This window comes from Thalassobacillus devorans MSP14, assembly GCF_000496835.1.
Classification (GTDB): Bacteria; Bacillota; Bacilli; order Bacillales; family Halobacillaceae; genus Thalassobacillus; species Thalassobacillus devorans_B.
Map to the genome: position 1 here is coordinate 501,378 of NZ_KI543237.1, position 57,671 is coordinate 559,048.

Annotated in this window: 47 protein-coding genes (2 of these 47 cut by a window edge); 21 read left to right on the plus strand and 26 right to left on the minus strand. The window is 43.4% G+C overall.

Annotation, left to right across the window (positions count from 1 at the left end):
• Positions 1-494, minus strand: partial view of an ABC transporter substrate-binding protein gene (locus tag P855_RS0112800; protein ID WP_028783941.1) — the start only. It extends 799 nt beyond the left edge of the window; only the first 494 of its 1,293 coding nucleotides appear in the window; it begins with the start codon at positions 492-494; the stop codon falls past the left edge of the window.
• 612 nt (positions 495-1,106) lie between these two features.
• On the opposite strand from P855_RS0112800, the gene P855_RS0112805 reads away from it, so the two are divergent.
• The 7 genes from P855_RS0112805 to P855_RS0112835 all read left to right on the plus strand — a co-directional run bounded on the left by P855_RS0112805 (position 1,107) and on the right by P855_RS0112835 (position 9,527).
• A complete protein-coding gene (locus P855_RS0112805; RefSeq protein ID WP_028783942.1) occupies positions 1,107-2,714 on the plus strand; it encodes an ATP-binding protein in 1,608 nt (535 codons plus the stop codon).
• Positions 2,715-3,404 (plus strand): response regulator, encoded by a 690-nt coding sequence (locus tag P855_RS0112810; protein WP_028783943.1) that lies wholly within the window; start codon positions 2,715-2,717, stop codon positions 3,402-3,404.
• 150 nt (positions 3,405-3,554) lie between these two features.
• The gene (locus P855_RS0112815) at positions 3,555-4,532 is read left to right on the plus strand and encodes a tripartite tricarboxylate transporter substrate binding protein (RefSeq protein WP_028783944.1); all 978 of its coding nucleotides are present in this window, start codon (positions 3,555-3,557) and stop codon (positions 4,530-4,532) included.
• A gap of 61 nt (positions 4,533-4,593) precedes the next feature.
• On the plus strand, positions 4,594-5,043 hold the full coding sequence (locus tag P855_RS0112820; protein ID WP_028783945.1) for a tripartite tricarboxylate transporter TctB family protein: 450 nt from the start codon (positions 4,594-4,596) through the stop codon (positions 5,041-5,043).
• A gap of 11 nt (positions 5,044-5,054) precedes the next feature.
• Positions 5,055-6,575 carry a tripartite tricarboxylate transporter permease gene (locus P855_RS0112825; RefSeq protein ID WP_200865957.1) on the plus strand — a complete coding sequence of 507 codons (1,521 nt, stop codon included), beginning with the start codon at positions 5,055-5,057 and terminating at the stop codon, positions 6,573-6,575.
• A 15-nt stretch (positions 6,576-6,590) separates the two neighbouring features.
• Positions 6,591-8,081, plus strand: a complete 1,491-nt coding sequence (gene tcuA, locus P855_RS0112830; RefSeq protein WP_028783947.1) for an FAD-dependent tricarballylate dehydrogenase TcuA — start codon at positions 6,591-6,593, stop codon at positions 8,079-8,081.
• 66 nt (positions 8,082-8,147) lie between these two features.
• Positions 8,148-9,527, plus strand: coding sequence for an SLC13 family permease (locus P855_RS0112835; protein ID WP_037986046.1), 1,380 nt, complete (start codon positions 8,148-8,150; stop codon positions 9,525-9,527).
• Between the two features lie 79 nt (positions 9,528-9,606).
• Here the strand turns inward: P855_RS0112835 and P855_RS0112840 are convergent, their stop codons facing one another.
• From P855_RS0112840 to P855_RS0112850, 3 genes are all read right to left on the minus strand, one after another.
• On the minus strand, positions 9,607-10,962 hold the full coding sequence (locus P855_RS0112840) for a GntP family permease (protein WP_028783949.1): 1,356 nt from the start codon (positions 10,960-10,962) through the stop codon (positions 9,607-9,609).
• A 15-nt stretch (positions 10,963-10,977) separates the two neighbouring features.
• On the minus strand, positions 10,978-12,114 hold the full coding sequence (locus P855_RS0112845) for a glycerate kinase (RefSeq protein WP_028783950.1): 1,137 nt from the start codon (positions 12,112-12,114) through the stop codon (positions 10,978-10,980).
• A gap of 122 nt (positions 12,115-12,236) precedes the next feature.
• On the minus strand, positions 12,237-13,322 hold the full coding sequence (locus P855_RS0112850) for a CdaR family transcriptional regulator (RefSeq protein ID WP_028783951.1): 1,086 nt from the start codon (positions 13,320-13,322) through the stop codon (positions 12,237-12,239).
• Between the two features lie 224 nt (positions 13,323-13,546).
• Between P855_RS0112850 and P855_RS0112860 the strand changes: the two genes are divergently transcribed.
• From P855_RS0112860 to P855_RS0112885, 6 genes are all read left to right on the plus strand, one after another.
• Positions 13,547-14,962, plus strand: a complete 1,416-nt coding sequence (locus tag P855_RS0112860) for a sigma-54 interaction domain-containing protein (RefSeq protein ID WP_051353212.1) — start codon at positions 13,547-13,549, stop codon at positions 14,960-14,962.
• A 164-nt stretch (positions 14,963-15,126) separates the two neighbouring features.
• Entirely contained in the window at positions 15,127-16,710 is a 1,584-nt protein-coding gene (locus P855_RS0112865; protein WP_028783953.1) for a class I adenylate-forming enzyme family protein, read from the plus strand.
• Positions 16,711-16,725: 15 nt separating this feature from the next.
• Positions 16,726-17,481: an SDR family NAD(P)-dependent oxidoreductase gene (locus tag P855_RS0112870; protein ID WP_028783954.1), complete on the plus strand. Its 756-nt coding sequence runs from the start codon at positions 16,726-16,728 to the stop codon at positions 17,479-17,481.
• A 16-nt stretch (positions 17,482-17,497) separates the two neighbouring features.
• A complete protein-coding gene (locus P855_RS0112875; RefSeq protein ID WP_051353213.1) occupies positions 17,498-18,886 on the plus strand; it encodes a short-chain fatty acid transporter in 1,389 nt (462 codons plus the stop codon).
• A 39-nt stretch (positions 18,887-18,925) separates the two neighbouring features.
• Entirely contained in the window at positions 18,926-19,969 is a 1,044-nt protein-coding gene (locus P855_RS0112880; protein ID WP_028783956.1) for a phosphotransferase family protein, read from the plus strand.
• 24 nt (positions 19,970-19,993) lie between these two features.
• Positions 19,994-21,199 (plus strand): acyl-CoA dehydrogenase family protein, encoded by a 1,206-nt coding sequence (locus P855_RS0112885; protein WP_028783957.1) that lies wholly within the window; start codon positions 19,994-19,996, stop codon positions 21,197-21,199.
• A gap of 246 nt (positions 21,200-21,445) precedes the next feature.
• On the opposite strand, the gene P855_RS0112890 is transcribed toward P855_RS0112885, so the two are convergent.
• Complete coding sequence (locus P855_RS0112890; RefSeq protein WP_028783958.1) at positions 21,446-21,730, minus strand: hypothetical protein; 285 nt, start codon at positions 21,728-21,730, stop codon at positions 21,446-21,448.
• A gap of 382 nt (positions 21,731-22,112) precedes the next feature.
• Complete coding sequence (locus P855_RS0112900) at positions 22,113-23,048, minus strand: LysR family transcriptional regulator (RefSeq protein ID WP_028783959.1); 936 nt, start codon at positions 23,046-23,048, stop codon at positions 22,113-22,115.
• Between the two features lie 231 nt (positions 23,049-23,279).
• On the opposite strand from P855_RS0112900, the gene P855_RS0112905 reads away from it, so the two are divergent.
• Together P855_RS0112905 and P855_RS0112910 are read left to right on the plus strand one after the other, a co-directional pair.
• Positions 23,280-24,461 (plus strand): M20 metallopeptidase family protein, encoded by a 1,182-nt coding sequence (locus P855_RS0112905; RefSeq protein WP_028783960.1) that lies wholly within the window; start codon positions 23,280-23,282, stop codon positions 24,459-24,461.
• Between the two features lie 29 nt (positions 24,462-24,490).
• On the plus strand, positions 24,491-25,693 hold the full coding sequence (locus tag P855_RS0112910; RefSeq protein ID WP_028783961.1) for a hypothetical protein: 1,203 nt from the start codon (positions 24,491-24,493) through the stop codon (positions 25,691-25,693).
• A gap of 353 nt (positions 25,694-26,046) precedes the next feature.
• On the opposite strand, the gene P855_RS0112920 is transcribed toward P855_RS0112910, so the two are convergent.
• The 4 genes from P855_RS0112920 to P855_RS0112935 all read right to left on the minus strand — a co-directional run bounded on the left by P855_RS0112920 (position 26,047) and on the right by P855_RS0112935 (position 29,945).
• Complete coding sequence (locus P855_RS0112920) at positions 26,047-26,973, minus strand: LCP family protein (RefSeq protein WP_028783962.1); 927 nt, start codon at positions 26,971-26,973, stop codon at positions 26,047-26,049.
• An 8-nt stretch (positions 26,974-26,981) separates the two neighbouring features.
• Positions 26,982-28,361 (minus strand): glycosyltransferase family 2 protein, encoded by a 1,380-nt coding sequence (locus P855_RS0112925; protein ID WP_028783963.1) that lies wholly within the window; start codon positions 28,359-28,361, stop codon positions 26,982-26,984.
• 231 nt (positions 28,362-28,592) lie between these two features.
• A complete protein-coding gene (locus P855_RS0112930; protein WP_028783964.1) occupies positions 28,593-29,312 on the minus strand; it encodes a metallophosphoesterase family protein in 720 nt (239 codons plus the stop codon).
• Between the two features lie 87 nt (positions 29,313-29,399).
• Positions 29,400-29,945, minus strand: coding sequence for a 3-dehydroquinate synthase II (locus P855_RS0112935; protein WP_028783965.1), 546 nt, complete (start codon positions 29,943-29,945; stop codon positions 29,400-29,402).
• Positions 29,946-30,264: 319 nt separating this feature from the next.
• Between P855_RS0112935 and P855_RS20960 the strand changes: the two genes are divergently transcribed.
• On the plus strand, positions 30,265-33,399 hold the full coding sequence (locus P855_RS20960; protein WP_051353214.1) for a glycoside hydrolase family 97 catalytic domain-containing protein: 3,135 nt from the start codon (positions 30,265-30,267) through the stop codon (positions 33,397-33,399).
• A gap of 159 nt (positions 33,400-33,558) precedes the next feature.
• On the opposite strand, the gene P855_RS20965 is transcribed toward P855_RS20960, so the two are convergent.
• From P855_RS20965 to P855_RS0112970, 6 genes are all read right to left on the minus strand, one after another.
• Positions 33,559-35,184: an FMN-binding glutamate synthase family protein gene (locus P855_RS20965; protein ID WP_037986047.1), complete on the minus strand. Its 1,626-nt coding sequence runs from the start codon at positions 35,182-35,184 to the stop codon at positions 33,559-33,561.
• Between the two features lie 309 nt (positions 35,185-35,493).
• Positions 35,494-35,658 carry a hypothetical protein gene (locus P855_RS22525; RefSeq protein WP_235062647.1) on the minus strand — a complete coding sequence of 55 codons (165 nt, stop codon included), beginning with the start codon at positions 35,656-35,658 and terminating at the stop codon, positions 35,494-35,496.
• Positions 35,658-35,924 carry a hypothetical protein gene (locus P855_RS0112955; RefSeq protein ID WP_028783966.1) on the minus strand — a complete coding sequence of 89 codons (267 nt, stop codon included), beginning with the start codon at positions 35,922-35,924 and terminating at the stop codon, positions 35,658-35,660. Before P855_RS0112955 ends, P855_RS22525 begins: the two co-directional genes overlap by 1 nt.
• Positions 35,925-36,184: 260 nt before the next feature.
• The gene (locus P855_RS0112960; RefSeq protein WP_084315698.1) at positions 36,185-37,858 is read right to left on the minus strand and encodes a Na+/H+ antiporter NhaC family protein; all 1,674 of its coding nucleotides are present in this window, start codon (positions 37,856-37,858) and stop codon (positions 36,185-36,187) included.
• 3 nt (positions 37,859-37,861) lie between these two features.
• Positions 37,862-38,482 carry a response regulator gene (locus tag P855_RS0112965; RefSeq protein WP_028783968.1) on the minus strand — a complete coding sequence of 207 codons (621 nt, stop codon included), beginning with the start codon at positions 38,480-38,482 and terminating at the stop codon, positions 37,862-37,864.
• The gene (locus tag P855_RS0112970; protein ID WP_235062648.1) at positions 38,460-39,815 is read right to left on the minus strand and encodes a sensor histidine kinase; all 1,356 of its coding nucleotides are present in this window, start codon (positions 39,813-39,815) and stop codon (positions 38,460-38,462) included. The genes P855_RS0112965 and P855_RS0112970 overlap by 23 nt, the downstream gene beginning before the upstream one ends.
• Positions 39,816-39,974: 159 nt before the next feature.
• Here P855_RS0112970 and P855_RS0112975 point away from each other — a divergent pair, with 159 nt between their 5' ends.
• Positions 39,975-41,150, plus strand: a complete 1,176-nt coding sequence (locus P855_RS0112975) for a M20 metallopeptidase family protein (RefSeq protein WP_028783970.1) — start codon at positions 39,975-39,977, stop codon at positions 41,148-41,150.
• Positions 41,151-41,330: 180 nt separating this feature from the next.
• Here P855_RS0112975 and P855_RS0112980 read toward each other — a convergent pair whose 3' ends face one another.
• Together P855_RS0112980 and P855_RS20975 are read right to left on the minus strand one after the other, a co-directional pair.
• A complete protein-coding gene (locus P855_RS0112980) occupies positions 41,331-42,866 on the minus strand; it encodes a YifB family Mg chelatase-like AAA ATPase (RefSeq protein WP_028783971.1) in 1,536 nt (511 codons plus the stop codon).
• Positions 42,826-43,410 (minus strand): transposase, encoded by a 585-nt coding sequence (locus tag P855_RS20975; protein WP_051353215.1) that lies wholly within the window; start codon positions 43,408-43,410, stop codon positions 42,826-42,828. Before P855_RS20975 ends, P855_RS0112980 begins: the two co-directional genes overlap by 41 nt.
• A 945-nt stretch (positions 43,411-44,355) precedes the next feature.
• Between P855_RS20975 and P855_RS0112995 the strand changes: the two genes are divergently transcribed.
• The 4 genes from P855_RS0112995 (at position 44,356) to P855_RS0113010 (ending at position 49,218) form a co-directional block, all read left to right on the plus strand.
• Positions 44,356-44,619 carry an AbrB/MazE/SpoVT family DNA-binding domain-containing protein gene (locus tag P855_RS0112995; RefSeq protein WP_028783973.1) on the plus strand — a complete coding sequence of 88 codons (264 nt, stop codon included), beginning with the start codon at positions 44,356-44,358 and terminating at the stop codon, positions 44,617-44,619.
• A gap of 48 nt (positions 44,620-44,667) precedes the next feature.
• On the plus strand, positions 44,668-45,027 hold the full coding sequence (locus P855_RS0113000; RefSeq protein WP_419177279.1) for a type II toxin-antitoxin system death-on-curing family toxin: 360 nt from the start codon (positions 44,668-44,670) through the stop codon (positions 45,025-45,027).
• 952 nt (positions 45,028-45,979) lie between these two features.
• A complete protein-coding gene (locus P855_RS21540) occupies positions 45,980-48,862 on the plus strand; it encodes a vWA domain-containing protein (protein ID WP_161628822.1) in 2,883 nt (960 codons plus the stop codon).
• A gap of 65 nt (positions 48,863-48,927) precedes the next feature.
• A complete protein-coding gene (locus tag P855_RS0113010; RefSeq protein WP_028783976.1) occupies positions 48,928-49,218 on the plus strand; it encodes a hypothetical protein in 291 nt (96 codons plus the stop codon).
• Between the two features lie 569 nt (positions 49,219-49,787).
• Here the strand turns inward: P855_RS0113010 and P855_RS0113015 are convergent.
• The 8 genes in view from P855_RS0113015 to P855_RS0113050 are tightly spaced (at most 58 nt apart) and all read right to left on the minus strand, a layout consistent with a single transcriptional unit that may run on beyond the window.
• A complete protein-coding gene (locus P855_RS0113015; protein ID WP_051353271.1) occupies positions 49,788-50,891 on the minus strand; it encodes a DegT/DnrJ/EryC1/StrS family aminotransferase in 1,104 nt (367 codons plus the stop codon).
• A gap of 32 nt (positions 50,892-50,923) precedes the next feature.
• On the minus strand, positions 50,924-51,700 hold the full coding sequence (gene cysQ, locus P855_RS0113020; RefSeq protein ID WP_028783978.1) for a 3'(2'),5'-bisphosphate nucleotidase CysQ: 777 nt from the start codon (positions 51,698-51,700) through the stop codon (positions 50,924-50,926).
• Between the two features lie 58 nt (positions 51,701-51,758).
• Positions 51,759-52,355: an adenylyl-sulfate kinase gene (gene cysC, locus P855_RS0113025; protein WP_028783979.1), complete on the minus strand. Its 597-nt coding sequence runs from the start codon at positions 52,353-52,355 to the stop codon at positions 51,759-51,761.
• 15 nt (positions 52,356-52,370) lie between these two features.
• Complete coding sequence (locus P855_RS0113030; RefSeq protein ID WP_028783980.1) at positions 52,371-54,146, minus strand: SLC13 family permease; 1,776 nt, start codon at positions 54,144-54,146, stop codon at positions 52,371-52,373.
• A 12-nt stretch (positions 54,147-54,158) separates the two neighbouring features.
• Positions 54,159-55,316: a sulfate adenylyltransferase gene (gene sat, locus P855_RS0113035; protein WP_028783981.1), complete on the minus strand. Its 1,158-nt coding sequence runs from the start codon at positions 55,314-55,316 to the stop codon at positions 54,159-54,161.
• A gap of 19 nt (positions 55,317-55,335) precedes the next feature.
• Positions 55,336-55,941, minus strand: a complete 606-nt coding sequence (locus tag P855_RS0113040) for a sugar transferase (RefSeq protein ID WP_028783982.1) — start codon at positions 55,939-55,941, stop codon at positions 55,336-55,338.
• A complete protein-coding gene (locus P855_RS0113045; protein ID WP_028783983.1) occupies positions 55,913-56,794 on the minus strand; it encodes a sulfotransferase family protein in 882 nt (293 codons plus the stop codon). Before P855_RS0113045 ends, P855_RS0113040 begins: the two co-directional genes overlap by 29 nt.
• Positions 56,791-57,671: the 3' portion of a glycosyltransferase family 4 protein gene (locus P855_RS0113050; protein WP_028783984.1), read on the minus strand. The gene runs 382 nt beyond the window's last position; the window shows 881 of its 1,263 coding nt (coding positions 383-1,263); the start codon falls outside the window, past its right edge; its stop codon occupies positions 56,791-56,793. The genes P855_RS0113045 and P855_RS0113050 overlap by 4 nt, the downstream gene beginning before the upstream one ends.

The window sequence follows — 57,671 nt, forward strand, 5'->3', positions numbered from 1 at the left end:
GCTTCTTCTAGATAATCTGTTCTTACATACAAACCAGTGACACCCGTATCAAAGGGAACGCCATATTGTTTGCCCCCTAAACTTGTAGGCGGTATTTTGTAATCTGCAAAATCCTCTTCATTGATATAGTCTGACATATCATAAAACGCATTTGGATAGGACTTCAAAAAACTTTGCGCTCTATAATCTTCAATTAAGACGATGTTCGGCATTCCATTCATAGTTCCAGAGCTCAATCCTGTATTCAACTTTTGAACGATATCAGATTGTGCATTTTCTATTATCTTCAAATTAAAGTCCTTATTTTCTTGTGTATATTGCTTTTCTGCTAATTCCAAAGCTGCGACATTAAATAAGGGATCCCAAGCCCAAGCTGTAATAGAATCTGTATTGGAATTCCCTTCTGCTCCAGAATTGCTTCCACTTTCTGACGAACAAGCTGATAAAGCCATAATTAATAAAACAGTACTAAATAACAAGAACCACTTCTTCATTTAGGTGCCCCCTTAATTTCTTATAAAATAAAGTCTGTCATAGCGGTTGTTTACTTAATTATTATTTTTCTAGTTATCGCCCCTCTTTCTTAAATAAGTGAGTAACTAGCTCCTAACTTAGCAAGCGTTTTCAAAGGAAATAAAACAAACAGGTGCTAAAAAAGATCGAAAATTAATTTAATTAACTTTATGTTACTGACAATTATATTCAATGTCAATACAATTTATATAGAAACAGACTAAATCTTAAAAATTATCTGACAAGGTGAGATGCTATTGCAAGTAATTGATTCTTCTTCCTACTAATGCACAAACTCTTAACACATGGTGCCTCTGGTCTTGAGAGGAAGGTAAGTGGCTATCGGCACACGCATTACACCAGAAAAAAATTCCGGATCGTAATCAGGAATAAAGAGGGGTTAATATCTAACATGTTCTATTCAGAAAACTTACAATTTTTAAAGCCACCATTATTTCAAATTCCTTACCTTCACTATAATATTTTTCTTCTCTAAGAGATCTATGAGACTATTATTCTTACATTGAATATTTCAAAAACATTGCTAAAATTGCTATAAAAGCGCTAACACAGAAATACTGCGGGGGATATCTATGAAAAAGCTGCTTCAGGTTTCACTCCAGGTCAAAATACTAGGTTTGGTCGTTGGACTATTACTGCTCGTTTTGACCCTGGTAACCTTCATGGTCACCTATATGGAGTCCGGCGAGGACGTCCAAAATGCCGAAGACCTGGCACTCCAGACTGCTACTACCCTATCTTACATGCCGGTGGTCCAGGATGCTTTTAAGGAAAAGGTGAAAGATGAGAATGTGAAACATATTGCTGATCGGATTCGGGACCAGATTGACGCAAGCGCGATTAAAATCATCGACCGGGAGGGACAGCTGGTCGGATACTCAGGACAAGAAAAGCCTGAATCCATCGACCAGCAGGATTATTACAGTACCTTGACCTTTGGGGGCAGTTTCGTACTTCAGCCGGAGGAAGACGAAGATGTACTGAAAGCTGTTGTTCCGATTCGGGTCGATTATGATACATATATGAAAGTGGAAGGAGCAGTGGCGGTCGAGTTTAAAATGAAAGATATTTATGCGGAAATTCGTGCAGATCTTAAAGATTTCATTTTTGCCTCCTCTTCTGTGCTTATACTTGGGGTGATTGGCAGCATCCTGCTGGCAAGAAGCATACGTAAAGACACGCTGGGACTGGAGCCCTTCCAAATCGCTGCACTGTTCCGGGAAAGGAATGCAGTGCTTGACTCTGTAAAAGAAGGGCTGATTGCTTTTGACCAGTCTGAGAAGATTACGATGATCAATGCCTCTGCCAGGGAGCTGCTTGATTTAAAAGACAATGCGGAAGCAAGGACGCTCAATGATGTGATCACGTCCCCGAAACTGAGAGAAATGATCGAGTCGAATAAAGGTGTTAAAAATAAAGAATTACAATACAAAGAAAAAACACTGATCATCAATAGCAATCCCATTCTGGAAGGTGGCGTCCGGACGGGAATTGTCGTCAGTGTCCGGGATAAAACGGAAATCAAGCAGATGGTGGATGCATTATCCGAAGTGAAACAGTACTCGGAGGACCTCCGGGCCCAGGCACATGAATTCACGAGCAAATTGTATGTCATCATGGGGCTGATCCAGCTGGAAAAATATCAGGATGCCATCGAACTGATCAAGGAAGAAGCTGATTCCCAGAAGCAAGTGACAGAACGGTTCTTCAAGGAGATTGTTGATGAAAAAGTCCAGGCTATCCTGCTAGGAAAGTTCGCTAAAGCTTCCGAGAAAAAAATCGACTTTTATATTGAAGATGGCAGCTCACTCCAGCGTCTCCCTGCCCATATCCCCTTATCACCATTGATCATTATTTTAGGGAATATCATCAACAACGCCTTCGAAGGAGTGGCTGGACAAAAAGAAAAAACAGTCTCTTTCTTCGTCACCGATTTGGGCCATGATATTATCTTTGAAGTCACGGATAATGGCACCGGTATCAGGCAAAGCGACATGGAGAAGGTTTTCGCTAAAGGGTACTCTTCGAAAGGAACCGGCCGCGGCTATGGGCTTGCCAATGTAAAGGAAGAGGTCGATCACTTGCATGGTTCGATTGAAATCAACAGCATTGTTAAGGAAGGCACAACCATTACGATCATTTTGCCAAAAGAAATAACAGACACGAAAGGGGTATCATAAATGTACCGAGTATTGATAGCGGAAGATGATTTCCGTGTAGCACAGATTCACGAAAGTTTCCTGGAAAAAGTCGAAGGTATGCAATTGGCCGCTAAGGCGGGCAATGCTGACGAAACATTGAAAGCATTAGATAAACATGAGGTTGACCTGCTGCTACTGGATGTCTATATGCCTGATGAGCTGGGAACAGGAATCCTCCATAAAATCAGAGACACACATCCCGGGGTAGATATCATCATGATCACTGCTGCAACCGATAAAGCTTTCCTCGAGAAAGCGATTCGTTATGGCGTGATGGACTACCTTATCAAACCGGTGACGCTGGAAACATTTCAGGAGGCGATCAGCCGTTACAAAGACAAGAAACAAGTGCTGGAAGATACTCAGGAAGTCAATGAAGACATCCTGAGACAGATGTTCCGTCCAAGCCTGGATGAACAAAAAGAGTCACCTTCCCCCCTCCCGACCGGAATCGATGCCAATACATTGAAGAAAGTAAAGACGATATTACTGGACTCCAGGGATGGCATCACTTCCGAAGAGGCCGGCAAACGGATGGGTGCCTCCCGCACAACTGCCCGAAGATATCTTGAATATCTTGTCGGTATAGAAGAAGCGTATGCGGAACAGGTTTACGGCATCGTTGGACGCCCGGAAAGAAGATATTATGTCCACCAAAACATTTTGTGAACAAAATGCACAAAATGTTTTTTAAATATTTAAAAAACATTATTTTGAAAACGTTTACATAGCTGGTTTTCACTATTAGCATAGAGTTAACTTAAAGCTTAGTCGACTGAGCAAAAAGGTTTTTTCCAAAAAATCAAAAGGAGTGTACGTATGAGGAAACTCGCATTTGTATCATTGCTAATACTTACGTTCGTCATAGCCGGCTGTTCAGGCAATGCTTCCGGCACGCAGGAATATCCGAAGAAAAACATCGAAATTGTTGCCCCTGCTTCACCAGGCGGCGGATGGGACTTGACGGCACGTTCGCTTGAAAAAGTCCTAACTGATGAAAAATTGGTCAAAGAGAACATCAACGTCGTCAACAAGCCCGGCGGAGGTGGAGAAGTTGGCTGGAAATACCTGAAGTCAAAGGACGCCCACACATTGGCTGTCAACTCAAGCTTAGTACTGACCAACAACCTGCTTGGCCAGAGTGAACTTACTTACAAGCAATTCACCCCGATCGCCACCCTTGCTACCGAATGGCAGGCACTGGCCGTTCCAGCGGACTCCAAGTATAAGAGCGCAACGGAATTCATGGAAGCCGTCAAAAAAGACCCTAGCAAAGTCAAAATCGGAGTCGGACCAGGACTTGGCAATGATGACCACTTGTCCATCGTCCAGGCGGCCAGTGAATATGATATCAATCCTTCAAAACTGAACTTCCTTGTTTACCAGGGAGGCGGTGATGTCGTAACAGCACTGCTTGGCGGTCACGTTGATGCAGTTACCACTTCCCTTTCTGAAGTAAAGGACCAGCATCTGGCAGGAAAATTGAGAATCCTGGCCGTTTCTTCCGATAAACCGGTAGAAGGACTTGAAGACGTGCCTACCTGGAAAGAGGAAGGCATCGACCTTGTATTTCCGCACTGGAGAGGAATCATGGGACCGCCGGATATGACTGAAGAAGAAATCGCCTACTGGGATAAGAAGCTCAGCAAGATGGTCGAAACCGAACAATGGAAAAAAGTACTGGAGAACAATGACTGGGAAGGTTTCTATAAAAACAGCGAAGAAACGAAGAAATTCATGAAAGAACAACACGATCTTTATCAAAGACTTGTGAAAGAGTCAGGTCTGGTCAAGTAATTACATTGCCTGCTGTCTTCCTTACAGCAGGCATTTTCTTCAAAGAGAGGTGATATCGATAATGAAAACCTTAAAGCTGCTCATGCCTGCAGGACTGACGATTTTTAGTATTGTCTTCCTGTTTGCATCCTTGAACCTGCCAAAAGCCAACTTAGGAAATCCGTACGGACCTATCTACTTCCCATTAGGGTTAAGTATATTCATGCTGATTTTCAGTGTCATTTTCTTCATTCAGGAATTGAAAAAACTACATGAAACAAACACCGATATCAAGCTGATGTTATCAGGAAGAACGCCTAAACTGATCCTGTTTACCATTGCAGCCGGGCTCGTCTATGCCTTCCTGTTCGAACCACTCGGCTTCTTATACTCCACGATGATTTTTTTAGGAGCGCTGCTTTTTTTTATCAACGGGCCAAAGAAATGGCTGGTGAACATCATCGTGACGGTCAGTTTTTCTTTCATCAGCTGGTATGCGTTTAGTCAACTGCTCGGTGTCAGTCTACCTTAGGAGGTGAAACCATGGATATCAGCAGCTTTTTAGATGGATTATCCATAGCCGTCCAGCCGATCAATATCCTCTGGATCATTTTGGGCGGATTTTTGGGAACAATTGTAGGAATGCTCCCGGGACTCGGACCGGCAACAGCGGTTGCCGTACTGATTCCGGTCACTTTTGGAATGAACCCGGTCAGCGCCATCATTTTGATGGCAGCCATTTATTACGGAGCCATGTATGGCGGGTCGAGGAGTTCGATTCTCTTGAATACTCCAGGGGATGGTTCGGCCATTGCCGCTACATTCGATGGTTACCCGATGGCTAAAAAAGGACAGGCAGGAGAAGCGCTGGCTATCTCTGCTGTGGCGTCCTTCATCGGCGGCCTGATGGCTGTCGTCGGTTTTATATTCCTTGCCGAACCATTGGCCAACTTCGCGCTGAAGTTCGGCCCTGCCGAATACTTCCTGCTGATGCTGCTTACCTTGTCGGCCATCGTAGCACTTTCCATCGGCAGAATGATCAAAGGCTTCCTGGCCATGATGGTCGGGCTTGCTTTAAGTACTGTCGGTATTGATACGCAGACAGGTGTATATCGTTTCACCATGGGCATCCCCCATTTAAGTGAAGGGATCGACTTCCTCATCGTCATTATCGGTGTGTATGCCATCGGTGAAGTGCTTTATAACTTTTTGAATATCGACAAGCAGAAAAAAGAAAAGAAGAAAGTCGGAAAAGTATGGTTTTCCAAGGAGCAATGGAAACGTTCCAAGTGGCCGATATTGAGAAGCGGACCACTCGGTTTTATCATCGGCGTCCTGCCTGGCGCAGGCGGTTCGATCGCATCCATGATCAGTTACACTTCTGAAAAACAAATCTCCAAACGGACAGAAGAGTTCGGTGAAGGTGCGGTAGAAGGACTTGCTGCGCCGGAATCATCCAACAACGCGGCATCTGTCGGGGCGATGATCCCGCTTTTGACCATGGGTATCCCAGGTTCAGGGACGACAGCCGTCATGCTCGGGGCCCTTATCATGCTTGGTCTCAGACCCGGTCCGCTACTGTTCGAACAACAGCCGGAAACAGCATGGGCACTGATCAACAGCATGTTCATCGGCAACCTTGCACTGGTGATCATCAATATCGCGATGGTAGGACTGCTCGTCAAAATTTTGGATACACCTGCGAAAGTGCTTTATCCAATTATCGTGCTGCTGGCATTCATCGGGACCTATACGTTGAGCTACTCGGTCATTGATTTCTTCCTGCTTCTCATCTTCGGGCTGTTCGGTCTGATGATGAAAGTGATGGATATCCCGATTGCACCACTGGTACTGGCATTGATTGTCGGGACCGATATGGAACAAAATTTCCGAATGGCCGTTCTATCATCCAATGGAAGCCTCGGGGTCTTCTTTTCCTCTGGTGTAAGCATCGGCTTAGTGATTCTCACCATGCTTTCCTTGTGTTATCCGTTGATTTTAAAGCTGGCCAAAAGAAAAAAGAATATGTCAGAAGACGAAGATCAAGTCTATAAATCTTCGTAAGGAGGAGAAAGTAACATGGAAAAATATGATTTAGTCGTAGTCGGCGCTGGAAATGCCGCCTTGTGTGCAGCCATTTCCGCACAAGAAAACGGAGCGAATGTCCTCGTACTGGAAAAAGCTCCTGAACAAAAACGCGGCGGTAATTCCTATTTCACCGATGGAGCGATCCGATTCGCCTATAACGATTTAAGCGACATCAGAAAACTGATACCGGAACTCTCTGATGGAGAAGCAGATAACATCGTCATGCCGGAATACAGCACGGATGATTACTACAATGACCTGCAGCGGGTGACAGGTGGCAAAAGTACTCCTGAGCTGGCCAGCCATCTTGTCAACAATTCCTATGACACGATTGCCTGGATGAAAGAACAAGGCGTCGAATTCGAGCTGAACTACAGCAATCAGTCATTTGAAAAAGACGGAAAGTTCCAGTTCTGGGGAGGCCTGCCCGTCAAGACGAAAAACATCGGCATGGGGCTGATGAGCACCTTGTTCAACCGAGCGAAAGAACTTGGAGTCGATATCTGGTACGGATCCGAGGCCATGGCATTGAAAACCGATAAGAATCGCATTTCTTCTATTATAGTAAAAAAAGGCAGTGAAGAAATTGAAGTTGCCACCACTTCTGTTGTGCTTGCCTGCGGAAGTTTCGAGGCCAACAGGAAAATGCGTGCGGCACAAATTGGAGAAGAATGGGAAGCAGCCATTGTCCGCGGCACCGAATACAATACCGGCGACGGACTTTCCATGGCTCTTTCAGTCGGGGCACAGAAACACGGCGAATGGGCAGGCTGTCACGCGATCGGAACAGATGCGAACGCACCCAAAACCGGAGACTTCAACAAGCCCGGTGACATTTTCAAAAAACACTCCTACCCGCTCAGTATCATGCTCAACAAAGATGGTAAACGATTTGTGGACGAAGGTGCGGACTTCCGGAACTATACGTATGCGAAGTATGGAAAGGAAATCCTGAAACAGCCAGGCCATATCGCTTACCAAATCTATGACGAGCAGGTAAGACCGATGCTCCGGAAGGAATATAATCTCGAAGAAGCTACTTATTATAAAGCCGACACACTGGAAGACCTGGCAGACAGGCTGGACGTAAACACTTCCGCTTTTTTGGAAACCATCCAGGAATATAACGAAGCAGTCCAGGATGGATATTATAACCCTACCGTAAAAGACGGCAAAGGAACGGAAGGCATTACACCACCGAAATCGAACTGGGCGCTCCGCATCGAACAGGGACCATTTTACGCTTTTCCTGTCACTTGCGGCATCACCTTCTCCTTCGGGGGCGTGCGTGTCAATACCAATGCAGAGGTACTGAATGAAAACGACGAGCCGATCCACGGCTTGTTCGCCGCCGGGGAAATGGTCGGAGGTATTTTCTACGAAAACTACCCTGGCGGTTCAGGGCTCATGTCCGGCGCCGTCTTCGGAAAAACAGCTGGTACGTCTGCCGCAAACTATGTAACCAAAAGTGTCACATCTTAATTTGTTCAAGCCACCTACATCGTGCAGGTGGCTTGTCTCATTCTTTTGCCATTAGGAGACATCGCTATGGAGAAACGAAAAATACTGCTATTACTATCGCTGGCCATTTATATCATCTTCTTTTTTCCATTATTCGACTGGGATATCAAAGTGAAAGCGATAGCTGCCTTATTCTTCATACAAATATTATGGATCGGAAGAGTATTCACCCTTGCTTTCAGCTCGTTATTGTTCATCCTGGTGCTCTCATTCCATTTTTTCAGCTATGAAGAAACACTCGGCTATCTCGGAGAGGAAGTCGTCTGGCTGTTATTCGCCACCTATATTATTTCCAACGCCTTTATCAAAACAGGACTCGCCAGCCGCTTGTCCCTAAATCTGTTAAAACTCTCGAAGGGTTCAGGGAAAGCTCTCATCCTGATATCTTTTATCCTGATGCTGGTGTTATCTGTGCTGGTGCCATCCAATATCGGAAAGGGGAATCTTGTATCGTCCGTCCTGGACAGGCTCTTAAAAAGTCTGCGGGAAATCAATGATGTCACCAATCTGGGAAAATCCCTGTTCATCGGCATCAGCTACTTAAGTGCCATTTCCGGAGCTTTTGTTGCCACAGGGGCAAGCAACACCATTTATACATTCGGGATATTCACAAACATCTACCCGGACTTAAACTATTTGACCTGGCTCATCTACTTCGCCCCGCCGATTCTGCTGTTCATATTTATTCTATGGCTGATCATGATGAGCTATTTTCCACCGGAAAATGTCGATCAGGGTCACCTGGTAGGGTTACTGGAAGAACGCTTGAACGAGTTAGGAAACATCAACCTGGCTGAAAAGAAAGTCATTGCCATCATGGGGGTTACCCTCCTATTATGGGCGACACAAAGCATACACGGGTTCTCCATCCCGCTCGTCGGTCTGTTAGGAGCCGTGCTCACCATGCTCCCCGGTATTGGCGTATGGGAATGGAAAGAAGCGAGAGAATCGATCAACTGGGATATGATGCTGTTTTTCGCCAGCACCCTGATGGTATCCGGCATGCTTATTAAAACCGGCACGGTCGAGTGGCTTGCAAAAGTCATCGTCGAAACCACTGCCTCCCAGTCTGCTATTTTAGTAGTGATCATCTTGATATTGTGTACCCTGATCGTGCGCATTGTCTTTGTGAACGTGCTTGGATTTCTAACCATCATGATCCCGCTGTCTATCAATATCGGAGAAAACCTGGCCGGCTTCTCTCCGCTGATGGTAGCCATGGCTGTCTTTTTAACAGGAGTACCCGGCTTCTATTTGATCACCCAATCTCCTGTTCACCTGATCAGTTATTCGTTCGGTTATTTTAGTGACAAGGACCTTTTGAAGGTGGGCCTTCCCACTTCCCTGGTATGGGTCGGGGTCATCAGCGTTTCACTGCTATTCTTCTGGAGAATCGTGTTAGGTTAATGGTTAACACCCCAGGTCCTCCAGGAAATGGAAAACACACCCCAGAGCCCTCCAAAATCTGGAGGACCCGGGGTGTGTATTAAACAAAAATCAACCACAGAACGAAGGTTACCAGGATCGCTACGATCCCCTGGATCAACGTACCTGCTGTCTGCGCTTTATAAGCTTGTGTAACCGACATGCCGCTGAACTCTTTCACTACCCAGAAGTAGCTGTCATTCACGTGGGATACGACCATCGCACCTGCTCCGACAGACATGACTACCAGCGCAAGCGGCAAGGCGCCTTCGATTCCCATTTGCCCCAGTAACGGTGCTACCAAGGTAGATGTGATGACGAGTGCTGCCGTGGATGAACCTTGTGCTGTTTTCAATGCAGCAGCAATCAGGAATGGAATGAATACGAACATGGCACCAGCGAACACATCATTGGAGGCGAACCCTTTGATGAATTCGGCAACTGGTGTCGCTTTAATGACAGACCCGAATGCGCCACCTGCACCGGTGATCAGCAGGATAGGAGCCGCTTCCTTGATTCCGATGCCTACCCACTGCGTCAATGTTTCTTCGTCATACTTCGGCAGAAGCCCGAATGCGAATAAAACACCGATCAGCAAAGCAACGACTGGTGCACCAAGGAATAGGAAGATATCAAACAATGTTCCTTCCCATCCGGCAAAAGTGATTACCGAACTGAAACCGATCAACAGAATCGGCACAAGGATTGGTGCAAATGATTTGAATGTCGATGGCATCTCACCGAATTCTTTTACAATCGTATCGTAATCGAAGGAATGGTCATCTTCTCCTTCGATATGTATTTTTGTACCTGCTTTAAGCGCCCACAGATAACCGGCGATGATTACCGGGATAGCAACGATGAAACCGACCAGGATGACGGTTCCCAGATAGTTTTCCGCTCCGATGTTACCTGCCGCTGCAATCGGACCCGGTGTCGGTGGTACCAGTGTATGTGTCGCGAACAAACCGGTCGACAATGCGATTGCCATGGAAGCGACGGTAACCTTCGCTCTGCGCGCAAGCGCTTTCTTCAACGACGATAAAATGACGTAACCGGAGTCACAAAATACCGGAATACTGACAATACTTCCGATGACACTCATAGCAAGCTGGGGACGTTTTTCCCCGACGATACGCAAAACGACTTCCGCCATGCGCAAGGCCGCTCCTGATTTTTCTAAAATGACTCCGATGATCGTACCGAACACGATGACCAGCCCGATGCCGCCCATCAGTCCTCCAAATCCTCCATTGACAGCTTCGACAACTTCCGATAATGGAAGTCCCGCCACAATTCCGATTCCGAATGCAGCGATCAATAATGATAGAAATGGATGAAGCTTGAATTTAGCTGTTGCAAAAATAACGAATAATACCCCTAATGTTATGACTAAAATAAGACCGATACCTTCCACTCGATCACTCCTCTCTTAAATTTCCAATCTGGATGACGTTTCAATCAAATGGATGATCTGTTTCGTAGCATCGTATAAAAGCGTTTCCGCATGTGTGATACAGTCCTCAAGACTCATCGGTCCTGGAATGATAGAAAAACATCCGGCAAAAAGTCGATTGAGTTCTTCTACGTTTCCACCAATACTGCCAGAAATCAGTACGGCTGGCACGCCATGGTTCCGGGCAAGCTCGGCGACATATCCAGGAGCTTTCCCGTATAATGTCTGTTCATCGCTCTGTCCTTCTCCTGTAAAAACAAGATCAGCATCTGTGAGGCTTTCTTCCAACCCGATCGCTTCGGCAATCAGTTTTGCGCCTGACACCAGTTCCGCGCCAATAGTCAGTAAGGCGAATCCCAGGCCGCCAGCAGCTCCGGCACCTTCCACTTCCATATGGTTTTCACCGGTTTCCGCTTCAATCAGCTTTCCATAACGTTCCATAGCGGCATCATAGTGTTCTACCTGCTGCTCGGTTGCACCTTTTTGCGGACCGTATACCGCTGAGGCTCCGCGTGGACCAGTCAGTGGATTATCAACATCACAGGCTACTTTGATCTCGATATTTTTCAAGCGCTCATCAAGGTTTTTGAAGTCGAGTGCAGCTACTTCCAGCAGGGATGCGCCTTTGGCAGGAAGTTCGCTGCCTTCTTCATCAAAAGCTTTTAACCCCAGCGCCTGAAGCATGCCAATACCTCCATCATTGGTCGAACTCCCGCCTAAACCGACCAGAATCTCCGTGAATCCTTCATCGATGGCATCTTTGATCGCCTCTCCAATCCCGTAGGAAGTGGTAAGATCGGGGTTCCTTTTTTCTTCCGGTACCAGCGTCAAACCGGCAATGGTTGCCGCTTCGATGACAGCGATTTCATTTTTGAGCGCGGCATACCAGCCGGACTGTCTTTCCCCTAATGGACCTGTGCAATCGAGAACCTTCTTCTCCCCGTCAGTGGCAGCCAGAAGCGCATCAAGTGTTCCCTCTCCACCGTCAGCCATAGGCTTTGTAACTGTGTCAAAGGCTGGGTTGGCTGACAGAATCGCGCGTTGCATGGTTTCTGCTGCCTGCCGGGAGGTCAAACTCCCTTTGAATGAATCTGGTGCAATAACGATTTTCATAAGCTACTCCTTCCAAGCGTCACTACCTTTATTCAACCGAAAAAACAGGACACATACAATCAGCCTATTCGACAAAATTTTCAGACTTTTCAACTGTGTAATTTGTGCAAGTGCACAATTGTTCACGTTTCGATTCGTTGAAGGATCATATATAATAAGCTGGCATCTTTGAATAGTTGCGGGTTCAGTCCTACTTTTTCTGTGATCTGCCCAAGCCTATAGTTCAGTGTATTCCGATGGATATGCAAAGATTCAGCCGTTTCTTTCACTTTAAAATTGTTTTCTAAAAACTGTTTCAGCGTCTGTATATACGGTGTGCCTAACGCCTGCAATTTTTGTTGATACAGGGAAGCTATAGAATCGTACTTCTCATCAGGAATAGCATCCACCATTCGCTCTAACTCCCAGTCGGAACTTAACGTTACGGTCGTCGCCAGGTCGGAAAATTGCAGTGCCTGCTTCGCTTGAAAATAAGATTTACGCAGCCCGTTGATGCCGCTTCCGATCTCACCTATTCCAACCCTCGTCTTACCGCCAATCCGCTGAACCAGTTTCTCAGCAAACGTAACAGGGGCCTGTTCTGCAGCTGAGAGAGCAACGACATATTCCTTTTCACGATATTGAATGGTAAAAAGCGGCTGTAAAGCCAGCTGATCAACAACCACTTTTATTTGATCGTTCTTTTCAGCTAGTCTATCGGAATAAACCAAAAACACCCTCCACTCCCCCGTTACATTCGTGTCGAGTGTATAGCGTGCTTCCTGTGTCAAAAATTCTTCGTTGATACCTGCCGGGTGCAACAATTGCTGCAGCCAATTCTCCCACTGGCGTTCTTTATAAAAAGTCTGGCGCTGGATATAAATCTGTTCCAAAGCTATTTCAACCGAAGCCTTCGTCATTCCGGCAGCCTGCATGATGGCTTCCGGATCACCGGTAAGTCCGACGACACCAGCAAGCTCATCACGATGCCGGATCGGGAGGTTCACCCCTTTTTTCGCACCGGGAAATTCATTGATATTCTCATCACCGATAATCAAATCCTGTTGATGTTGCATCACATAAATAGCGCCTTGATGAACCTGCCTGACACGGGAAGAATCAGAACTTGCGACAATCCTGCCTTCCGGGTCCATCAGATTCATCGGAACATGTATATAAGGTGCCAGACGCTGAATGATTTCATTGCCGAGATCCTCTGTAATCTTCATATGAATGCCTCCTCCTGTGCTCTGCCTATTTTACCATAACAACACCCCGGGTCCTCCAGATTTTGGAGGGCTCCGGGGTGTGGGAATCTTCACCCCAGGTCCTCCAGAATTTGGATTTCCAGGAGGGTTTTGACTTAATGGCTTTTCTACTGAATAATAGAAACAACATGAATAATTCAGCAGACCTGCCTCGTTAATCCTCATGGTCTGTCAGGAGGGGAACTATGCGTCAATCTGGTAATTCTACGAACAAATCAGCAATCCAACCTGTTCCTCAGGAACTTCAGCTCTTGGACTCTATCATTCAATCAAGCTATGATGGTATTTTCGTTGCCGATGCCAACGGAATTGGCTGGACTATGAATGAAGCCTACACTCGAATTACCGGTGTTTCTAAAGATAAACTTTTATATCGGGATTTAAAAGATGCGATCCAGGATGGAATCATTTCCGATTCGGTTACCTATAAAGTTTTAGAAGAAAAGAAAGCGATTACAATCATTCAAACGGTAAACGGGACTGAAGTCCTCGCTACCGGCAGTCCTGTCCTTGATGACCAGGGTAACATCACCCATGTCGTTACCAACATCAGAGATTTGCGCGACTTGAATTATCTAAAATCAGAAATATATTCTTCCCGCATTTTTTCTGACAGCTTGATGAGAGAGTTGGAGCAGCGTAACGAAAGTGAGATTGCTAAACCAGTTTTCAGGGGAGTCATTGCCCATAGCCAGGAGCTCAGGAAGCAGCTCAAAATAGCGAAGAAAGTGGCAAAAGTTGATTCCCTTGTATTACTGACCGGGGAATCCGGAGCCGGGAAAGAAGCGTTTGCGGATTTCATTTATGAACATAGCCAGCGTAAAGGACAGCCCTACCTGAAAGTGAACTGTGCTGCTATCCCATCATCCCTACTGGAAGCAGAATTGTTCGGTTATGAGAAAGGGGCGTTTACCGGTGCCATCACGACAGGAAAAGTCGGTTTGTTTGAAAAAGCAAATGGAGGAACCATCCTGCTGGATGAAATCGGGGAGATACCGAAAGAGTTTCAAGTGAAGCTTCTCCGTGTCCTGCAGGAATTAGAAATCAAGCGTGTCGGAGGAACTCATCAGATTCCGCTTAACATAAGAGTCATCGCAGCCACTAACCGCAACTTAGAAGAACTGGTTAACAACGGGGAGTTTCGGGAAGACCTTTATTATCGATTAAATGTGATTCCCATCCACATCCCCCCGCTCAGAAAACGGACAGCAGACATCATTCCTCTAGCTAACTATTTTCTTGAAAAATTAAATGAAAAACTTGACTCAAACCTTTCGCTTCACCCGGAAACGCTGCCAGTACTTGAAAACTATAGCTGGCCTGGAAACATTCGCGAATTAGAAAATGTGCTGGAACGGGCTGCTATTCTCAGTGAGGAAGAACACATTATGCCATCAGATTTGTCGCTCCGCCCTACACGCTCTCAGAAAAACAACTTAAAAGAGCTGGTGAATCGATATGAAGCAGAACTTATCCAGGAGGCGATCGAAAAACATAAAACTACTAGAAAAGCTGCTGCATCGCTCGGCATCAGTCAATCCGCTTTAGTGAAAAAGATGCAGAAGTTCCAACTCACCTCCAAGGAATATATCCATGAGTAAGGGGCCATCTAAGGGCCTCTTTTTTGATTCGTTTCAGAATCAAAAGATTACATATAGAATCAAAATATACCGTGCTTTTTCTAAAAATACTGAATATTCCTCATTTTTAAGGTTGGCACGATACTTGCATTAGTTATAGTGAAAACCTTTAAGGAGGGGAATGCATGAATAGAGAAACCATTCATGGCCGGGAAGTATACGTCTTCGATGATAGACCATCCACCATCATGGAAGCTTTCGAGAAGACCGTACGAAACTACCCCGAGCGCGAAGCCATTGTTTGGAACGACCAAAGGATCACTTATTTAGAATTGCAAAAACAAGTCCATCAACTTGCATCCTGGATGACAGACCATGGATCTTTGAAGAAAAACGACCGTGTTGCCCTGTTACTCGGCAACCGTCCCGAATTCATACAGATGTTCCTTGCCTGTGCTTATTTGGGAGTCATCGTTGTTCCTTTGAACGTTCGCTCCTCTAAGAAAGAGCTTCTGAATATGATCGAAAAAGCTGGCGCCAGCATGCTATGCGCAGAAGCTGATTATGCGGAAGTAGTAGAGGATTGGCAAGCCTTGCATCCAACATACCACGTGATCATGACAGACGCTGTAACATTGAATGAACCCTACACGCAGTTTGACCATGTATTCAAAACGACGTCGTCGAAAACAGATTATCCATACATCACGGAGGAAGATCCGCTCTACATCATGTTCACCTCCGGTACCACAGGCGAACCAAAAGGAGCGGTCGGAAGCCATGTCAATGTAATTCATAGTGTACTCAACTACAGTCAGGTGTTCCAGGCGACAGAACCAATACGTACATTAATCGCTGTCCCGTTATTCCATGTGACCGGACTGGTCGGCCAGATGTTCTATATGATTATCCGTGGCGGAACCAATGTTTTAATGAAACGATATCAGACAGGACCCTACCTTGACCTGATTGAAAGGGAAAAAATCACGTTTCTGTTCAATGTACCAACGATTTATATCATGATGATGAGCCATGAGCAGTTTACCAGCTACGATTTAAGTTCAATTGAAATCATGGCTTTCGGCGGTGCGCCCATGTCACCGGAAACAATATCCGCTTTAATGAAAGCGCTTCCTAAAAGCAGGCTTCATAATGCTTATGGTGCAACAGAAACGACCTCTCCTGCTGCCATCATGCCTAAAGACTATCCACTTGATAAAACGGCTTCGGTAGGAAAAGTGGTCCCGACAGGAGAGTTTAAAATGGTCGATGAAACGGGAGAAGAACTTCCAGCCGGGGAAATCGGCGAGCTGTACATCAAAGGCCCGATGATTGTTCAGGAATACTGGCAAAATCAAGAAGCGGTTCAGCGTTCCTTTGACAAGGGTTACTGGAAATCCGGCGACATGGCTATGATTGATGAGGATGGATTCCTTTACATCATGGATCGTAAAAAAGACATCATCAATCGCGGCGGTGAAAAAGTATTCTCTGCAGAAGTGGAAAATATCCTTTATGGCCACCCGGATGTACTGGAAGCAGCCATCATTGGTGTTCCGGATGACATTTTTGGTGAAGAAGTGAAAGCGTACATTGTACCGAAAGAAGGCAAACATCCTTCCCCATCAGCAATCCAGACCTATATGAAGGATCACGTAGCAGATTATAAAGTACCAAAAAAGATAGAAATCATCGATTTTCTTCCACGGAATCCAGGAGGAAAAATTTTAAAAACCAAACTGATGCAGCTTGAAAAACAATCGCAATAGAGAGGAGTTTACCACATGTTTCGATTAGATGGAAAAGTAGCCATGATTACCGGAGGCAGCAAAGGAATTGGACTGGGGATTGCCCATACGCTGGGAAAAATGGGTGCCAAAGTAGCGATAGCAAGCCGTGGCCTGGAGGATTTAGAAAAGGCGAAAAAGTCACTCGCAGAAGCTGACATTGAAGTATTGGCGACACAAGTAGACGTAACGTCCAAGAAAAGCGTAGACGACTGGCTGAATGAAGTGATTGAAACATTTGGCGAGGTGCACATTTTAATCAATAACGCCGGCACAAACATACGAAAGCCCTTGGTCGAAGTTGAGGAGTCCGACTGGGAACGCGTACTCGATACGAACCTGAAAGGGGTATTTCTTGCCGGGCAGGCGGCAGCAAAACAAATGATTGCACAGCAAACAGGCGGGAAAATCGTTAATATTTCCTCTATCTTCGGAGGTGTTGGCAGCAGCTTTCAAACAAGTTATGCGGCCAGTAAAGGCGGAATCAACCAATTGACCAAAGTGTGGGCAAGCGAACTTGCCGAGCACGGGATCAACGTCAATGGCCTGGCCCCAGGGTATATCAAAACCCCTATGACCGAAGGATGGCTGAATGATGAAGAACGTTACCAGGGAATCGTCGATCAGACCATGTTAAAACGCGTCGGAGACCTGGAAGATTTAGCAGGACCGCTTGCGCTGTTAGCTTCCGATGGATCCAATTATATGACCGGGCAGACGATTTACGTTGATGGAGGATGGACCGCAAAATAATAAAGGAGGAAATCCTATGGAAGAATCCGCGAAGAAAGTTGAGTTACAGAATCCTCAGGAAAGAGTATCGAATAACCCTATTTCCATGCTGGCCATGTTTTTTGCGAAAGTCGCCGAAAAATGGCTTCCTGATGCGTTCGTGTTTGCAGTAATCCTGACTTTGATTGCATTTGGAAGTGGCATCGTCTTAACGGAAAGCTCCCCGCTCGACATGGTTGTATATTGGGGAGATGGATTCTGGAGTCTGCTTACATTCACAGCCCAAATCATTACTACGTTTGTCATGAGTTATGCGCTCGCTTTGACGAAACCGGTATCTAAATTATTAGAAAAGACAGCCAGCAGGTGTACCACACCAAAATCCGCCATACTCGTCGTCACGTTCAGTTCGTTGATCGCTTCGCTGATCAGCTGGGCGCTTGGCCTGGTTGTGGCTGGAATTATGGCACGTCTCGTTGGAAAAAAAGTTCCGGAAGTCGATTACCGCGTACTGGTAGCTGCCGGTTACTCCGGGTTTGTTATCTGGGAAGGCGGATTATCTTCCTCTCCATCCTTATTTGTCGCAACGGAAGGACACAACTTTCAGGACTTGGTAGGCATCATCCCTACTTCTGACACGCTTTTTTCAGTAATGAATATCGTACTCGTTCTGCTTATCTTTTTTACCCTTCCATTCGTCATGTACCTGATTCACCCAAAACGACCGGAAGACCGGATGCAGGTCGATCCATCTATCATAAAAGAAACCAACATCTCGCATGACCAGATCAAAGCAGAAAAATTGAACCCTAACGAAAAAATGGATAACAGCCGCCTAATCGTCCTGGCTGGTGGTGTACTCGGTCTGCTCTACTTAGGCTATCAATTTTACCTGAACGGATTTTCACTTGATTTGAACATCGTCAACATGATGTTCCTGACGGCCGCTCTCCTTTTATACGGCAACGTCAAAGAATTGGGAAATGGCATCAAATCAGCATCAGGAAGCGTCGGGCAATTCGCCCTGCAGTACCCTTTTTATGCTGGAATCATGGGGATGCTCAGTGCTTCGGGCTTAGCTGTCTGGTTATCGACGAATATTGCCAGTGTTGCTAATGCAGACACACTGCCTTTCTTCTCCTTTTTATCCGCAGGTCTATTGAACATGTTCATCCCATCCGGCGGCGGTCAATGGGCCGTCCAGGCGCCAATCATGCTGCCTACTGCTGTAGAAATGGGCGTCAATCCAGCCAAAATCGTAACCGCAGTAGCCTGGGGAGATGCTTGGACCAACATGATTCAGCCGTTCTGGGCGATTCCGATGCTTGCGATCGCTGGTCTTCGCATTCGAGACATGATGGGCTTTGCGACCATCACCTTACTCTACACTGGGACCATCATGACCATTGTCTTATTAGTTTTTTAACAAAAAGAAAGCGCTATCATTTTGGAAGGAGTGAATCATTTGGCTGAATTAACGAAACAGGATCGAGAGGAAATCAACTGGCAAGGCATCGAAGGTTTATTAAAGAACCGCTTTCCGAGCCTCGAAGGCAGGATGCGGGTAGAGCGGTTTTCTGCCGGATACTCCAATTTGACGTACAAAATCAGGTTTGACAATTGGAAAGCGGTCCTGCGCCGTCCGCCATTCGGAGAAATTCCACCGAAAGCTCATGATATGGAAAGGGAATATAAACTGTTGGAGAAAATCCACCCCGTCTTCCCGCTTGCGCCGGAACCTTATCTTTATAGCAAAGATACCAGTCTCATGGATAAGCATTTTTACCTGATGGAAATAAAAGAAGGTCATGTGATCGATGAAGAGATCCCCCCTTCCTATGAGAACATTTTGAACATTAGACAGACAATCTCAGAATCGGTGATCGACTCGCTTGTCGAACTTCACTCTATCAATCTAGCAAACAAAAATTTGCTATCCCTTGGCAAACCTGAAGGATTTTTAGAGCGGCAGGTCAATGGGTGGATTAAACGTTATAACCGTTCCAAAACAGACGACATCGAAGGAGTGCCAGAGTTGGAAGAATGGCTGTTAAACAATATCCCTTCCTCCCCGCCTCCGACGATTGTCCATAACGATTTCAAGCTGAACAATATGATGTTTTCTTTACAAAACCCGGGGGAGGTTACAGGGGTGTTCGACTGGGAGCTATGCACGATCGGTGATCCACTCACCGATTTAGGGGCGACCCTCGCTTACTGGACAGAACCGGGTGACCCTGAAACAGGGTTAACTTCCATCACTCGGGAAAGAGGGTTTTATTCACGCAGAGAAATGCTGGACTTATATGAGAAAAAAAGCGGAAGAGATTTGTCCGCGATCGACTTTTACCTTGCCTATTCATTTTATAAGAATGCAGCTATCCTCCAGCAAATCTATTATCGCTGGAAAAATGGCAGCATCCAGGATGACCGCTTCTCCGACCTTAATGTCGGGATAGCAAATTTAATGAAAAAGTCAGAAGAAGCGCGCAACAAAATGCTTGTCTAAACTGATAAATGGAGTTGAAATAATATGATAATAACCACTTCTAACCGTACAGAAGAATTACAAAAGAAACTTGTCGCCTTTATGGATGATTATATTTATCCAAATGAAAAATTGTATGAACAGCAGTTGAATGAAGCAGACTCCCGTTGGGTGATTCCGCCTATTGTAGAGGAATTGAAAGAAAAAGCGAAAGAACAGGGGTTGTGGAATCTATTCAACCGTGAAGAAGGTTATGGTACCCAGCTATCAAACTATGAGTATGCCCACCTTTGCGAAATCATGGGCCGTTCATTGATTGCACCGGAAGTATTCAATTGTAATGCCCCGGATACCGGCAATATGGAAGTGCTGATGAAATACGGGACCAAGGAGCAGCAGGAACAATGGCTCCATCCACTTCTCGATGGAAAAATACGATCCTGCTTTACGATGACAGAGCCAGATGTCGCGTCATCGGATGCTACTAATATCCAGAGTCACATCGTCCGTGAAGGTGATGAATATATCATCAACGCAAAGAAATGGTGGTCCTCAGGAGCAATGGATCCCCGCTGTGAAATTGCTATCTTCATGGGAAAAACCGACCCGGAAGGCCCAAGGCATGAGCAGCAATCGATGATACTCGTACCTATGGACACCCCTGGGGTCGAAGTGAAGCGGCATCTTCCTGTATTCGGTTATGACCACGCCCCGCACGGCCATGCGGAAGTACACTTCAATAATGTCCGTGTCCCTGTCTCGAACCTGCTTTATGAAGAAGGAAAAGGGTTCGAAATCGCACAATCACGGCTCGGCCCTGGCAGGATTCACCATTGTATGCGCGCAATCGGAGCAGCCGAACGAGCACTGGAACTGATGTGCGAACGCGTCAACAGCCGAGAAACATTCGGGTCCCCACTGGCAGAAAAAGGGGTAGTTCGTGAATTTATTGCTGAATCCCGCTTAGAAATCGACCAGGCACGGCTGCTTACACTGCATGCTGCCAGGAAAATGGACGAAGAAGGGGCAAAAGCAGCAAGAAAAGAAATTGCCATGATTAAAATCGCTGCGCCAAGAGTTTCTCTGAATGTGATCGATCGGGCGATTCAAATGTTTGGCGGTGCAGGAGTCTCCGACGACTTCCCGCTCGCCGCCCACTGGGCAAACGCAAGGACGCTACGAATTGTAGACGGTCCCGACCAGGTCCACCTAAGAGACATCGGAAGACTGGAATTAAAAAATTACAAATAACAACAAACCACACCCCGGGTCCTCCAGATATTGGAGGGCTCCGGGGTACGTTACTTTACTAGTTCATCCTGTAAAGAACTTAAAGTTGAAATGTTAAGTAGAGAACGTTAGAGACCATATCAGTGATACTTAAAGGCACTACCGTTTTATGGTAGTGCCTTTAAGTCATTCATATAGTGGAAATACGGCTTAAAAACTTACAAACGTTCTGTCGCAACGCTTGTAAACTAAATACCAGCAAAGGTTTTATTTTCCGATAGTTTCTTTGTTTGTTCTTAACTCCATATGTTTTTCCCGGTTCCTTGGCAATGCTATCAGTTTCGTATACTTAGGGGATTTGTGCTGGTAATGTTGCAGAGCTGGCAGTATTTTGGACAGGTCCTTTCCCTCGATCCATGATTCAACAAACAATTCAAATGGAAGGCGTGGCTCTGGCAGGGTGCGGGGCTCTTCATCAGTAAGACCGTATGTATGATAAACGAAAACTTTCCCCAAATTCTCTAACTGTTCATCCGTCAGCAGTTTGTTCATATTCTCATTCCGCCTTTCCTTTTAGTTATTTGTTAGAAATTATACCCCGAACTCTCAATTTCAAACCTCTCAGTTTAAGCGTAAATTATTTGCCGGCGTCAGGTACACCCCGGGTCCTCCAGATTTTGGAGGGCTCCGGGGTGTCTTACAAACAAAAAGAAATTATCGCCACCCATAAAGTACACGGCAGTGGAACGGAAAAAGGGGGACAACACCATAGACACACCCCCCTTTGATGTTAAGCGAGCGTTTTCTTTTGACGATCTCAACTAATAGAATAGAGTTATCCAAAACAAATCAAGCTGTCGGGATATTCCCGACAGCTTGAAAACATTTCTATTAATATTATGAAGTTATTTAATATTTAAATACAAATCCACCTTTACCCAGCTGCTACAACTCCCTTATCACAATGAGCTAATAGCTCATGATATAATTCTTTAGCAATATTTTTAAAAATAGTATGGTTACCATAAGAAAGCTTTATCTCCATCGGGGATAATAAATCTCCTAATTCAACCACTTGTATTTTAGATGAATACAATTCAGTGATTACCGATTTCGGTAAAATGGTGAAACCATTATTCGAGGCAACATAGCTGCTCATTACACTCAGATCATCAACCAGCTGGAATTTTTCTACCCTTAACCTTTCAAATATTTCCTTATAGAAAGTTCTGTTATTTGCAAGAGCGGGGTTGTCAAAAAGTAAAAAAGGCTTATCTAAAGCCGCGACCTCATTAATATCACTAATAACCAATCCTTCCTCTTCTTTGGAACATAACAAAGTTAGTTCATCATACATAAGATTTTCTTCGACCAGGTTGGCTTCTCTTTCATTGCCATAATATATTCCGATATCAATACTTCCATAATGAAGCATTTCTTTTAAATTGTTTGTAGGACGAGTGATAAATTGAAATTTTTGCTGTGGAAAAATGCCAGATATCGCTCTCATAATTTCGTTAGTAAAAGCCGGGGCTAACCATGCGTTGATCCCGATGGTCAGATGTTCTTTTCTATCAGGTGAAACATTATTGAAATTTTCCAACCCATACCTTTCATATGAAGTAATGACAGTGGAAGCATTGTTTAGCTCATTCAATAATTTAATTGCATACGGCAAAAAGTAGTGCCCTTCGGGAGTCAGTGTGATTCCCTTCCAATTTCTATCTAAAAGGAGAAAACCAAGCTTTTCTTCTAATTTACGAATTCTCGTACTAAGTGTAGGCTGTGTAAGGTGTAAAGCATTTGCTGCTTGTGAAATACTTTGTTCACGGACAACGGCCAAAAAAGATTTTAATTCCTCTATCTCCATACAACTGCTCCCTTTTTCTCCCCAGTTTACAGTAAATTCTGACTTCAGGCAATTTTCTATTTCCTTCCTCTTATGTATAGAAACTTTTTATACCTTTTTTACCTGCTGTCACTGCTGGGAATGGCAAGGGTATAAAAATTTTCTATTATCTGTGATAACACTCTCGCTGGTATAGTGTTTCCAGCGTCGTTTTTCGAAAAATCAAACACTTTATAAGGAGGCATCTTAAGAATGAATAAAAATACCAATAAAAAAGAATTAATCAATGATGTAATAAATGATGTAGTGGAGTGGAGAAGGCATCTTCACCAATATCCTGAACTCTCTTTCGAGGAAGTAAATACTTCTCAGTTTGTCTTTGACAAATTGCAATCCTTTGGAGGAATGGAAATAGAACGTCCAACCAGAACGAGCGTGGTCGCCCGATTAAAAGGGAAGCACCCTGGAAAGGTGTTGGCTTTGCGTGCTGATATGGATGCACTCCCAATTCAGGAAGAAACAGAGACATCGTTCCCCTCGACAAAACCGGGGGTCATGCATGCCTGTGGCCATGATGGCCATACAGCTATGCTTCTGGGGGCCGCAAAAATACTTAGCAGTAAAAAAGATGAACTTTCCGGTGAAATCATATTTATTTTTCAACATGCAGAAGAGTTGCGCCCGGGGGGTGCAAAAGAATTAACCGAAAAAGGGGTCGTCGATGACGCAGACCACATCGTCGGGCTTCACCTCATGTCCACTTTGCAACAAGGTAAATTTGGGATCACATCAGGCCCTGTCACTTCCAATACTGATGAATTTGACTTGAAATTGATTGGCAAAGGAGGGCACTCTTCCCAGCCTGAACACTCTATTGACCCGATAGCCATCAGTGCACAAATTATCACCAACCTGCAACATATCGTCTCAAGAAACGTAGCACCTGCAGATAAATTAGTGATTTCTACCACGATGATTCATGGAGGTACTGCATCAAATGTGATTCCTGATTCTGTAAAACTCACCGGGTCTGTCCGTTCTTTTTCACCAGAAGTAAGAAATAAAGCAGTTCATTTAATTGAGCAGATCATCGACGGGGTTGCACGTGCTCATGGTGCGAGATATGAATATGATTATCATTACGGTTACAGTTCTGTGGTCAATGATGAACAAATTATTGGCTGGGTGGAAGAAACGATATCCCGTGAATTTGGCGATGATTATATTGAGTACTCCGAACCTTTTATGGGGGGCGAAGATTTTTCGGCTTATTTAGATAAAGCACCGGGAGCATTTGTAATAGTTGGTGCCAGAAATGAAGCTCAGGGCTTTGATTATCCCCACCATCACCCTAAATTCGGCATAGACGAAAGATCACTGGAAGATGGTTTACGTCTCCTTGTCCATTTATCAGATACAATTTTGAAAAAATAAATTCAACACAGAAGAAGGTGGTTATTACCATGGAACCCGTCCTGGCCACAATGCTACTATTGGCTGTTATCGCTTTTGGTGATGTGCTTTCAATCATTTCAAAAGCTAAAATACCTATGTTATTGGTCGCAATTGTATGTGCTTACATCCTGGTTCAGACAGAAATTATGCCTCTCGGAATAGTTGAGGCTTCGACTTTTACCATCGTTGGGGCTGTGTTACAGCCTCCCGTACTGGTCCATATGGGAACTATCATCCCTATGGATGTCCTGAAAAGTCAATATAAAGCTGTTTTGATTACGCTGATCGGTCTGACCTGCTCTGTTCTATTCGTCTTAATTGGAGGCAGTCTGATCTTTGATTATGGAACTGCTGTTTCAGGCGCCGGTCCATTAACCGGGGGCATTATTGCTACATTAATTACTTCAGAAGCGCTGAAAGAATCTGGCTTTACGGCACTAGCCAGTATTCCGGTCATTGTACTTGTTTTACAAGGAGTATTAGGGATGCCCCTAACTTCCATGTTCTTACGAAAACATAGTCAAAGGTTATTGAAAACGATGGATAGTTCCTATTATAATGCCGCAACATCTGCAGAGCAGTTGGCTGAATCAGCCGAACCTGAAAAAATGCTTTACGGCAAAGAACCAAGTAAGAAAAGATTATTAATACCAGAAAAATACCTGGAAAGTAATTTTATCATCCTTTTACTGATTTTTATCGGAGGAGCTATATCCGTATGGTTAGAAAATATAACAGGCATCAACTACAGCCTGTTCGGTTTGGCTATTGGGATAGCAGGAGCACTGATAGGTTTTTATCCTCAAAACGCTTTAGAAAAAGCTAACGGATTTGGGATAGCGATGCTGGGGATCATTGTGATTGTAATCGGAGCTTTCATTAAAACTCCCTGGGCTGACATCGTAAGTGTGCTCCCCGCTGCTGCATTCATCATCATTATCGGAACAACCGGTTTATTAATTGGAGGGTACGTTGGTTCCAAAATATTCAAATGGGATCCTTATAAAGGAATGGCTGTTGTTTTAACAGCATTATTCGGCTTTCCAGCAGATTACCTCATCACCAAGGAAGTCAGCCGCAGTATCGGAAGAAACAAGCAGGAAGAAGAAGCCATTTCAAACGAGACTCTTGCTCCTATGCTTATTGGCGGATTCACCTCAGTAACGGTAGGATCTGTGGTTATTGCAAGTATTCTGGTTTCGACACTATAAAAAAACCCATGATATAAAAGACCGAATGAGTAACAGAATTCATATGGAAATGCTTTTTAAAAAAGTGTATAAAAAAGGTGTTTTGCATGTATCGTGCAAGGCACCTTTTTCTATGGCAGAGAATCATTAATGACTCTTCAACTTTTAAATATGACAGGACTCTATTCCCCCCCCCCTCCTGGTGATAAGGACAGGCCTTAAACAGATGCGTTTATTAACAGTTTCTTCAATTCATATTTCTGAGGGTAATCAGGAGCTTCTCTACCTTCTACTAATCCAGCTACTAAATAATAATGATCCCTTACCATAAAGGCTTCCACCCCAGGGCATTAATACTTTGCATCCCTCAAACATCAATCATCATCACTTTCCAAATGACTGTTCAACTTAGCTGAAAGTACCTCTACATATTCCATATCAGGCATGTAATAATAGGTTTCATCCATCTCTCCATCCTCACCCTTGATCTCATGCTGTTTAACAGAATGTAAGGCGTCCTTATAATTCGATTGGATATTCCAGATTTCTTTTAAACTAAGATTGGTTCGAACATTATCTTCGATGGCATTCAGAATTTCTTCCACTCGTGTAATCGATGAAAAACTGGCCCCTTTATTGATGAGTCCTGAAATGACTTTCCGCTGTCGCTCTTGACGTCCAAAGTCTCCACGGGGGTCATCCTTCCTCATTTGTGAATAGGCGACGGCCTCTTCACCGTTTAATTGCAGTGATCCTTTTTCAAAGTGAACCCCTTTATACTTGAAATCTAATTCATTGGTTACCTTGATGTCCCCTATGGCATTCACCATATCCGCCAGGCCTTCCATATCTACCCGGATAAAATAATCGATCGGAACATTCAGGAAATGTTCAACAGTCCGTATGGTCATCTTTGTTCCTCCAAAAGCATACGCATGGTTGATCTTGTCCTTTTTTCCGTGTCCTACGATTTCTGTATAGGTATCACGGGGGATGCTCACCATTTGCGTTGACTTTTGAGAAGGGTTAACCGTTACCAGTATAATGGCATCAGAACGCTGATAAGGATCGTGCTCTCCCTCCGGTTCATCAATTCCCATTAACAAAACCGAAAAAGGGTCATGCTCCTCAAAGCTGATTTCTTCTAAGCGTTTCTCTGATTCTTTCCGTTCAATATCTTCCTGGATATTGGTAAAGGTGGTTGCAGCAAGATTCCACCAGTAGCTTCCCGCTGCGATAATGGTCACACCGATTCCAGTTAATAGAACAAGCATGATTCGCTTCCACTTAATTTTATTCATACGTTACCTCACTTAAGCGCTTTGTCTGCTGGCATCCCAGCCGCTGTATCTAGATCATATTTCCGTCCGGTACGGGCAACTTTCTTCCACTCTCTATTAAAAAAGTACGCAATACTTCCATACATAACAAAATACATCGTAATAAAACGATGGATGAACACGTCGTACACCACCGTATTGAATAAACGAATCCGGTCCTCTTTTTCAAATGTGAACCCATACCGTTTCACTTGTCTCAATGCTAATAAGTTATAAATAAAGTTAAATAGAAAAATATAGGATAAATAAATGACAATAAACCCGATAACGACGAAAGCCATATTCATTAAAGCGTTGGCGACAAAGAATCCTGCTGTTATATAAGCAGCGAGAATTCCGACAAAGAAAGATTCAATAATGTAAAAAAACGAAACGGCTTTCGTCATGACGGTTCTCAGGAAAAAGAAGCGGAAATGTACTAAGCAGTCCATATAGGATTTTTGCCAGCGGATTCGCTGTTTGAATAAGTCCCTCCATGTTTCCGGAAGCTCGGTATAACTAATCGCCTCTGTCAGCAGCAACACCTTTTTATGCTTTTCACGGGCAATCAATCGATGTATCTTAAGGGTAATATCAATGTCTTCTCCTACCGATGATCGGTAGCCTCCTACATCAATCAAGGCTTGCTTGGAAAAAATACCAAACGCCCCGGAGATGATCGCTAATGCCTGAAAGCGTGCCAGCGATAGTTTCGTCACGTAAAAAGCCTTCAGGAAATCAAGCATCTGGACCCGTACTAACATCTTGGTTCCGGCTAACGACAATTTCTTCAATGGGTTCGCTGTTTTTGTTTGCAAGACATGAACCATGCCACCTGCTGCGATGACATTTGGATCAACGAATTTTTCATTGATTACATGCAACGCAGGCCTGGTCAATACCGTATCCGCATCAAACGTAACCACTAATTCCTTGGAAGCATATTCGATTCCAGCGTTTAAAGCATCCGCTTTGCCACCGTTGTGCTTATTCACCACGTAAATATTGGGATAGAGGGTAGATTGGTATACTCCCTCCACCTCTTTATGCGGTAATTTTCCTAAGTGCGATTTCAGGCATTTTTTTAAATTTAAATCGTTATGTAACAGATCAAAGGTCTCGTCCGTGGACCCATCATTGATATAGATTACTTCATAATTGGTATAATCCAAAACTTTCATACTGGAAACCGATGTTTCAATAATCCCCGCTTCATTATAAGAAGGAATGATGATACTGATTCCTTTTTCGGATTTTGTCTCCTTCTTTACCAGCTCCTCTTCGTTCTGAAACCAGGGCAGGCAATGGAACAAGTGAAGAATCGGGAAAAATAAGCAAAAACAAAAGAATATGATTAGAAACAGTTCCACGCATATGGTTCCTCTCTTAGAAGTTCCAAGTTCATAATCATGTGAAACTACCATTTTTACAAGGGGTTTTGGTCGAAACCTGTCCGATTTCCTATGAAAAATAGGAAATTTTAAGGGTATCAGGGGATAAAACCGACCACACCCCGGGTCCTCCAGAATTTGGAGGGCTCCGGGGTGTGGTCGGTTTCACCCCAGGTCCTCCAGATTCTGGAGGACCTGGGGTGAAAAGCATTAAACTGATGCGTTCATTAATAAGTTCTTCAGTACATCTTTCTGCGGGTAATCAGAAGCTTCGATATCGTCTACTAATCCAGCTAAGTTATAATTAGTCCTTACAATAGAGGCTTCTACCCCATTCTCTCCAATATCGATCAACACATAAGACGGCTGAGCCAACCCATCAAAAGGAAGACCGATGCTCCCTGTATTGATTACCATTTTTCCATTGATATAGCGGATATACGGCTTATGGATGTGGCCATAAATATAGACGTCAGCCAGTTGATTTGACATCAGACGACCTTTCATTTCTTCCTCTGTGGCATCTGGTAAAACCACTTCAAACAGATCAGTAGATGTCGCATGGAATCCGTGGATGTTGATGCCTTTGTGCTCTTCCGTTATCTCTGTTGGCAGTTCCTTTAAATAGTTTACCGACTCGCTCGTCATATTGGCATGTGCCCAGTCTCTCTCCTGATTCATACCTGCGATCACTTTATCAGGGACTTCGCCTCCCTGGACTCCTCTGACAATCCATTCATCTGCGTTTCCTTTGATAACTTGTGCATCAAGCCCCCGTACCAATTCAACCGAACGTTCTGGCTCAAGTCCTCGATAAGCGATATCACCAAGCACAAACAATCGGTCGACATTTTTAGTTTTGATATCTTCCAAAACAGCTTCCAAGGCACGTGCGTTTCCATGAATATCGGATAGGAATGCTAATCTCATATCTATCTCCTTTCTCTCAAAACCTTCTTATATTAAATAGCTTATCAGGAATACATGAAGGCTGTCAGGCTATACTTTTTAAAATCATCACTTTTCAACGATCACCTCATCGATTTGTTCTCCCAAGTGACGGCCCGGCTTATCTTTCAAGCCAAGGATACGGTGGCTAATTTCCAAATCCTCGATAGCCACTTCTCCAAGGCTCTCTTCTAATACATGCACACTCGTGGATTTCTGTAAGGTAGCAGATACGGCCCCATGCTCACTTTGACATTCCACTCTTACAAATGGCCGCTTTTCTATTTTCACACGGCCAAGCGGCAGTTCTCGTTCTTCCTGCTCTCCTTCTACGATTAATTTCTCACCTGGATTCAGTTCATGCAGGTAATGAGTCTTATTTTCCTGATATAAATATTGATGAAACGCACCACAATTAATACGAAAAGGTCTTGCTGGGTAATTTTCTGACTCCCGATTTTCGGAAAGCACCTTTACGTAGCCATGACCTGTGTTGCCGACATACACGCCATCACGGGGCTGTAATATATCCACAAAATCAAGGCATACCCGCATCCCTTCGCCAACTTCCTCAATTTGCACAACTTCCATAAACTCTTTTTCTAACCTAGCCATCTAACCGACTCCCATCAAGGATTTTTTCTCTTACTTGATTATAGGAGTTATGCTAGCATTTCCTCAAGCTGCTCACGTGATTAGTTATCACATGTGGGACAATTACATCCGAAGGAAAAATCTGGAGGACCCGGGGTGTGTTTGGAGAATCCACCATAACCTAAAAAGGACTTTCAGGGTAAAACTATTGTTCTACTCTATTACAACTTTTCTCTCTCGTTTTCTGTTGAAAATTATAGAATAATGAACGGACAAAGGAGGGAATATTTTTCTTTAATTTTTTCACACACAAGCAATGCATAAACTTAAGGAGGAGTATATGAGTATTAAAAAGCGTTTACTATCGTGTTTTACCGTTGTCTTCATGTTTTTGTTCTCTGCCAGCCTAGTTGGGGTGGATGCTATAGGAAAAGCAGACGGCCAGAAAAAACTAAAAACATCTGCCCACTCGCCTGATGGAAATGTTCAGGTTGAGTTTCAGCTTACTGAGGAAGGAGAACCACAATATCAGATTTCCTATGGAAAGACACGTTTGATCGAACCTTCCTCATTAGGTTTTAAATTTAAAGAGCAAGCCCCACTTCAGAGTAACTTCAAGATTATAGATACCTCTATCGAAAATTACAACGAACATTGGGAGCCCGTATGGGGAGAAAAAAGTAAAATCAAAAATCATTACAAGCAGTTAACCGTTTACCTTCAGGAAAAAGATGAACCGAACCGCAAGATGAACATCGTATTCCGCATTTATGATGACGGCGTAGGTTTCCGTTATGTGCTTCCGCAACAGGAAAACCTCAATGAAAATCTGCAGATTACCAGCGAAGAGACGGAATTCCGTTTTTCCAGCAATAATACATCCTGGTGGATTCCGAATGATTGGGACAGCTATGAATACAACTACAATAAAACCCCATTAAGTGAAGTAGATGAAGTAAGCACCCCTTTTACGATGAAGACACCGGAAGGTATACATCTGGCTGTGCATGAGGCTGCCTTGATCGATTATTCGGGCATGGCGCTGAAAGCAGTGGATGGGGAAGAAAAGGTGTTGAAAAGTATTTTGGCACCGTGGCCGGACAGCAACGTGAAGGTAAAGAAAGATAGCCTTCCTGTCGAGACTCCATGGAGAACGATTGAAATCGGCGAAGATGCAGGAGACCTTGTTGAATCGGATATGATTTTAAATCTTAATGAACCGTCCGCCATTGAAGATACATCCTGGATTGAGCCAATGAAATATGTCGGTGTATGGTGGGAAATGATCAGCGGCAAATCAACATGGGCATCTGGAGAAAAGCATGGGGCCACCACTGAAAACGCGAAAAGATACATCGATTTTGCCAGTAAGTATTTAGATACGAAAAACCAAAACATCGGTCTTTTAGTTGAAGGATGGAATATTGGCTGGGACGGTAATTGGATAGAAAACGGCGATAAATTCAATTTTACCAAGCCCTACCCTGATTACAATTTAGAAGAAGTTGTTCAATATGCAAAAGATCGTAACGTATCATACATTATGCACAATGAAACATCCGGCGATATTATAAATTATGAAGAACAAATGGACGAAGCCTACCGCATGTACCAGCAGTTAGGCATTCATGCGATTAAGAGCGGTTATGTCGCAGACTATGGCATCCATAACCCAGAAGGCCAAAAGCACCACGGCCAATATATGGTCAATCATTATAATAATGCTGTGAAAAAAGCTGCTGAATACGAAATCATGATCAATACTCACGAACCTATTAAACCAACCGGCCTTGCACGCACATATCCGAACTGGATGAGCCGTGAAGGTGTGATGGGAATGGAGTATGCTGCATTTGGAGACCAGAATAACCCACCAGAACATGATACAATCCTGCCCTTCACGAGAATGATGGGTGGACCGATTGATTTTACCCCGGGGATATTCGATGTGAACATTTCGCATGCCGATACACGCGTACACTCTACACGCGCCAAACAGCTGGCACTCTATGTAACTATTACTACTGGAACACAGATGGTCGCGGATCTGCCTGAAAACTATAAAGATGAAAATGGCCAGATTCTACCGGAATTTAAGTTTATCAGGGATGTACCGGTCACCTGGGATGACATTATCGTTCCTAATGCAGAAATTGGCGACTATGCTACCATTGTCCGACGCAGCGGCAATGAATGGTATATGGGAAGTATCACGGATGAAAATGCAAGAGACCTGGATGTAGAACTTGACTTTCTTGATAACGGTCAAAAATATGTAGCGGAAATTTACTCGGATGGACCGGAAGCGGACCTTGAAGAGAATCCTACTCAGGTTTCCATCGACAGGGTGATCGTTGACTCGAAAGACACACTGACAGCTTCCATGGCTGCAGGCGGTGGACATGCCGTAAGACTTTACCCTGCCGATAAAGAAGAAGTCAAAAAACTACCGGAATACAAAGCTCCAGAGTTAACGATGGAATATAAAGAAGTACCAGAAGCAATCCAGTCTAATGATAATTTCGAAGTGACTGCAGCGGTAACTAATGAAGGTAACATTATTGCCGGAAAAGAATTGGAGCTGCAAATTAACGGAGAAACCGTATCAAAAAAGAAAATCAGAATCGGCCCTGGCGCTACAAAAGAAGTTACATTAAGTTCCAATAAATTGTTTAAAACCGGCGAACAGGAAATAAGCATTAAAGGCCTGGATAGTCAGACGGTTATGGTAACAGAAAGAGAACCATCCTTCACCTACAGCAACCTTGACGTTACCTCAGAGAATCAGACAATTACAGCAAAAGCGACTGTCACTAATTATGGAAGTTATAGTGGAACAGCAAGCGTTCCATTGATTGTTAATGGGGAAACAGTGGACAGCAAAGAAATTGAAGTACCGGCGGCACCTGGTGGTGGAACAGCAGAAGTTACCTTCACCTGGCAAATTTCTGAAGCTGGAGTCTATCAAATTGCCATCGGAGATGCCACGGCAAAAACGATTGCACTGCCAGTAATTGAACTGACTGGTAACTGGTTGTTCCAAAAAGGAGACAACATGAACTGGAAAGAGCCAGGGTATGATGACAGCCATTGGCAGGAAGTCACCCTTCCTTCCAGTTGGGAAGAGCATTCGGACTATAATGAAAGTAATGTTTATGGCTGGTACCGGAAAACCATCGTTGTCCCTTCCCAATGGGAAGGCCATTCACTAAAAGTTAAGCTGGGAAGAATCGATGATGTCGATGCCACCTATGTTAACGGCGAGAAAATCGCCCAATCCGGGGAATTTCCTACCGGCGAAGGCGAAGAAGGGATGATTTCAGCCTGGGACTGGGACCGCGAGTATGTAATCCCTGCTGATACGATTAATTATGGAGAAGAAAACGTTATTAGCATTCGTGTATTCGATGCAAGCGGTGGCGGTGGACTGTACCAGGGTCCTCTTGGTCCAATCGAGGTATTACCATTAGAATAAACCATACAAAAAACTCCCTCTTACTACTATTCAAGTATGAGGGAGTTTTTTGAATCTGCGATCATACAGCATCACTTTCCAGCTGATGGGCCTGGGGATAACCTATCAACCCCCGTCAGTTTCCACACTTTAACGCGTTACACTTTAGCTGAATGGGGGTCAGGCACGGGCCTGACCTGAATCGGGAAGTGTTTTATGTTCTTCTACAATGGAATCATAAATTTCATCGAGGGACCATACATTGCCCCGGGCATCATTGTAGACAATATGTTCCCGTTTGAAATGGACGGGAGAATCAAGTCCTGCTGCCGCAGCAACGCGGAATAAACCTTTGCGCATGGTAATGACGTAATTCGCCGTACGCCATTTCTTTTCATCAATGACAAGCCCTTTTTGCTTTTCAGGATCCGTTGTTGCAACACCAACCGGACAAGCATTGGAAGAGCACTGGAGGGCCTGGATACAGCCGACCGTAATCATGAAGGCACGGGCAATGTTGATCAGGTCAGCCCCCATCGCAAGAGCAATAGCAATTCTATCAGGGGAAATGAGCTTGCCTGCTGCAATAATTTTCAGCTGGTCCCGGACACCGTATTTTTTTAAGGCGTTGTCGAGTAATGGCAGCGCAGAACGAATCGGCAGGCCGACACTGTCTGCAAGCTCCTGATAGGAAGCCCCTGTGCCGCCTTCCCCACCATCAACTGTGATAAAGTCAGGACTTCTTCCGGTATCACGGATGCTTTTTGCCAGCTCTTCTGCTTCCTGCTTACTGCCGATGACGACTTTCATCCCTACTGGCAGTCCGGAATGTTCACGGACTTTGTCGATAAATTCAAATAACGATGGAAAATCACTGAACTCCTTGAAGCGGTTTGGGCTATCAATCGATTTGAATGGCTCCACCATCCGGATGCGCGCGATTTCCTCTGTCACCTTCTCTGCGTCAATATGGCCGCCCCGTGTTTTTGCGCCCTGGGCCAGTTTGATCTCAAAGGCTTTCACTTCGGGTATTTCACTTTTTTCCTTTAGCGCTTCCCAGCTGAAATTTCCTTCTTTATCCCGGACACCAAACAGGCCCGGGCCAATTTGCATGATGATATCAACGCCGCCACTTAAGTGGTAATCAGATAGCCCGCCTTCCCCGGTGTTCATCCAGGTTCCTTTTGCAATGCCAAGCCCTTTTGAAATAGCAGTTATCGCATGGTCTCCCAGGGAACCATAACTCATTGCAGACATACCTATATGGCCCCTTACGATAAATGGATTCCTCGCTCTTTCTCCAATCACGATTGCGTCATCCTCATCCAACAGGTAGACAGGGGATTCATCCTGTTCCAATTTTTCTACTTTATCCCCGAATAAAGGCTCCTTTAACAGTAAATAGCGATTTGTCGTTACCTTTGTGTCCCGGTCCATCTTCAGCTCTTCTGTCAGTTTCGGGAACATGGAATTGCGGATGTAATAACCCTCTTGTTCAAAATCCCGCTGCGATCCAAATCCGAACACGTCCCGTTTATACTTCGCCTTATTCTCGATATGCTCATATTCATTCCGTGAAAAAGGCTTCCCTTCCCGGTCATTATTAAATAAATAAGACCGCAGTTCCGGCCCGATCGACTGTATAAAGTATCTCATCCGGCCGATTACCGGATAATTTCGTAAGACTGGGTATTTTCTTTGCGTCTGATCCACCCTGAACAGATATATTCCGATTCCAAGAAATAGCGCTATGATTGCTATAAAAGTCACAAAGCCGATGACTATCATGATGTCTGCTATATTCATGCTTTTTCCCTCCTTATGTAAACCCTTTTTAGGTTTGCCAGAAGGAGCGAATGTCATCCATTATTATTCAATTTAACTGAGTGGGATCAGGCACCGAATTTGAAACGAATCGGAGTACATGAAAACCCACCATACAGGACATGAGCAATAAAAAAAGACCCCTTTACGATGAATGGGATCAGATATTATCCATTATTTATTTTCACCTGGAAATAAAACGGCAATAATAACTACTTTGTTGTCTATTAGCTTAAAATAAAATTGAAATTTCCTGACTACAATTCGGGAAATGCCTTTATATTTTCCAAATTACTCTGTGTAAGTCTTATTAACTACAGGATTTTTTACTAAATCCTCAGTTTCTAATACAACTTGGGCAACAAAATCAAGTGTTTCAAGCGGAGTAAACCTTTTACTCCTAAATTCCGTCAGTTTTTCTCTTACAGCCGGAGTCCATACAACGACACGGGTCATTACATGAAATCCTTCTCTGATAAGGATTCTAGAAGTTCAGAGGTTGAAATTCCTAAACCTTTTTTGTATTGCTGTTCACTTTCATTAAACATACGTTCCAGATTTGGATTTTTCCCAACATCAAATTTTATTGGCTGTGCATCTTCTTCTTGTAAAACAAGCGTAAACTTACCCTTACCAGGAATTGAAAATTGAACGACTGAATTTTCACTATCCATGTCATCAATATACTTCATAAGCTCCTCGGGAGATTGAATCTTTCCCATATCATCACCACCGTATAAGAATAAGTTATATTCACATCATACCATACACTATAAATCCAAAAAAAAACTATACCAACAAGGTTTCGGGACCCGGCTCAAATTCAGAGGTATTTGATGGTAAAAAAGATGGCATGGTTAGTAAGATTCCAGCGGCTGTAATTACTCCCTAGCTTTAACGCGTTACACTTTACCAGAGTTGGGGTCAGGCACGGCAAAAAGGGGCTGGCCCATATCGGACAGCCCCTTATTGCTTTAGTTTTTCACATGATAAACCCTGCTGCAAGGAAGAATACAGCAGCAATACCAGCAGCAATCAGTGCGTATGGCAGCTGGGTATTGATGTGATCCATATGCTGACAATCAGCACCGATCGATGACATCAGACTCGTATCGGAAATTGGTGATGTATGGTCTCCGAACGCACCGCCGGATAATACGGCAGCAGCAGCGAGAATCGGATCTCCGCCCGTTGCCATCATAAGCGATACGGCGATAGGCATCATGATTGCCCATGTGCCGAATGAAGTCCCCATCGAGAACGAAACGAACCCGGATATCAGGAATACAGATACCGGAATGATTGCGTTCGGGATAGCACCCTGTGCCACTTGTTCAATATAAATGGCTGCGCCTGTCCCCTCTGGAGCGGCTCCACGCATTACATCACCGAGGGTAACCGCAAGGATGATGATGACACCGCCTAATATGACGGATTTACTTCCTTCAAACAGCTCATTAGAAAACTCTTTGGCAGTCATGAGTTTGCTTGCCATGTACTTGAAAAATGCTATCAGAATACCGATGGAAAAGCTGATAATCAGCATGACATTTCCGCCGAATGGCAGTGTCTCGACATCGGCAAAATACGGAATGGTGTAATTCCAAAGACCAAGCATGACAAGGACCAGTACAGAGATGCCCAGTGGCAGTACCATATCTGATACTTTCCCTTTTTTCAATGATGCATCTTGTTCGTTACCAGGCACGTCGTTCTGGGGCAGCTCTTCCCCAATTTGATATTCCTGCCTGCCCTGTTGTGCTTTCAGTTCCGCTTTCTTCATTGGACCGAAGTCTTTTAGTTTACCAGCTGCGAACAAGAACACCATGATCAGGATGATAATGTTATAAAAGTTGAAAGGAATCGTCTTTGCGAGCCCGACTATCGGATCTTCGACACTTGGAATGTTATCCACCATCAGCGCGCCCATGAAAGCGACCCACCCGGAAATCGGGATGATAACGTTGATTGGTGAAGAAGTCGAATCCAGGAAAAAGGCCAGCTTTTCACGTGAAATTTTCATACGGTCATAAATGGGACGAAATACGGTTCCTGTTGCGAGTGAACTGAAGTATGCACTGGTGAACAATGAACTTCCCATCACAGCAGTCGACAACTGGGCCCCTTCTTTTGATCTTACTTTATTGGCGAGCCAGCTGCCGAAAGCATATGCCCCGCCTGATTTATTCAGCACACCTATGAATGCACCGAGAAGCAATACGATGATAACCAGCTGGGCCCGGCCTGCGTCTTTGACAAGCCCCATCCCTCTGATTCCTTCTTCAGGGTTAGCCGGATGACCCGCTACAGCCCCGAATAAGTTGACGATTGAAAAAACAAATGAATGGATGATACCGTTGGTCCTTGCATCGATCATCATTGTCCCTACTAAAATACCGGCCAAAAGTGATGGCACGACCCGTTTGGTGCCAATTGCCAGGGCAAGGGCTACGATGGATGGAAGCAACGACCAGATCCCGAAATGTTCCATGAAATAATTCCCCTTTCTTTCTGTCTGCCGGACAAGTCCTGTAATTTGAAAAGTATTTGAAATTGTCCGAATACTGTAATTTGCATTATAAACAGTAAACTTTCTGCAACAAACAGAAAAAAAAGAAAAAAACTCCGCTCTGATTACAGCCCGGAGTTTCAACATAAGTCATTTCGTATACCATTTATATAAATTTTTCGGTCGCCCGATTCTCTGATGGCTCACGATTTGTTTTACTTTTCCGACTTCCAGCAAATGCATCAGGTACCGGTAGACCGTCGGATAAGCAAGCCCTACCTCCTTGGAGATATCATCCACAGAACAAGGCTGCGAATTAGTCTCGAGGTAGTCAGCAATCAAGGTAAGAGTTTTTTTGCTGATTCCTTTTTCCGTAAACACATCACCTTCATTCTTCTGCACATCCTGGATATTGGCAAGACGGATGTGCAGCTGGATACGTGCGATGATATCTGGTGCCTTCACCGGTTTCAGGGCGAAATCGGAAGCCCCTTCTTTCAAAAATTCATCTGCGATCTCCTGTCGTTCATCAACCGTCAATACGATGAGCGGTGTAACAGTATCCATTTTCCGCAGCATTTTAACCGTCTGGAGCCCGTCCATTTCCGGCATATGGTAATCGACGAGGACAAGATCCGGTTTGACTTCTTTGAAAAGCTCCACACCCTGGTAACCATTTTCGGCTGCGATGGAATCCCAGCCGGCATATTTACATATCTCTTTCAGCATGTAACGTAAGGAATGATCGTCATCTATTATCAATATGTTCAAGTCGTAACACCTCCTCCGGAAAAACGATCCAAAACGCTGTCCCGATCCCTGGTTCACTGTCGATTTCAAGACGTGCTTTATGTTCTTGTACCACGTCACTGACAAAAGTAAGTCCCACGCCCGGATGGGATTTCGTACTGAAGCCAGGCTGATGGATTTTCTTTTTCTCCGATTCCGTCATCCCTTTGCCGTTATCGATCACTCCAAGACAAAGTTCGCCATTTGTCACTTTGGTTCGGACCGAGACCATGGGGTGCATGTTCCCTTCCACTGCATCACAGGCATTGTCGATCAGATTGACCACTGCCCGTGTGATTCTGATTTTGTTGATATACAGTTCGATTGCTTCGTCTGCCTCAAACTCAAAACGAAAACGAATATCATTGTCGGACAGTTTATTGGCTCTGATATATTCAATCAACTGCTTCAATGAACACCAGTTCTTTTTTTCCTGGTAAAGGATTTCAGAGACCATATCACTTGTTGAATCAATTGCTCCTGAGATTTTATTCGTATATTCCTTTATATCTTTATCTTCACTTTTCATCGCTATCAGAGAATTAAGCCCTTCGATAAAGGCAAGCGGAGTTTTCAAATCATGTACCAAGTGAAGCACTTCCCGGCCAGAGCGTGAGGCAATCACCTCGCCGCGCGCAATGTCCAGGTCACGGCTGATTTTCCATTTTTGTTCGGAGACGGTCAAATAGACAGCCAATATGACGGCATTAATCACAAAAATAGCACACAGCATGGTGCTGTATAACGAAAGGGTGAAGCCATATTCGATGGTGAGCGCAATGGACTTCAATTCGCTCGATATCGGTCCGCCGCCGAAACCATATGGCGACAGAAACGTCACCGTATCCAGCCATTGAATGCCGAATAAAATTTGAGCGAGTACAAAAGACTTCAGCAGTGGACGAAGGCGCCCTTTTCCTAATATATGAAGCAGAGAGATGGAAATCAGAAGCAGCAGTGCCGGTCCGCCAAAGTGGTAGTTCAGCGGGCTGTATGCATTGATCGACAGGTATACAAGCGGAATGATTGCAAATGGAACCACAACTTTCAACCAGGGCCGGTTCAGCCGGTGCCCAAGTTCATCACCCAACAGCAAAGCCCCAAGGTAATGAGGCAATGCCCGGATCGTATTCAGCATGACCAGGAGGAACGCCGTCCACATCAGTGTGTCGCCTTCCGGATCCTCGCGAAGCTCGTCCATCAGTTGGTACAGCCCTGCCTCATCGGCACCAAGCCATAGCGGCATCGTAATACCGATGATGATCAGTAATATTTTGATAAGAATGCTTTGTTTTACAAAAAGCCTCAATGCCACGCTCACCCTCCTTTCCCTCTGTCTGTTCGTTCAGAAAAAAAAGAAAAAAAATTGTCCCATCCATCAGTTTGTGAAAAACTGATAGATATCATTAATCCTCATTGTATTATACGTCAATACCATGGGGAAGAAAACTCGATCAATAAGGAGTAATTTCTTATGACCTTCCTGAACACAGCAGAAAAAAACCTCCCGTCCTGGACCGAATGGAGACGTCATCTCCATCAGAACCCGGAACTCGGATTAGAAGAAGTTGAAACAAATACATTCATCGTCGAACGGCTGAAGGAAATGGGCCACAAACATGTCGAAACCATCGCAGATACCGGGGTGGTCGTCCTTGTGGAAGGAAAAGCGCCCGGGAAGACTGTCGCATTACGCGCCGATATTGACGCCCTTCCGATTCAGGATGAAAAAGACGTCGCATATAAATCAAAAGTCAGCGGCAAAGCACATCTGTGCGGTCATGACGCCCACACTACGATGCTGCTTGGCGCTGCCCAGCTTTTGAAAGATAACCCGCCGGAGAAAGGCAACATCAAGCTGATTTTCCAGCCAGCTGAAGAAGGACGATTCGGTGCTCAAAAAATGATCGAGCACGGCGTTCTGGAAAACCCAAAAGTTGATGCGATCGCCGGCCTGCACGTGAATCCCGATGTACCGACGGGCTATGTGACCTGCGCAGAAAAGGAAGTCTGCGCGGCCGCAGACTTTTTCAACCTCGAAATCATCGGCGAAGGAGGGCACGCAGCCCATCCCCATCGCGCAATCGATTCGATTACGATGACCGCAGAAGTCATCAGTTCCCTGCAGCAGCTCATCAGCCGCCAAATTGATCCATTGGCGCCGACTGTGCTTACCATGGGACAAATTCACGGCGGATCTGCGGACAACGCTATTGCACCGAACGTAAAAGTCGGGGGTACAGTCCGCACCCTCGATCCGGACGTCCGCTATTCCATCGAGGAGAAAATGAACCGGGTCGTCAAAGGAATCACTGATGCATTCGGCGGCAGTTATCAATTGACGTACAACTACTTTTATCCACCGCTCATCAATGATACTTCCCTTGTGCCATCCGTGAAAGAAGCTGTTGGAGAGGTGTTAGGTAACGATCGTTTTTCCATCGTAAAACCATCGATGGGCGGCGAAGATTTTTCCTTCTATGCAAACGAGATCCCAGCTGTCTTTTTCCGTCTCGGAGTGAGAAACGAGGCGAAAAATGCTTTTTACCCGCTCCACCATCCGAAATTCGATTTAGATGAAGAAGCGATGCCGTACGGAGCCTCCATCCTGGCAACGTGGGCACTTAACCAGTTAAAAGAAAGTGAATAGCATTGAATAGTGAGAAATCCACGAAGAAAAGTATCTATCTTCGTGGGTTTCTTTATCATGCTTAAACCGCATCCAGGGTGTCTGAACCTGGCCCACTCATTTCCAACAGAAAGCCCACTTTGGGTAACGAAACATCAAAATCAGAACGCCTTGATACAGTGGGTCTGACTTCCGTAACTATTATTCTTTCACCATACTAATTTTCTTCACTACATGAGCAGGAAAACGATAACTGAGTGCTTCATCGAGATCCTGTTCCGTGATCATATCATGTCCCTGCAAGTCAGCAATCGTCCGGGCTACACAAATCAGGTTGACCTGCACCCTGTTGCTGAAATGATAAGTCATGCTCCATGTCTGCAGTAATCCTCGCAACCTCGACGATAGTGGCGACTTTTTCATCAGTGTCTCATAGGGCACGATACTGTTTGTCAATTCCTCACCATAGCGGGCATATTGACGATTTCGCGCATCAGTTACCTGTTCCTTCATCGTTTCGGAATCGGTTTGATGTTCCCTGGTGTGGGTGGCCAAAGAAATCGGTTCTAACTGCAAATGAATATCCATCCGATCGAGAATCGGACCGGACAACCGCTGCTGGTAACTGTTGATCTGTTTCGGCGTACAGGTGCAATATTTATCCTTTGCTCCTTTATAGCCACAAGGGCACGGATTGGTAGCTCCGATTAGAATGAATCTGGCAGGATACGTAACGGTTCCACTGACTCTGCTGATTGTCACCTTGCCCGCTTCGATCGGCTGCCGGAGCATATCGAGGGTTTTCTTCGGAAATTCAGCCATTTCATCTAAAAAAAGCGCACCGCCATGAGCTAAGGAGACTTCTCCAGGACGGGGCGTTGTGCCGCCTCCAATAAGAGAAACAGCTGAAGCAGAATGATGAGGATGGCGATAAGGAGGGTTCGAGGATAAGGCACGGCTTTCGTGAGCCAGCTGGTAGAGGCTAAAACTATCGATCATCGTTTTCTCTTTCATTTCAGGGAGAATCGATGGAAAGGCGGAAGCAAGCATGCTCTTACCACAGCCTGGAGGTCCACTCATCAGGACATTATGACCTCCTGCAGCCGCTGTTATCAAAGCCCGTTTCGGAATCTCATGACCTATGATCTCTGAAAAATCAGTTCCCCATGCTTCATTGCTCTGATTAATATCAACGTCAACTGTCAATGGAAAGGTGATCTGTTGGGTTATACCGTTCAAATGATCGACCACCTGCTGTAAATTTGAGACAGGTAATAGCATCGATTGGTTGCGTATCGTTTTTAATCCATGGATAGTATCCGGGACAAAAATATGTTGAAAACCAAGCTCCTTTGCCTGCATGACTGCCGCAAGCATACCTTCCGTCTCGTGAATCGAGCCATCCAGCGATAGTGCCCCTAGAAAAGCAGTACTTTCCGGGATATTACCGGTGAGCTGATGGGTTTCCTTTAAAATGGCGATCGCCATCGCTAAATCGGCCATCGGTCCGTTTTTCTTCTGCTCCGTTGGCGAAAGCAGCACGATAATATGACGACCGGATATATCTGCCGTAATGGAATGAAGGGCGCCTTTCAACCGATCCTTTGATTCTTTGATCGAAGCATCAGGCAGACCGATGACAGATACCTGCTCGGCGCCGGATAAAGACTGGACTTCGACACCGATGACATAGCCTTCAAGCCCCTTCAGGCCGATACTCTTCACAATAGTCGCCATATTCTTTTCCTCCTTTTTCCTCAATGTAACTTTTATATCTTTGTACTTTCGGATCGACAAAACAATCCAGCAATGGCTTTCTTGTAAGAAACTCATGATGCTCCTTCCCTAAGTATGCAGGGTAGCTGCTCCATCGATAAGCTTCCGGGACGGCGACCATGCCTGCATTCACAGGATTTAAATGAATGTACTTGCTGGCAGCAAGAAAATAGCTCGTGGTCTCGATCATCTTACTGTAATAACGTCCCTGAAATAAATGACCATTAAACTTATGCCGCGAATTAAAATACTTTGCATAACGGAATTGAATATATTTCATGATCTCCCCTGGAGAATGATTGTGGACTTGGAGGAGTAAATGGATATGGTTGGTCATGAGACAAAAAGCGTGGACGGTAAAAGGAATCTCCTTCTGGCACCGAAGAATCAGCTGGAGGTACATATTATAATCGTCATCATTAAAAAACACTGCCGTGCCCCTGTTTCCACGAGCAGTAATATGGTACCGAGCCCCCGGATACCATTGACGAGGCTTTCTAGACATCACAACATCTCCTAAACTGTTATTACTCCTATTCTAATAGAATAGAAATGCCAAGAAAAATCCCTCATTTCAAAATTTCATCCAAAACCAACATATAAAAATCACACTTCCCAAACACCAAAAAATCGATTTTCCAACAATGAAAATAGTAAATTTAAAAATTTGAGCCTATAAAAACTAGTACTATTAGAAAGATGCTTAACGGTAATGTCACATCAAAATCAGAACACCTCAATACAGTGGATTAGACCCACGTGTAACGTGAGCTTCATTTTCTTAACTTTCGTTCCAATATTCTACAAATATGGTATAGCATCGCTCTACACTTCCGCACTTTAATGCTTTGTACTTTAGATGAGTGGAGTCAGGCAATGAAATACTATTGATCAAATGTTTGATCAATTGAAATATTAGAAGCATTATTCGACGAATTTCATTTAATTTGCAAAACCCACACAATATTCCTGGAGTCAGACCAATCATAACTACACTATGTATTTCCTCCCTGCCGACCAGGGTGTGTGAACCTCCCCCACTCTCTCCCCTCAGATATGCCATTACTTGTAAAACCACTTCATGTAAATCTAGCAATGGATCAGAGCTCGAAAGTTCAAGGTCCAGGGAGAAGCAATCGAATTAAAATGGTTCAGCTCAGAAACCCCTTTATAAGGATATTTACATGACACAGTATCGGTCATTAAATATACAGGAGGTTTTTGTGAAAGAGAAAATGAGTCAAACGTCTCTTCGGGAGGCACACTGCCCAAAACAACGCTTTCTCACTTTAACGCGTTACACTTTAGCTGAGTGGGGGTCAGGCACGGCATTTTATCTCATTCTTTCTTTCAAAATAAGAATCATTATGATAATATGTAAGTACATTAATACATTATTACGCATGGAATAAATAGTAACTAGCTAAGCTAGAGAGGAGAATAATACGAAATGAGTGGAAAACCTTTGCGAAAAAAAGAAACTCGAAAAGTAGTGCAAACAGGAAATAGCCTCGGTGTAGGGTTACCGAAAGCAATTATTGATTCGTTAAATATTGCTCGCGGGGATGAGATTGAATTTGAAGTGAAAGATGATCAAATTATCTTAAATAAAAAAAGGAAATGGGAAGACGAAGTGGATATTGAGTTGGTAAAAATGCTTGCGGAAACGCTTGACGAACATGATCAAGTATTTAAAAAACTAAGGGATCGATAAATGAACATTGTTTATTTAAAAGTCAAAGACGTAGCAGTTATCCACTTTATGATTATGAAGAAATATGGAAAAGGCGAACAAGCTGGCATCAAAGAACAGGAGTTACTTGAATCTGCAGTTTATCCTCCTCAACAAAGTGCATTTGAAGAAGAAGCTTATCCTACCATTTTTGATAAAGCTGCTGCCTTATTTGAGTCATTAGCTAGGAATCACTGCTTCCACAACGGAAATAAACGAACAGCATTAGCCTCGCTCGATATTTTTCTGAAGAAAAATGGATATAAACTTAGAAAAAATGACCATGAAAATGAAGAATATACAGTAATCGTCGCTCAAGGAAAAGCAGGAACAACCTCTGATATTGCAGGATGGATAGAATCAAATATAGAAAACTACATCGGTAGATAAACGAAGTAAATCGTCTTACACGCCTTTGCTCTCCTATAAAACACCTTCTCATCCTAAATTAAATGGTTCAGCTCAGAAACCCTTTTTTATACTGGTATCAAGGACAAGATCAATAAAACCTCCTGTATAATTTACATGACATAGTATTGGGTCATTAAATTCACAGGAGGTTTTTGTGAAAGAGAAAATGAGTCTAACCTTCCGGCGGGAGGCTGTGACCAAAACCCCACTCTCTCACTTTAACGCTTTACACTTTAGCTGAGTGGGGGTCAGGCACGGCAATTAAATTTCGTAACTACTATGATGAAAGCTGATGGCTGTCTTTTGGTGACACCAGGCAATCACTGTAAACCCCAAGAGCACCTCCCCCTTTCATCAGAATAAGATACTCCGGTTAATGGATGTACTTGTCGTAAAATATTGTAATGACCCTATACTTACGGGTATTCTTACCGCTATCAATTGATTGATGACCTATGGTTTCGGTGGCATGTTATCAAAAATACAGAGGAATACCCTTTTCTCTTGCATTTTCTGCTCCTTTAGCCTGAATCATGAAGGATCTAAATTCACAGTTTCCTATATTCAGGTCCCTTATTGGCGATAAACTTACTTCCCTCTAAAATGATGGCCCCTCTATGTACGTTTGATAAGCGGTTCGGTAACAAGATACATTGGTTTCACCAATTCCATGCTTGAAGACATTTCGATGGCTGTATGTTCATTCACACTTTAACGCGTTACACTTTAGCTGGGTGGGGGTCAGGCACCGAAACTAGCAAGAAATAGCACTACTCTCTTCTACTAGTATTAAATATTTAAAATATTTAGATAACTAAGTGGAAAAGGTAGGATTTTAGAGTTATAATTATCCATGTGTTTCCATTTTATCGATTAAAAAGGAGGGTAGAAATAGGTTGCGTAAATAAGTATAAAGGAGAGGAAACGTTCTTTGGTTAAAAAAAGTAGAATGAAAAATGCTGTTGTTTCGAGCGTGCTATCAGTCTTTTTGCTTGGTGGTTCTGTGTTAACACCCATAAGCACAGATGAAGTATCCGCTAAGCCGAATAAGAAAGAGGAGAAGCCTTTAAAGATAAAAGGTAATCCAATGGACATTGAAGGAAATTGGTATTTCAAGTCTGCTGAAGAAAAAATCAAATGGGAGTTGACTTGGGAGGCGGAAAGATCTTCTAAAGGATATGAAATTTACCGCAGCCCTGAAGAAGATGGAGAGTATGAATTGATTGATGTAGTGGAAGGGAAATTCACCGAAGGCTACATAGATGAAGATGTTCAGACTGGTGAAGTCTTTTTCTACAAAGTACGTTACTACAAGAACAACAGCAAAAGTCCTTTTTCAGATCCAATCAAAGTAGACTACGAACTGGATTCGGATGGGGACACCTTATCTGACTACCAGGAACTTAACCTGGGAACAGATAAAAACAAAAAAGACACAGATGAAGATGGATTGCCTGATAACTTTGAACTTCAAATCACATTAACAGACCCAGCCAATAAGGACTCAGATGAAAATGGGACAGAAGACGGCCAGGAGGATTTGGATGAGGATGGACTAACAAACGCAGAAGAGCTTGAGTTAGAAACAGACCCTAAAGAACCCGATACGGATCATGACGGATGGAACGATGGAAAGGAAATTTCTAAAGGGACAGACCCTCTTTTTGAGGACACCGATGAAGATAAAGTCATTGATGGGTTGGAGGAGGAATTCGGTTTTGACCCTTTGAATCCCGATACCAATGATAACAGCGTACTCGACGGGGATGAAACGGTAGAGAAATCAACTGAACCAGGCATGTATGATGGAGACGATATCGTGACACCTTCTGTCCAAATCAAATCGAAAGCTTCCCTTGCCAATTCCACTACGATTACGAACATAGAAGGAACAAGTTCGTTCCTGGATAATGCTCCAGGAATTGGTGCTGCCTTCGACTTCCAGACGGAAATCGATTTTGATGAAGCAGCAATGACGTTCACCTACGACACTTCGAAGTTTGAAGAGGACGCTAAACCGGCTATCTTTTATTACAACGAAGAAGCCCAGTTATTAGAGAAACTGCCCGACCAGTCCCACGACAAGGAAAACGGGACAGTAACAGCTACGGTTAACCACTTCAGTAAATATATATTACTCGACGAAACCGACTGGGATAACGCCTGGTCTAAGGAAATAAGGCCACCTGCCGTTGATGAAGATGGAAACATCAAAAATGTGGATGTCGTCTTTTCTATCGACTCATCTGGAAGCATGGACTGGAACGACCCGGATGATTTAAGAAAGACATCCACCAAAAATTTCGTGGATAAGTTGAAAGAAAAAGACCGGGCGGCTGTGGTTGATTTTGATAGTGATGCTAAAGTTGTGGTTGAATTAACTACAGATAAGCAGTCCGTGAAGGTTGGAATAGACTCTATAAACAGCTCTGGGGGCACGAACCTATACCAAGGTGTAATGGAGGGTGTCGAAGAGCTTGCGAATAATGGCAACGATGACCATAATAAATTCCTTATCTTCTTAACAGATGGCGATGGGACTTGGAGAGATAGTGCGATTGATTACGCCAATGAACACGATGTCATTATTTACACCATAGGCCTTGGAAGCGGCGTTCAACATGACCTGTTAGAAAGAATTGCTACCAGCACCGGTGGGAAGTATTTCTATGCCGACCAGGCTGACCAATTGGAAGAGGTATTAGAAGATACCTCCGAAGAAACGATTAGTTGTACAGCCGATAAAGACGAAGATGGATTAACAGACTGCATGGAAGTCGATGGTTTCCGTATCGGTAACGGGCAAATCATTTATACGGATCCGGAAAAGAAAGATACTGACGATGATGGTCTGGAAGATAGCGAGGAAATTTCACCTCAATTTATTCCTCATCATGGCGGGTACTATGTCATGCTTTCGGATCCTACCCTAGAGGATACAGATCATGATTACAAAAACGATGATGATGAAGCTCCTGACAGAAGGAAAGTGTATGATTTCACTGAGCATCTGTCTGTGTTCATGAGCGACCTATCTTATAACAACCTGGAAGGTTATATCAAAAGTAATGATCACTCCGTAGACCTCGGAAAAACTACGAATGCAACCATCTTAGATTCAGTTTCAGATCTAGATATCAAACAAGAACACCTGAAAGGCTGGAAGTTAATTAAAGGAGAAGACAGCCACTTTTTCGATAGTGGATTTTCAGCATTAGCGTTTAAGCGGGGCAATATGGTAGTTTTCGCTTATCGAGGTACGGATATCTCGCATTTAGTGAATGACACCGTAGCAGATATAGGGATAGGGATTTATAATAACAATTGGCAAGTTCCGATGGCTGGCCGATTTGCCGGTAATACGATCATAGACTTGAATAGTATCCCTAACCTGAACGTGAATGTTACCGGACACTCCCTGGGTGGGTTTTTAGCACAAGCTATAACCCATGATATCATCGAGAATGAATTGTACCAGCATTACTGGAACATTTTTAAAATCGGTAAGATAACAGATGCTTTATCCAGAGACGATTTATTCAACCAGGCATATACATTCAATGCAGCTCCTTTTTTCAAACCTGTGAGCCTTGCCGGAGCATTTACCAAGTTTTTCACAACAACGATTCCATATGAGCGAATAGATGACGCGAAGTACCATCCGTATATCACCAATTACAGTATTAAAAATGACTTCTTATCCATCACTGTACCTACTCTCGCAGAGCGGCTCGGTGCAGACCCGGCACCTTTCAATAAAACAGTAGATGGAAATGCGCACAAACTTTCTCAATATTATAGTATTTTCAGGTAAATAGATGTATAAATAAGGGGAGAGAAAATCTCTCCCCTATTTTATTCGTAGAAAGAGGTGAGTAGATGCTAGAAAAATTTTGGAGATATAACGTAAAACTCGCACCGCTTCACATATTATTAACCATCTTATTAGTAGTTAATATACTGATGAGCGCTACTAGAGAAGATTACTTCTTCCATTACATATTAATGGCCTTACCCCAGGTATGGATATTAGCTATTATCCCGAATTTGATATTCCTTGTTAAAAACCGTAAAGAACACGGCGCCTTTCAAGCTTTTCTAACCATAGCGCTAATACTTCCAGTTCCATATGTGTTTATCATCCTATTGATGCGGCTTATTTACGTATAACTAACCCATAGCATCTGACACTTATCACAAAAAAAGAAGTTCCTGAAACTAAAGGACCCCTAATCTATCAGACAAATATCAGCCCCTGAACAAACGTTACGAGAATAGCGAGGATCCCCTGAATCAACGTACCTGCTGCCTGTGTAAACCACCACGAAAGGCACCGCAGTTATTCTGAAAAGGCCTGGGAGGATAATTTTTTGACTAAAATACTTTCCTAAAATGCCCGGTGATTTAGCGGTTATAGTCATATTACTTATCTAACGCCACACAGGGTGTCTGAACCTGGCCCAAACATTTCCATTAGAAGTATGGCACGAGTGGGTCATTTTCTTGTCCGAAGTGGATCAAAAAGATGGCAGAGGTGGATCAAACCTATGTCATTCCACACTGAAAACTTACATATGAAAGAAACACGGATAAAGCACTACATATTTCACCAAATAGTCCTGCATTCAGTGAAGAAGATTTTTTAAGATTTCCAACACGTAGGTTTTAAAATTTTCATTAGATACAAAAGGGGCTATCCCATAGGTCTGTAATAGACTTATAGGGCGGCCCCTTTCTCCTTACATTAATTTTTTAATAGTATGAATAACTCTATGTTGCTGCTCTTCCGTCATATTTGAACCTGAAGGCAGACAAAGACCATAATTGAACAAATCATCTGAATAACTGTATCCTTCCTTGTGAGAATAATATTTACTGCCCTCAAAAAGCGGTTGCAGGTGTAATGGTTTCCACACCGGACGGGCTTCGATATTTTCTTCTCCCAAAGCATGAATGATATCCATATTCGTGATACCGGCTTCCTCTGGATCAATCGTCAATGCAGTCAACCAGCGGTTCGATTTTGTACCTTCCAGTTCCGGCATAAAATCAAAGCCTGGCTGGTCTTTAAAAGCTTCGAAATAGTTTTGAAAAACCTCCCGGCGCCTAGCTACACGTTCATCCAATACTTCTAATTGAGCTCGTCCAATTCCAGCAACAATATTGCTCATTCGATAATTGTACCCCAGTTCACTATGTTGATAATGTATTGCTTGATCCCGTGCCTGGGTGGCCAGAAATCTTGATTTGTTGAGGACTTCTTTATCGTTCGAAACTAAAGCACCACCACCGGAAGTAGTAATAATTTTGTTTCCATTAAAGGAGTAGATACCAAACTTACCGAAAGATCCACTTTTTTTCCCTTTATATTCACTGCCAAGGGATTCAGCTGCATCTTCAATAATGGGAACTTCATATCGATCGCAAATCTCTTTCAATTCATCGATTTTTGCGCTTTGCCCATATAAATTTACAATTATAACTGTTTTGGGCAGTTGACCTTTAGCCTCAGCATCCTGTAATGCTCTTTCTAAAGCCTGGGGCGACATATTCCATGTATCAGGTTCAGAATCTATAAATACCGGTTCTGCACCTTGGTACAAAATTGGGTTAGCACTTGCAATAAAAGTTAAACTTGAACAAATTACTTTATCCCCATCAGACACACCCAACAACCTTAAAGCGATGTGGATTGCAGCTGTTCCAGATGTAAGCACAGATGCACCTGCCATATTATTATAGGCAGCTAAGTCTTTTTCAAATTGGTCAACATTATTTCCTAGCGGGGCTACCCAATTCAAGTCAAATGCCTCTTGTATGTATTTTTGTTCATTTCCACTCATATGAGGAGAAGATAGAAAAATACGTTTCAAGATTAATCAGCCCTCCTAGCTAAAAACCATGGATTTTTTAAAACTTCTTTGTTGTAAACAAGCGGCTTTTGCTCTTCTGCTACGTTCACTGTACCGCCTGAAAGCTCTACAATCGCCTGACCTGCACCTGTATCCCATTCCATTGTCGGGGCGTAACGTGGGTAGTAATCCGCTTTCCCTTCTGCAATCAGACATAGCTTTAGGGAACTGCCGGCTGAAATTGTTTCAACTTTATCATATTCCTTTTCAAGTTCCTTAATAAATTCTTTTGTTTCCTCAGACATGTGTGAACGACTTGCCACCACTCTGGCAATAGTAGAATCTGAATCTTGTAATGGCAGCTTATTTGCTTTATTTACTTCAGCTTCCAAGGCTTTGGTCGCTTTAAATGCCCCCTTACCTTCTACAGCTGTGTAAAGTTCATCAAGAGCAGGCGCATAGACTACTCCCATTACTGGTTTGCCGTCACGAATCAGAGCAATATTAACCGTAAACTCCCCATTCTTTTTAATAAACTCTTTCGTACCGTCAATGGGGTCAACTAACCAAAATTCTTTCCATTGTTTACGTTCCTCATAAGGAAGATGTTTACCTTCTTCGCTAAGGATCGGGATATCTGGGTAGTTCGTTTGAAGAACCTCTTTAATGATTTCATGTGATCGTTGATCAGCAAGCGTTAAGGGCGACTCATCCTCTTTATATTCCACCTCGAAGTCGGTGTTATAAATCTTCATAATTTCCTTGCCTGCTTCTAATGATGCTTCAATTATTTTTTGCATAGTACTCCTCCTTGGGGGATAAGGAAAATCGTCAGCGAATTGCTGACGATTCCAACTATTATATACAGTTATTTTTCATCAGATGGTCGATAATGGTATCAACGGATTCCTCTAAAGTTTGTTTATCCGTTTCCACTACCACTTCTGGACTATCCGGTTCTTCATAAGGAGCGTCTATACCAGTAAACCCTTTGATTTCACCTGAACGCGCCTTCTGATAAAGACCTTTTGGATCACGTTTCTCACACTCTTCCAAGGAACATTTTACGAAAACCTCAATAAATTCACCCTCTCCCAGCAACTCTCGTACTTGGTCACGATCTTCACGGTAAGGGGATATAAATGCAGTTAATGTTACTAAGCCGGCATCGTTCATCAGCTTTGCAACTTCACCGATACGACGTATATTTTCCTTACGATCTTCCGGACTGAAACCTAAGTTTTTATTAAGCCCATGTCTGATGTTATCTCCATCTAAACGATAAGAACGGATGCCACGTTCATGTAGTGCATTTTCTAATGCTACTGATACAGTGGACTTTCCAGAACCAGAAAGACCTGTAAACCAAAGTACCGGACTTTTATGATTATTCATTTGTTGGCGTTCTTCTTTATTAACAGTTGATTCATGCCAGGTAATGTTGGAAGACTTCATTAATAACCACTCCTTCTAAATAAATTTATAATAAACAATCAGGACAGTTGAAATCATTACGATCAATGTCAGGGGAAAACCAGCTTTAATATAATCTTTAAAAGAGTATCCCCCTGGCCCGTATACAATCAAATTAGTCTGATAACCAATTGGAGATAAAAAGCTGGCAGAGGCAGCTACCGCTACCAAAACAGCTACCCCCATCGGTTCAATCCCTGTGTTGATAGCAATCTCATAACCGATAGGAAACATGATTACTGCAGCAGCATTATTGGTAATTAATTCGGTAAACAAGTTAGTTAAAACATAAATAGTTATCAAAATAGCTAATAACCCAAGCGGTTCTAATACGGAAACCACTTCCTTAGCTATCCAATTTGCAGTACCAGTCTGGATGATAACATTACCAATTCCTAACGCACTCGCAATAAGTAACAGGACTTGAAATTGTACAGAAGCCTTTGCTTCCCTGGTTGATATAACCTTAGTTGCGATTAATATTCCTACAGTAATTACCATTGCTTTAAAAATAGATAATAAACCAAAAGTTACTAAACTAATCATGCTTATCAAAAGCAGGAGAGAGAACCAACCTTTTCTCTCATTCTCCTGAAATTTTTCATTTTCTATGGGAGTAGTAAGATAAAAATCATTTTTATCCTCTAAATTACTCTCAAAATCAGGGCCTGTAATTAAAAGCATTAAATCACCTGACTTAGGGATAATATCCCCAATTTTACCCTGGACCCTTTCATCATTTCTATGGACAGCAAGGACACCAGCATCATATTTTTTCCGAAAACGACTTTCTTTTATGCTTTTTCCTAATAAGGAAGACTGATGGGAAACTACCACTTCTACTAATTGGTTATTCCCATTACTAATATGATCTAATGTTAAGTCAGTCCCTGTATCCAGCTTCAGACCCTTACGCTTCTGTAGATCAGCAATGGTAGAAATCATACCGGAGAATATTAACCGGTCACCATTAAGCACCTTAGTTTCACCAGTAACTGGTGAAATCCTATTGTTTTCCCGGATTATTTCAATTAAATAAAGCCCTTTTAGATTGCGCAACTGGGCATGTTCAACCGTTTCTCCTTTGTATGGAAAATCATCCATTACTACCATTTCACTTAAATAATCTTTTGTATTTTCTCGCACTTTTTCTATTAAGCTTTTATAATCCGGCAATAGATGGTGTCCAATTAAAATTAAATAAACCAGCCCTATTATGGTAATAGGAATCCCCACCCAGGCCAGTTCAAAAAAAGAAAAGCCTTCTTCTCCAAAATCAAGCAGTAATCCATGAACGACCAGATTAGTAGAAGTCCCCATTAACGTGATAGTCCCCCCTAATATAGCTGCATAAGACAGGGGAATGAGAAACTTTGAAGGGGAAATGTTATGGTCCGAAGCCCACTTACGGATAATAGGTGTCAACGTAACGACGATGGGGGTATTATTTAAGAACCCGGAAAAGCCTGATATAGGCACTAGCAGCCGAAACATTGCACCTCTTCGTGACCGGGCTTTTTTTAATAACGAGGAAACCAGCCGCTCTACTAAACCGCTGCGCTCAAAAACTCTTGCGACAATAAATAATAGTCCGATTGTCAGCATACCCTCATTGGAGAAACCAACAAGCGCCTCTTCCGTGCTCACAATACCCGTTATAATAAAAAAGAACAGCGTAAAGAAAACAAGTAGGTCTGGCCGGGCTATTTCAAAAAATAGACCGACCAGCATGAAGATAATCGCGATTATCACGATGATCATTTCTGCATTCATTATTTATCTCCCTCAGCTTGTTGGCTGCTTCATTCCTTTGATCAGGACATCTGCAACTTCTGGACGTGAAAACTCTTTCGGAGGTCTTTCCCCGTTACGAAGCAATTCACGAACTTTCGTACCGCTTAAGTGGACATGGTTTTCCTTGTCGTGCGGGCAAGTTTTTGCTGAAGCCATATTTTCACATACTGTACAATAGAAAGCATGTTCAAACTTGAAAATGTTGATTCCAAGCTCTTCTTCATATTCGGCGATTAAATCCTGTGCGTCGTAAGTGCCATAATAATCACCTACACCAGCATGGTCACGCCCAACAATAAAGTGGGTGCAGCCATAGTTCTTGCGCACAATCGCATGTAGAATCGCCTCGCGAGGTCCTGCATATCGCATTGCTGCTGGATAAATGACGAGTCGGACCCGATCATCTACATAATAATTTTTCAAGATAACTTCATAGCTTTCCATACGAACATCAGCCGGGATATCATCCGATTTTGTTTCCCCTACAAGTGGGTTTAATAAAAGTCCATCTACTGCTTCAAGAGCAGTCTTTTGAATATGCTCGTGAGCCCGGTGAACTGGATTACGTGTCTGAAAGCCAACAATGGTCTTCCATCCAAGGTCGTCAAACATTTGACGTGTTTCTGCCGGATCCATATAGTAATCCTCAAAACGACTGTGATCCGGTCGATTAAGCAATGTAATCGGTCCGCCTATATAGACGTTTCCTTTATCATATATTTTTTTGACGCCAGGATGTGCTTCTTCGATCGTGCCGTAGACATATTGCGCTTCCAATTCCTTATCATACGTATACTTTTCTTCTACCTGAATCGTTCCATATATCACACCGTCTTCGCCTGCCAGTGCTACTTCTTCGCCGGTTTCGATTTCTTCCGCCTGGTCTTCTGTGACAGGCAATGTAATTGGGATACTCCAAATATTGCCGTCACTTAAGCGAAGCTCTTTGACGACTCGTTCATAATCTTTTTGACCCATAAACCCTTCCAGTGGACTGAAACCACCTATACCTATCAGTTCAAGATCAGAGATAACCCATGGGTTTGCTGTAATTTGCTTTAAAGATTTTGCATTTTCTACAGCTTTTTCTTTTTCCTGTTTACTAAGTTCGCGGTTTACTAGTTTTCCACCGTGTGGTTGATTTGTCATTTTAACACTCCTAAATTTACTAAAATATAGTTTTGAAAATATAATAAATATCCTTAAAAAAAGAATAATTATAGATATAGTTTTTATTCATCTCCGTTTTGTGAGGGTAGATGACGTCATTGTTATACTTTTCCGGATCTTGCTGGTTAGCTAATATTTCTTCTTCGTTTCGATAGTACAAAGTTGCAGGGCCCGTGATGCCTGGCCTGATTGAAAGCACAATACGATCTTCCCCTTGCAATTGGTCAGCATAACCTTCCACATCGGGCCTTGGGCCAACGAAACTCATGTCACCTATAAATACATTGAAAAGCTGCGGCAGTTCATCAATTTTTAATTTCCTGAATATCTTACCGCTTTTGGTAATGCGAACATCATCTGATGTGGTAACCGTCGAGTTCTGGTTCGGCACTTTCTTCATTGTTTTAATTTTAATTACTCGAAATGCTTTTCCCATCATGCCAATCCGTTTCTGAACAAAAAATCCACTGCTTTTTGTTTCAATTGCTGCGATGATGTAGGCAATCAGAATAAGCCAGCCAAACAAAAACAAACCAATAAAAGAAAATAATAGATCGAATGAACGTTTGATATCTTTATGCTTTTGCGACATATTCTTTCCCATAACCATGCTTCTCCAGTGTTGGGTTTGTTATAGAATGGATACTTTCTAACAGATCACTTTCATTAAGCTTTTGTAAGCCTTTACCGACACTTTTGTTATTTATGTCAGCAGTAATTGACTCCAGCGTATCATTGTTATATGCAATTCCTAAAAAGTCACAGATTTTTGCGATTTCCTCCGCTGGTCTGGCTGTCAACTCTTCATAATAAACGGTATATACTTGCTCTTCCGGGATATTGCCGAAGGATTCTTCCGCTTTATCTACACATGCTTTCCATTGAAGAGCACATACTTGTTCTAAAGAATACCTTTCTTGGGCTTGTTCCATACGGTTGAACTTAGGCCCCCAATAAGCCAGCCGTTTTTCCCGGGATGCCAATTTATATACCCGGTTCCAAAGATAGCGGAAGCCATAAATAGGAAGATCGGATTTAGGAACGAATTGCAGCTTTTTGGAAATATAAGATGGGTCAAGCGAAGCGGTCCACCGCTTTTTAGCTGATTCCACTACATCTCTTCCATCCCGTATGATGTGGATATATTTTGCTTCAGGAAAAACTTCATAAACAAAATCGACCCTTAGGGAATTTGCGCAAGTCTTTTCTACTAGATGGGTAGTAGGGGCTGCGTTTGCCATCTTGTCGAATTCTTTCCTGATATACCGTTTGACCCGTTCTGTCGCAAGTCCGGCATCAAATTCATCATTCGGATAGGTCACATTATGGTGTCTCCATATATAGTTGATTTCATCACACGGCCAAGTGTTTACTCCATTTATCTGCGTGAGTGTATCCCTCAGCATATTCGTGCCAGACCGTCCTGCTCCTATAATGATTACGGGTGTGTATGTCATTTGCGCCCCTCCTTATTTTGGGTATGTAATGTTTCGAACAAGTCTATAATCTCAGCTGTTGTTTCTTCACGGGATATATTATTTTCAACATAATTAAGACCGTTTCGCCCCATCTGATCAATCAGGCTCCTGTCATGATAGATGGTTAATATAGCCTCTTTTAATGCGTTGCTATCCTCCGGAGGAACAGCAATTCCTGCCTCATTGTCTCTTATTATATTGGTAAGTTCACTATCTATATCAAACGAACTTACTACTGGTCTTGCAGCAGACATGATGCTCCAGGTCTTGCTCGGAAATCCGTTCTCTGAAGTTCCTGCTTGTCCAATCACAATACTGATATCTCCGATACTATAAGCTAATGATGCTTTATCGAGCGGTACCAATGGATACATCTTTACGTTTTGTGCATTCAGCTTCTCTCTGTGACGTTGGATTGCCTCTTTCCTTGACCCTTCCCCAAATATTAAAAATTCGATATCAGGATAACTCTCTAATTTTTTCGCTGCTTCAATAAAAGTTTCCAGGTTATGGGGATACCCTATATTTCCGCAATAAGTGACATAGAACTTGTCCTTGTCTAACCCCAGCTCTTGAAACAATTCATTATTTTCCCGCTTTACGTAATTGACCTGGCTCGTATCAATCCAATTATAAATGGTGGATATTTTTTCAGGATTCAACTTATCCTCTTGCAAATGATAGTTTTTAAATTTGTTTGATATAGCAATGGTATGTGTACTGGTTTTTACAGTAAATGTTTCAAGTGTTCTTATAACTTTCTTCATTAAAGTCTTAAGAAGCCAATTTCCTATTTTACTGTCCTTTTTTATAGACTTAGAAATGATATCCTGTTCCCAATAAACGACTGGGACCT

What these genes read in the sequence shown, in the direction of transcription:
- P855_RS0112870 (WP_028783954.1), top strand. Translation starts at nt 16,726, where the DNA reads ATGTTTCGATTAGATGGAAAAGTAGCCATGATTACCGGAGGCAGCAAA.
- P855_RS0112920 (WP_028783962.1), bottom strand. Translation starts at nt 26,973, where the DNA reads ATGAATAAAATTAAGTGGAAGCGAATCATGCTTGTTCTATTAACTGGA.
- P855_RS0112980 (WP_028783971.1), bottom strand. Translation starts at nt 42,866, where the DNA reads ATGGCGACTATTGTGAAGAGTATCGGCCTGAAGGGGCTTGAAGGCTAT.
- tcuA (WP_028783947.1), top strand. Translation starts at nt 6,591, where the DNA reads ATGGAAAAATATGATTTAGTCGTAGTCGGCGCTGGAAATGCCGCCTTG.
- P855_RS0112935 (WP_028783965.1), bottom strand. Translation starts at nt 29,945, where the DNA reads ATGGCTAGGTTAGAAAAAGAGTTTATGGAAGTTGTGCAAATTGAGGAA.
- P855_RS0112860 (WP_051353212.1), top strand. Translation starts at nt 13,547, where the DNA reads ATGCGTCAATCTGGTAATTCTACGAACAAATCAGCAATCCAACCTGTT.
- P855_RS0112825 (WP_200865957.1), top strand. Translation starts at nt 5,055, where the DNA reads ATGGATATCAGCAGCTTTTTAGATGGATTATCCATAGCCGTCCAGCCG.
- P855_RS0112875 (WP_051353213.1), top strand. Translation starts at nt 17,498, where the DNA reads ATGGAAGAATCCGCGAAGAAAGTTGAGTTACAGAATCCTCAGGAAAGA.
- P855_RS0112900 (WP_028783959.1), bottom strand. Translation starts at nt 23,048, where the DNA reads ATGGAGATAGAGGAATTAAAATCTTTTTTGGCCGTTGTCCGTGAACAA.
- cysQ (WP_028783978.1), bottom strand. Translation starts at nt 51,700, where the DNA reads ATGCAAAAAATAATTGAAGCATCATTAGAAGCAGGCAAGGAAATTATG.
- P855_RS0112955 (WP_028783966.1), bottom strand. Translation starts at nt 35,924, where the DNA reads ATGGGAAAGATTCAATCTCCCGAGGAGCTTATGAAGTATATTGATGAC.
- P855_RS0112805 (WP_028783942.1), top strand. Translation starts at nt 1,107, where the DNA reads ATGAAAAAGCTGCTTCAGGTTTCACTCCAGGTCAAAATACTAGGTTTG.
- P855_RS0112820 (WP_028783945.1), top strand. Translation starts at nt 4,594, where the DNA reads ATGAAAACCTTAAAGCTGCTCATGCCTGCAGGACTGACGATTTTTAGT.
- P855_RS0113040 (WP_028783982.1), bottom strand. Translation starts at nt 55,941, where the DNA reads ATGGGAAAGAATATGTCGCAAAAGCATAAAGATATCAAACGTTCATTC.
- P855_RS0112850 (WP_028783951.1), bottom strand. Translation starts at nt 13,322, where the DNA reads ATGAAGATTACAGAGGATCTCGGCAATGAAATCATTCAGCGTCTGGCA.
- P855_RS0112835 (WP_037986046.1), top strand. Translation starts at nt 8,148, where the DNA reads ATGGAGAAACGAAAAATACTGCTATTACTATCGCTGGCCATTTATATC.
- P855_RS0112845 (WP_028783950.1), bottom strand. Translation starts at nt 12,114, where the DNA reads ATGAAAATCGTTATTGCACCAGATTCATTCAAAGGGAGTTTGACCTCC.
- P855_RS20975 (WP_051353215.1), bottom strand. Translation starts at nt 43,410, where the DNA reads ATGTCTAGAAAGCCTCGTCAATGGTATCCGGGGGCTCGGTACCATATT.
- P855_RS0112960 (WP_084315698.1), bottom strand. Translation starts at nt 37,858, where the DNA reads ATGTTGAAACTCCGGGCTGTAATCAGAGCGGAGTTTTTTTCTTTTTTT.
- P855_RS0113045 (WP_028783983.1), bottom strand. Translation starts at nt 56,794, where the DNA reads ATGACATACACACCCGTAATCATTATAGGAGCAGGACGGTCTGGCACG.
- P855_RS0112995 (WP_028783973.1), top strand. Translation starts at nt 44,356, where the DNA reads ATGAGTGGAAAACCTTTGCGAAAAAAAGAAACTCGAAAAGTAGTGCAA.
- P855_RS20960 (WP_051353214.1), top strand. Translation starts at nt 30,265, where the DNA reads ATGAGTATTAAAAAGCGTTTACTATCGTGTTTTACCGTTGTCTTCATG.
- P855_RS0112885 (WP_028783957.1), top strand. Translation starts at nt 19,994, where the DNA reads ATGATAATAACCACTTCTAACCGTACAGAAGAATTACAAAAGAAACTT.
- P855_RS0112930 (WP_028783964.1), bottom strand. Translation starts at nt 29,312, where the DNA reads ATGAGATTAGCATTCCTATCCGATATTCATGGAAACGCACGTGCCTTG.
- P855_RS0113015 (WP_051353271.1), bottom strand. Translation starts at nt 50,891, where the DNA reads ATGAGTGGAAATGAACAAAAATACATACAAGAGGCATTTGACTTGAAT.
- P855_RS0113030 (WP_028783980.1), bottom strand. Translation starts at nt 54,146, where the DNA reads ATGAATGCAGAAATGATCATCGTGATAATCGCGATTATCTTCATGCTG.
- P855_RS22525 (WP_235062647.1), bottom strand. Translation starts at nt 35,658, where the DNA reads ATGACCCGTGTCGTTGTATGGACTCCGGCTGTAAGAGAAAAACTGACG.
- P855_RS0112815 (WP_028783944.1), top strand. Translation starts at nt 3,555, where the DNA reads ATGAGGAAACTCGCATTTGTATCATTGCTAATACTTACGTTCGTCATA.
- P855_RS0112810 (WP_028783943.1), top strand. Translation starts at nt 2,715, where the DNA reads ATGTACCGAGTATTGATAGCGGAAGATGATTTCCGTGTAGCACAGATT.
- P855_RS0112865 (WP_028783953.1), top strand. Translation starts at nt 15,127, where the DNA reads ATGAATAGAGAAACCATTCATGGCCGGGAAGTATACGTCTTCGATGAT.
- P855_RS0112910 (WP_028783961.1), top strand. Translation starts at nt 24,491, where the DNA reads ATGGAACCCGTCCTGGCCACAATGCTACTATTGGCTGTTATCGCTTTT.
- cysC (WP_028783979.1), bottom strand. Translation starts at nt 52,355, where the DNA reads ATGAAGTCTTCCAACATTACCTGGCATGAATCAACTGTTAATAAAGAA.
- P855_RS0112975 (WP_028783970.1), top strand. Translation starts at nt 39,975, where the DNA reads ATGACCTTCCTGAACACAGCAGAAAAAAACCTCCCGTCCTGGACCGAA.
- sat (WP_028783981.1), bottom strand. Translation starts at nt 55,316, where the DNA reads ATGACAAATCAACCACACGGTGGAAAACTAGTAAACCGCGAACTTAGT.
- P855_RS0113000 (WP_419177279.1), top strand. Translation starts at nt 44,668, where the DNA reads ATGATTATGAAGAAATATGGAAAAGGCGAACAAGCTGGCATCAAAGAA.
- P855_RS0112890 (WP_028783958.1), bottom strand. Translation starts at nt 21,730, where the DNA reads ATGAACAAACTGCTGACGGATGAACAGTTAGAGAATTTGGGGAAAGTT.
- P855_RS0113010 (WP_028783976.1), top strand. Translation starts at nt 48,928, where the DNA reads ATGCTAGAAAAATTTTGGAGATATAACGTAAAACTCGCACCGCTTCAC.
- P855_RS0112905 (WP_028783960.1), top strand. Translation starts at nt 23,280, where the DNA reads ATGAATAAAAATACCAATAAAAAAGAATTAATCAATGATGTAATAAAT.
- P855_RS20965 (WP_037986047.1), bottom strand. Translation starts at nt 35,184, where the DNA reads ATGAATATAGCAGACATCATGATAGTCATCGGCTTTGTGACTTTTATA.